Genomic DNA, 56,988 nt, shown 5'->3' with positions numbered 1-56,988 from the left:
CCGTCGCCGGTATCGGTGGTGCGGGCTACGGTTACTACGCCGACCAGCAGGAAAAGAAACTGCGTGCCAGCATGGCCAACACCGGTGTCGAAGTGCAGCGCCAGGGCGACCAGATCAAGCTGATCATGCCGGGTAACATCACCTTCGCCACCAACTCGGATGCGATCTCCAGCAGCTTCTACACGCCGCTGAACAACTTGGCGAACTCGCTGAAGCAGTTCAACCAGAACACCATCCAGATCGTTGGCTATACCGACAGCACCGGCAGCCGTCAGCTCAACATGGACCTGTCCCAGCGTCGTGCGCAGAGCGTGGCCAATTACCTGACCTCCCAAGGTGTCAGCCCGACCAACCTGAGTGCCCGCGGTGCCGGCCCGGATAACCCGATCGCCAGCAACGCCGACGTCAATGGCCGTGCCCAGAACCGTCGTGTGGAGGTCAACCTGGGCCCGATCCCTGGCCAGCAGTACGGTCAGCCGGCCGCCCAGCAGCAACAGGCGCCGCAGCAGAACAACCAGTTCCAGGGCAACCCGTACCAGCAGTACCAGTAATCTGTAGTCAATAAAAAGGGCGCCGTGCAATCCATGCACGGCGCCCTTTTTTGTGGCTGACGATAAATCAGTCGATGTATTCGAACAGCTTCACGATCTTCTGTACGCCGGACACACTTTGTACCAGGTTGGCGGCGCGGGTGGCTTCTGCCTGGGTCAGCAGGCCCATCATGTAGACGATGCCGTTGTCGGTGACGATCTTGATCCGAGAGCCGGGAATGGCGCTGTCGGTCAGCATCTGGGTCTTGATCTTGGTGGTCAGCAGGGCGTCGTTGCTGATTGCCAGCAGGGTGATCGGGTCCATCACCTGCAGTTCGTTGTGAACTTTCTTGACCCGCTGCACAGTGGCGGCAGCTTGTTCAGCCTGGGCCTTCAAGTCGGCACGCGGGGTTTGGCCGGTGAGCAGCACCACGCCGTTGAAGCTGACGACCACGATGCGCGATGCGCCGTTGCCCAGGTCTGGAGCGGCCTTGGACACGTTGACGGAAACCTTGGTCTCGATCAGTGAGTCATCGATTTTGCTGCCGAAAGTGCGGGTGCCTTTATCGTCCTGGATGGGCGTGTCGCGGCTCGCTTCGATTACCGAGCTGCAGCCGCTGATGCCTAGGCACAGCGTGATTGCCAATAGGCTAAGGCGTTTAACGGTCATTCTTCACTCCCGAACAGTTGGCTGTCGATCAGATCGCACAGGCAGTGGATCGCCAGCAGGTGGACTTCCTGGATACGTGCGGTGACATTGGCCGGGACGCGGATTTCCACGTCTTCGGGCAACAGCAGCGAGGCCATGCCGCCGCCGTCGCGTCCGGTCAATGCTACGACAATCATTTCACGATCATGTGCGGCCTGGATCGCTTGAATAATATTCGCCGAGTTACCGCTGGTGGAGATCGCCAGCAGGACGTCCCCCGGCTGGCCAAGGGCGCGGATCTGTTTGGAGAAGATTTCGTTGTAGCTGTAGTCGTTGGCGATCGAGGTGATCGTCGAGGTGTCGGTGGTCAGGGCGATGGCCGGCAGGCTCGGGCGCTCACGCTCGAAGCGGTTGAGCAGCTCGGAGGAGAAATGCTGGGCATCGCCGGCCGAACCGCCGTTGCCGCACGAAAGCATTTTGCCTTCGTTGAGCAAGGCGTTGACCATGACCTGACTGGCTTGCTCGATGTGCGGTGCAAGTACGTCCATCGCCTGTTGCTTGGTATCGATACTGGCCTGGAAAAGCTGGCGAATTCGGGATTGCATGTCCATCTGTGTGACCTTAAGTAGCGCGGCTGTTTGGCACAGGAATGTGCAGCCCGCAAAGCAAAGAGCAAAAGTGTGCGGTGTAGATGTCCGGCGAATCAGCTGTCAAAGGCATCTTGCAGCCAGTTCAGATCGGCTGTTCCCCGGGGAGTGCTTTCTATGGCAACCACATCGAAACGGCAGGGATGATCGGCCCAGCGACGCTCCTTGAGCAGGAAAAACTGCGCGGCGAGTATCAACTTCTGGCGCTTGCGCCCGTCGATACTGGCGAGCGCGCCACCCCATTGTGCGTGTTTTCTGTAGCGGACTTCGACAAATACTACTGTATCGCCGTCAAGCATGACCAGATCAAGCTCGCCGCGTTTGCATAACCAGTTCTGCGCCAGGAGGCGCAGACCTTGTCGTTGCAGGTACTCGAGAGCTTGAAGTTCGGCGTCCTTGCCGCTTTGTGCGCTTGACCGCTCGGGCATCAGCGCGGGGTATCAGGCAGGCGCTGGATCTCGCCACCGACGAACTTCGCCCATGGCATCTGGCGGTCGACACGCTGGCTGGCGCTGACGCCCAGGTTGCCCGACAGGCCGTCGACACGAGTGTCCGGCAGTGCCTTGAGCTGCCCCAGGCGCGGCGCCAGGCGGTAGGCATCCACACCCATCGCGTACAGGCGGCCAAGGCTGCCGTTGGCTTGTGGCCATTGGGCAGCGACCTGGTTGCGCAGCGGGTCGGTGGTGTTCAGCAGCCAAGGGGTTTCGCAGAACATCACGTTGGTCATGTCCAGGTACTGGTTCTTGTCGCCACTGGCGCTGAACACGTGGGACGTCGCATACACCGGCACGTCGCCAGCGTATTGGAAGTTCAGGGTCGGCTTGATCTGCTGGGCCAGTTGCGGAGTCACGGCCAGGAAGATGAACTCGATGTCCTGGCGGCGCGATGGCTGGGCGGAAACATCCGAACCTACCGTGCTTTGCAGGCTCTTGGCGCGGCCTTCGCTCTTGCGCAGCTGGAACAGGTCGGCAATCTGCTGGGCCAGGGCTACCGGCTGGTCAACGTACTCGACGCCCACCACGGTGCCGCCATTGGCTTCCCAATCCTGACGGAATGCCTTGTAGACGCGCTCGCCCCATTCGCCTTTCGGCACCATGGCGGCGGCGCGGTGCAGGCCATCGGCGCGAGCACGACGGGACACTTCACGGGCTTCGTCTTCAGCGGCCAGGCCAAACTGGAACAGTTGCGCCGGGTTCTGGTCGGCTTCGCTGTAGTTCAGGGCCAGGGTGGTGATCGGCAATTGCGGGCGTGCGCTGAGTTGCTTGACCAGCGGTTTCTCCAGCGGGCCGACCACCAGTTGTACGCCGGCGGCCTGGGCCTTGGCGTAGAAGTCGTCGATGGAGGTCAGGCGCGAGCTGTCGTAGAACTCGATCACCGGCGGCTTCTGCCCGGCTTGTTCAGCCTGGTAGTGCGCGGCCATGAAGCCTTCGCGCAGCGCCTTGGCAACGCCGGCCAGCGGACCTTCCTGCGGCAGCAGCAGGGCGATCTTGTTCAGCGGCTGGCTGGCCAGTTCCTTGAGCTTGGTCAGCGGCTGCGGCAATTGCGAGGCTGCCGGGTGGCCAGGGTTCTGGGCGCGCCAGGTGTCGATGGCCGCCTGCTGTTGCTCCAGAGTGCCGGCGCCCTTGACTGCCTGGGCCAGGCTGATCCAGCCGTCCAGCGTCGGGTTGCCGCTGGCTTGCAGTTGATCGGCAGGCAAGGCGGCAATCAGTGCCCAGATGGCTTCGTGGTTGCTGTTGTAGGCATCGCCCGTCAGCAGCGGGGCCATGGCGACGCGCTCGCGGGCGGCGGCCAGGGTCTGGCCGTCGGCCTCATAGGCGCGGGCATGCACGGTGCCCGTGCGGATCTGCTGTTCAGGCGGCAGTTCCTTGAGGCTTTGCAGGCTCGGGTGATTCAAGGCCGTCAACGCTGCCTTGGGCTGGTTGCGGGCCATCGCCAGTTCAGCCGACAGGGTGCTGGCAAATACCTGCGCCGCCGGTTTCAGGACGTCCAGTGGCACCTGGGCAAGAATCTGCGCCGAGCGTCCCGGATTGTTTTGGTGAAACGCCAGGTCAGCCGCACTCAAGCGCAACAGCGCGGCTTTTTCCGGAGTCTTGGCCGAAGTCGCCTGTTCGAGCAGTTGCTCGATGCTGGCATCCGGAGTCCGGGGGAGGTCGCCAAGGCTGGACGAGGGCGAGCTGGCGCAAGCCGCCAACAGGGCAGCGAGGCAGAGGGCAGAGAACAGCCGCAGGCAAGCGATCATGTAAGTGTTCCTGATACCGATCAAATTAGCGTGGAATTGTACCCAAGCACTGGCCGGGGCGCGATGTTACTGGCGTGAAACCGTCTATTTAGGTCGTGTAAATGTTGCAGGACCCAATACGCGGCTGAAATCGAACCCGCCCCGAGGGCATATATTCAAGGCGTCTACGCGCTACAATGTGGCTTTTGCCAACCATCGAGGTGTGCGTTTTGACTGCTCCAGGTCCTTTGAATTCCACTGCAGGCTCGCTTTTTGTCGTGGCGACGCCCATTGGCAACCTGGACGACATCAGTGCGCGTGCGCTGAAAGTGTTGCGCGACGTAAAACTGATCGCGGCTGAAGACACTCGGCACTCCCAGCGATTAATGCAGCATTTCGGTATTCCGACCCCCTTGGCCGCCTGTCACGAACACAACGAGCGTGAAGAAGGCAGTCGTTTTATCACTCGTTTGCTGGCGGGTGATGACGTGGCGTTGATCTCGGATGCGGGTACGCCGCTGATTTCCGACCCTGGCTATCATCTGGTTCGCCAGGCGCGGGCGGCTGGTATCAATGTAGTGCCTGTTCCGGGGGCGTGCGCGCTGATTGCTGCATTGTCTGCAGCCGGCTTGCCGTCGGACCGGTTTATCTTCGAAGGCTTCCTGCCCGCCAAGGCCGTCGGGCGCCGGGCGCGCCTGGAACTGGTAAAGGAAGAGCCACGCACGCTGATCTTCTACGAAGCCCCGCACCGCATCCTTGAATGCCTGCAAGATATGGAGCTGGTGTTCGGCGGCGATCGCCTGGCACTGCTGGCGCGGGAAATCACCAAGACCTTCGAAACCCTCAAGGGCTTGCCGCTGCAGGAACTGCGCGAATTTGTCGAGGGCGACAGCAATCAGCAGCGCGGCGAGTGCGTGGTGTTGGTGGCGGGGTGGTCGGCGCCGGAAAGCGAAGATGCGGTGGGCAGCGAGGCAATGCGCATTCTTGACCTGCTGCTCAAGGAGATGCCATTGAAGCGCGCCGCTGCATTGGCCGCGGAAATAACCGGCGTACGCAAGAACGTCCTGTATCAAGTGGCGCTGGATAAACAAAAGGGCGAATAGTTCCGGGTTCCAGCCTGCACTCCGTCTGAACATGATGGCATTAGTGTCTTTTAATACTTGTTCTAACGCCGCCGTGCCGTTAACCTGCGCGGCGGAGAGTCGATTGGACAGTCGCTGCCTTCTATGAAAATTAGAGGGGGGAGGAAAGTCCGGGCTCCATAGGGCGAAGTGCCAGGTAATGCCTGGGAGGCGTGAGCCTACGGAAAGTGCCACAGAAAATAACCGCCTAAGTACTTCGGTACCGGTAAGGGTGAAAAGGTGCGGTAAGAGCGCACCGCACGACTGGCAACAGTTCGTGGCTAGGTAAACCCCACTTGGAGCAAGACCAAATAGGGTCCCAAGGCGTGGCCCGCGCTGGGACCGGGTAGGTTGCTAAAGATGTCCAGTGATGGCCATCGTAGACGAATGACTGTTCAAGACAGAACCCGGCTTACAGATCGACTCTCCACCTTTTTTCCTTCTGTCCGAATCTCGGGCAGGAACCTGGTAGTAACGCGAGAATCCCTCCCTGCTGAATCGTCAGCAGATGCGTCTTCGTAATACCGAAAAAATCTTACTCTTAATAAATTACTTTAACTTTAAGCCTTAGCTCTTTGAGCTATTTGGTGTTGTTGAGTCAAAATCGCCGTCAAACTCTCGTTTCTCCTCCCTTTACCTTCCTAAATCTCCGTTCTGTAAGGCTTTTCCTTGAATCCGCGCCTTGACGGTGTGGTGGGCGCATTCCTATAGTGTGCGCAAGTGGCGGAAAGTGGCACAAAGTGGGTTTTTTGAACGTAAAACGCTAAAATTTGGAGAAACGCATCTGTGTTTCGCGGAGCTAACGCTATCAGTCTCGATGCAAAAGGCCGTCTCGCCATGCCGAGCCGGTATCGTGACGAGCTCATTTCGCGAAGTTCCGGGCAATTAATCATCACCATCGATGCCGTTGATCCCTGTTTATGTGTGTACCCGCTCGATGAGTGGGAGCTGATTGAAACCAAGTTGCGTGCACTGCCTTCACTGCGTGAAGAGAACCGCCGCCTGCAACGCTTGCTGATTGGTAATGCCGTCGACCTCGAACTCGATGGCAGTGGTCGTTTCCTGGTTCCACCGCGTCTGCGCGAATACGCCAAATTGGACAAGCGCGCGATGCTGGTAGGCCAACTGAACAAGTTCCAATTGTGGGACGAAGATGCCTGGGATGCTGTTTCTGCAGCTGACCTGGCTGCTATTCAACAACCGGGCGCCATGCCTGATGAACTGCGTGATTTGATCCTGTGACTATTGATAGCGGCTTTAACCACATCACCGTACTGCTTGACGAAGCCGTTGAGGCTCTCGCCGTACGCGCGGATGGCTGCTATTTGGATGGCACCTTCGGCAGGGGCGGGCACAGTCGGCTGATCCTCAGCCAGCTGGGTCCGGACGGTAAGCTCCTCGGGTTCGACAAAGACCCTCAAGCGATTGCCACCGGGCAAGCGCTAGCGGCCGAAGACGGCCGCTTTGTCGTTGTGCAGCGCAGCTTTGCCGAGCTCGGTGCAGAAGTCGCCGAACGTGGCATGGCGGGCAAGGTGGCCGGGGTTCTGCTGGACCTGGGCGTGTCTTCCCCACAGCTGGACGACCCTGAGCGTGGCTTCAGTTTCATGAACGACGGCCCGCTGGACATGCGCATGGACCCAAGCCGTGGCATCAGCGCCGCGCAGTTCATCGCTACCGCTCCCCACGAAGAAATCACCCGTGTGTTCAAGGAATACGGCGAAGAGCGCTTCGCTGGCCGCATGGCGCGTGCCGTGGTCGAACGCCGGGAAATCCAGCCGTTCGAGCGCACGGCCGACCTGGCTGAGGTGCTGAAAGTCGCCAACCCTGCATGGGAAAAGGGCAAGAACCCGGCAACCCGTGCGTTCCAGGGCCTGCGTATTCACGTCAACAACGAATTGGGCGACCTGGAAGCCGGCCTCGAAGCCGCCCTGGAAGCTCTGGAAGTGGGCGGTCGCCTGGTGGTGATCAGCTTCCACTCCCTGGAAGACCGCATCGTCAAATTGTTCATGCGTCGCCTGGTCAAGGGCGAGTCCGACAACCTGCCACGCAACCTGCCGGTGCGTTACGAAGCTTTTGTGCCGAAAATCAAAATCCATGGCAAAGCGCAGTTCGCTTCCGAAGCCGAACTCAAGGCCAACCCACGTGCCCGTAGCGCTGTCATGCGCGTTGCGGAGAAGTTGCGGTGAGCAAGCTTTTCGCCAAGCCCCTCCCGGGCGGCAGCTTCTTTATGTTGCTGCTATTTGTTGGCGTGCTGGTGTCCGCGATTGCGGTGTCCTACAGCGCCCATTACAACCGCCAACTGCTCAATACCCTGTACGGGGAGTTGAGCGTGCGCGACAAGGCGCAGGCGGAGTGGGGCCGGTTGATCCTCGAGCAAAGTACCTGGACGGCCCACAGCCGCATCGAAGTGCTGGCCACTGAACAACTGAAGATGCACATCCCGGGCGCTGCAGAAGTTCGCATGGTGGCGCCATGATGAAACTCGAGGGCGCACTCTACCCGTGGCGTTTCCGCGTAGTGCTGGGGTTGCTGGCACTGATGGTGGGCGCGATTGCCTGGCGGATTATCGACCTGCAAGTGGTGGACCGTGACTTCCTGATCGGCCAGGGCGATGCCCGTAGCCTGCGGCATATCCCGATTCCTGCACACCGCGGCCTGATCACCGACCGTAACGGCGAGCCCCTGGCCGTCAGTACCCCGGTGACCACCCTGTGGGCCAACGCCAAGGAAATGCAGACCGCCAAGGACAAATGGCCGGAACTGGCTGCCGCCCTGGGCCAGGACCCAAAAGCCCTGAGCGAACGCCTCGAAGCCCAGGCCAATAAAGAATTCATCTACCTGGTTCGCGGGCTCACCCCCGAACAAGGCCAGCAAGTACTCGACCTTAAAGTCCCCGGTGTCTACGGCATCGAGGAATTTCGGCGTTTCTACCCGGCCGGCGAAACCACTGCCCATATGGTGGGTTTCACCGACATTGATGATCACGGTCGCGAAGGCGTGGAACTCGCCTACGACGAATGGCTGGCCGGGGTTCCCGGCAAACGACAGGTCATCAAGGATCGGCGCGGCAGACTGATCAAGGATGTCCAGGTCACCAAAAACGCCAAGGCCGGTAAGCCCTTGGCGTTGTCGATTGACCTGCGCCTGCAATACCTGGCCAACCGTGAGCTGCGTAACGCGATCATCGAGAACGGTGCGAAAGCCGGCAGCCTGGTGATCATGGACGTGAAGACCGGCGAGATTCTCGCCATGGTCAACCAGCCGACCTACAACCCCAACAACCGTCGCAACCTGCAACCGGCGATGATGCGCAACCGCGCCATGATCGACGTGTTCGAGCCGGGTTCGACCATGAAAGCCATTTCCATGAGTGCCGCCCTGGAAACCGGGCGCTGGAAACCGGCCGACAAGGTCGAGGTTTACCCGGGCACATTGCAGCTGGGCAAATACACCATTCGTGACGTGTCGCGCACCGAAGGTCCGGTGCTGGATTTGACAGGTATCCTGATCAACTCCAGTAACGTGGGCATGAGTAAAGTCGCCTTCGATATCGGCGGCGAAGCCATCTACCACCTCGCGCAGAAAGTCGGTCTGGGGCAACCCACCGGCCTGGACTTCCCGGGCGAACGTGTGGGCAACCTGCCGAACTACCGTGACTGGAAAAAAGCCGAGACCGCCACGCTTTCCTACGGTTATGGCCTGTCGGTAACAGCCATCCAACTGGCCCACGCCTTCTCGGTGCTGGCCAACAACGGCCGCATGGTGCCGCTGAGCCTGATCCACCTGGACGAGGCGCCGCCTGCGACCCAGGTGATCCCGGAAAACGTCGCGAAGACCATGCAAGGCATGCTGCAACAAGTGATCGAAGCACCACGTGGCGTGTTCCGTGCCCAGGTGCCGGCGTATCACGTGGCAGGCAAGTCCGGTACCGCGCGTAAAACCGCCGTGGGTACCAAGGGCTACGCCGAAAACTCCTACCGCTCGCTGTTCGCAGGCTTCGGCCCGATGAGCGATCCGCGCTACGCCATCGTCGTGGTGATCGATGAGCCGAGCAAAGCCGGTTACTTCGGTGGCCTGGTATCGGCGCCGGTGTTCAGCAAGGTGATGTCCGGGACGTTGCGCCTGATGAACATCACGCCGGACAACCTGCCGGCTACCCAACAAGCGAACGCCGGCCCGCCGGCCGCTGCTGTAAAAGCCAATGGAGGGCGCGGCTGATGTCTCTGAGCCTGAACAAGATTTTTGCCCACGCCGGCCGCGATCTGCTGATTCGCGAGTTGACCCTGGACAGCCGTAATGTGCGTGCCGGCGACCTGTTCCTGGCAGTGCCGGGTGGCAAGTTCGACGGCCGTGACCATATCGCCGACGCGCTGCAACGCGGCGCTGCGGCAGTGGCCTATGAAGTGGAAGGCGCCACCGTGCTGCCGATCACCGACGTGCCTTTGATTCCGGTCAAGGGCCTGGCTGCGCAATTGTCGGACATCGCCGGGCGCTTTTATGGCGACCCGAGCCGCACCCTGAACCTGGTGGGCGTGACCGGTACCAACGGCAAGACCAGCGTGACCCAACTGGTCGCCCAGGCGCTTGACCTGCTGGGTCAGCATTGCGGCATCGTGGGCACCCTGGGCACAGGTTTCTACGGAGCGCTGCAAAGCGGGCTGCACACCACGCCTAACCCGATTGCCGTGCAAGCGACCCTGGCCGACCTGAAAAAGGCCGGTGCCAAGGCGGTTGCCATGGAAGTCTCGTCCCACGGTCTGGACCAGGGCCGCGTGACTGCCCTGGCGTTCGACGTGGCGGTGATGACCAACCTGTCCCGCGATCACCTGGATTACCACGGGACCATGGAGGCCTACGCCGCCACCAAGGCTCGGCTGTTTGCCTGGAATGACCTGAAGTGCCGGGTGGTCAACCTGGACGACGAATTCGGTCGCCAACTGGCCGCCGCCCAAGGCGACGGTCGCCTGATCAGCTACAGCCTGGAAGACTCCAGCGCCTACCTGTATTGCCGTGAAGCCACCTTTGATGACGAAGGCGTGCGCGCCACGCTGGTTACGCCACAGGGCGAGCACCATTTGCGCAGCACCTTGCTCGGGCGTTTCAACCTGAGCAACGTATTGGCCGCCGTCGGTGCCTTGCTTGGCCTGGATTACGCCCTCGACGAAATCCTGCGGGTGTTGCCGAAGCTGGAAGGCCCGGCCGGTCGCATGCAACGCCTCGGCGGCGGCACCCAGCCGCTGGTGGTGGTCGATTACGCCCACACGCCGGACGCCCTGGAAAAAATCCTGCAGGCCCTGCGTCCCCACGCCAAGGGCAAGTTGCTGTGCCTGTTCGGCTGTGGCGGTGACCGCGATCGCGGCAAGCGCCCGTTGATGGCGGAAATCGTCGAGCGACTGGCCGACGGTGTGCTCGTCACTGACGACAACCCGCGCAGCGAAGACCCAAGCCAGATTTTCGATGACATTCGTGTCGGCTTTAAAGATGCGTCCAAGGCGACGTTCGTTGCCGGTCGCGGTGCAGCCATCGCCCAATTGATCGCCGGCGCAAGTGCTGACGACGTGGTGGTGCTGGCCGGTAAAGGTCACGAGGACTATCAGGAAATCAACGGCGAACGCCACGCCTTCTCCGATCTGGTCGAGGCTGATCACGCCCTGACCGCGTGGGAGGTGGCCCATGCTTAAGCCGCTTAAATTCAGCGAACTGACCCAGGCCTTGTCGGCCCGCGTGCTGTCGGCTGATTGCAGCTTTGATGGCGTCAGCATCGACAGCCGGACGATCAAGCCCGGGCAACTGTTTGTCGCCTTGGCCGGCCCGAGCTTCGATGGCCATGACTACCTGAATGACGTCGCTGCCAAAGGCGCTGTCGGCGCTCTGGTGCAGCGCGAAGTCGCTGACTCGACGCTGCCACAATTGCTGGTCGCCGACACCCGCCTGGCCCTCGGCCAACTGGGGGCGCTGAACCGTGCCGCCTTCACCAAGCCTGTTGCGGCGATCACCGGTTCCAGCGGCAAGACCACGGTCAAGGAGCTGCTGGCCGGCATCCTGCGCACGCGCGGCCCGGTCCTGGCGACCCGTGGCAACCTGAACAATGACTTCGGCGCTCCGCTGACCCTGCTCGAACTGGCCCCGGAACACACGGCGGCCGTCATTGAGCTGGGTGCTTCGCGCATCGGCGAAATCGCCTACACCGTGGCCATGACCAAGCCTCATGTCGCGGTGATCAGCAACGCCGGTACTGCCCACGTCGGCGAGTTTGGCGGCCCTGAAAAGATCGTTGAAGCCAAGGGCGAAATCATCGAAGGCCTCGACGCATCCGGCACTGCCGTGCTGAACCTCGATGACAAGGCCTTCGAAACCTGGCGCGTACGTGCCGCCGGTCGCAAGGTCTTGAGCTTCGCGGTGCACAACGCCGCTGCCGATTTCCATGCCTCGAATATCAAGGCCGACGCCCGTGGCTGCCCATCCTTCACCCTGCATACCCCGCAAGGTGACGAGCACGTACAACTGAACCTGCTGGGCAACCACAACGTCGCCAATGCCCTGGCTGCCGCCGCCGCCGCCCACGTGCTGGGCGTGTCGTTGTTTGGCATCGCCACCGGCCTTGGCGCCGTGCAACCGGTCAAGGGCCGCACCGTCGCGCAACTGGCCAGCAACGGCATGCGCGTGATTGATGACACCTACAACGCCAACCAGTCCTCGATCTGTGCCGCCATCGACCTGCTGACCAGCTTCGACGGTCGCAAGGTGCTGGTGCTGGGAGATATCGCCGAGCTGGGCGAGTGGGCCGAACAGTCTCACCGTGAAGTCGGCGCGTACGCCGCCGGCAAGGTCGATGCCCTTTACGCCGTTGGCCCGAACATGCTGCACGCCGTGGACACCTTCGGGCCGGGCGCAAAGCATTTCGCCAGCCAGGCCGAACTGATCCAGGCACTGAGTGCGGCTGAACAAGACAAACACACCACTATTTTGATCAAGGGATCGCGCAGCGCGGTGATGGAAAACGTCGTCGCGGCCTTGTGTGGCTCAAGTACGGAGAAACATTAATGCTGCTGCTGCTGGCTGAGTATCTGCAACAGTTCCACAAAGGCTTCGCGGTCTTTCAGTACCTGACCCTGCGCGGGATCCTGGGTGTGCTGACCGCGCTGTCGTTGTCGCTGTTCCTCGGGCCATGGATGATCCGTACCCTGCAAAACCTGCAGATTGGCCAGTCGGTACGCAACGACGGCCCGCAGTCGCACCTGTCCAAATCCGGCACCCCGACCATGGGCGGTGCGTTGATCCTGTCGTCCATCGGCATCAGTACGCTGCTGTGGGCTGACCTGCATAACCGTTATGTCTGGACCGTGCTGCTGGTGACCCTGCTGTTCGGCGCCATCGGTTGGGTAGATGACTACCGCAAGGTGATCGAGAAGAACTCCAAGGGGCTGCCAAGCCGCTGGAAGTATTTCTGGCAGTCGGTGTTCGGCCTCGGCGCGGCGATCTTCCTGTTCATGACTGCGCCAAGCGCGGTGGAAACCACCCTGATCATCCCGATGCTCAAGGACGCCAGCATTCCACTGGGCGTCGGCTTCGTGGTGCTGACCTACTTCGTGATCGTCGGCTCCAGCAACGCGGTCAACCTGACGGACGGCCTCGACGGCCTGGCGATCATGCCGACGGTGATGGTGGGCGGTGCCCTCGGCATCTTCTGCTACCTGTCGGGTAACGTGAAATTCGCTGAATACCTGCTGATCCCGTATGTACCGGGCGCAGGCGAACTGATTGTGTTCTGCGGCGCGTTGATCGGTGCGGGCCTGGGCTTCCTGTGGTTCAACACCTACCCCGCACAAGTCTTCATGGGCGACGTCGGCGCACTGGCGCTGGGCGCGGCCCTGGGCACCATCGCGGTGATCGTCCGCCAGGAAATCGTCCTGTTCATCATGGGTGGTGTGTTCGTGATGGAAACCCTGTCGGTGGTGATCCAGGTTGCCTCCTTCAAATTGACCGGGCGCCGCGTATTCCGCATGGCGCCGATTCACCACCACTTTGAACTCAAGGGCTGGCCTGAGCCGCGGGTGATTGTTCGTTTCTGGATTATCACCGTGATTCTGGTTCTGTTCGGCCTTGCCACCCTGAAACTGAGGTAGAAACGAGTGTCCCTGATCGCTTCAGACCACTTCCGCATCGTTGTCGGCCTCGGCAAGAGCGGCATGTCCCTGGTTCGCTTCCTGGCGAACCGGGGCACGTCGTTTGCCGTGGCCGATACGCGGGAAAATCCACCGGAGCTGGTCACGCTGCGCCGTGACTACCCGCACGTGGAAGTGCGTTGTGGCGAGCTGGATGTCGAGTTTCTGTGCCGTGCCGATGAGCTCTACGTGAGCCCTGGCCTGGCCCTGGCGACCCCGGCCCTGCAAGCGGCGGCGGCCCGTGGCGTGAAGTTGTCCGGCGACATCGAGCTGTTCGCGCGTAACGCGAAGGCGCCGATCGTGGCCATCAGCGGTTCCAATGCCAAAAGCACCGTGACCACCCTGGTGGGCGAGATGGCGGCTGCGGCCGGCAAGCGCGTGGCCGTGGGCGGCAACCTCGGCACGCCGGCGCTGGACCTGCTCAACGACGACGTCGAGCTGTACGTGATGGAGCTGTCGAGCTTCCAGCTGGAAACCACTGACCAGCTCAACGCCGAAGTGGCCACCGTGCTCAACGTCAGCGAAGACCACATGGACCGCTACAGCGGTCTGCCGGCGTATCACCTGGCCAAGCACCGGATCTTCCGTGGCGCGCGGCAAGTGGTGGTGAACCGTCAGGATGCCCTGAGCCGTCCGCTGATCGGCGAAGGTCTGCCGTGCTGGACCTTCGGCCTGAACAAGCCTGACTTCAAGGCCTTCGGCCTTCGGGAAGAGAACGGCGAGAAATACCTGGCCTTCGAATTCCAGAACCTGATGCCGGTGCGCGAACTGAAAATCCGTGGTGCCCACAACCAGGCCAACGCCCTGGCGGCGCTGGCGCTCGGCCACGCAGTTGGCTTGCCGTTCGACGCCATGCTCTCGGCCCTGCGCAGCTTTGCCGGCCTTGAGCATCGCTGCCAGTGGGTTCGCGAGCTGGATGGCGTTGGCTATTACAACGATTCCAAGGCCACCAACGTCGGTGCGGCACTCGCTGCCATCGAAGGCTTGGGTGCCGACATTCAGGGCAAGGTCGTGCTGATCGCCGGTGGCGACGGCAAGGGTGCCGACTTCAAGGACCTTAAAGGCCCGGTCGCCGCCAACTGCCGCGCCGTGGTGTTGATGGGCCGTGATTCCGGCCTGATCGCCGATGCCCTGGGCGACGCCGTACCGCAGGTGCGCGCGCAGTCCCTGGACGATGCCATCGCCCAATCCAAAGCCTTGGCTCTGCCGGGCGACGTGGTGCTGCTGTCGCCTGCCTGCGCCAGTTTCGACATGTTCAAGAACTACGAAGAGCGCGGCCAGCTGTTCGCCCGCGCCGTGGAGGCCTTGGCATGAGTATCAATTTCCGTAACATCATCAAGCCGTACCCGTCGCCGATCATTACCGGGCGCGGTATCGACCTTGACTTCCCGATGCTCGCCGGTTGCCTCGCGCTGCTGGGCCTGGGCCTGGTGATGATCACCTCGGCCTCCTCGGAAGTGGCTGCGGTGCAATCGGGCAACACCCTGTACATGATGATCCGTCACCTGGTGTACCTGGTGATTGGCCTTGGCGCATGCATCGTCACCATGATGATCCCGATCGCCACCTGGCAGCGCCTGGGTTGGCTGATGCTGGTGGGCGCCTTCGGCCTGTTGGTGATGGTGATCCTGCCCGGCATCGGGCGTGAGGTGAACGGCTCGATGCGCTGGATCGGCTTCGGTGCGTTCAACGTGCAGCCCTCGGAAATCGCCAAGGTGTTCGTGGTGATCTACCTCGCCGGTTACCTGGTGCGGCGCCAGAAAGAAGTACGCGAAAGCTGGATGGGCTTCTTCAAGCCGTTCATCGTGCTGCTGCCCATGGCCGGCCTGTTGCTGATGGAGCCGGACTTCGGTGCCACCGTCGTAATGATGGGGGCGGCGGCGGCGATGCTGTTCCTCGGCGGCGTCGGCCTGTTCCGCTTCACCTTGATGGTGGTGCTGGCGGTGGCCGCCGTGACCATTCTGGTGCAGGCGCAACCCTACCGGATGGCCCGTCTGATTACCTTTACCGACCCGTGGTCCGATCAGTTCGGTTCCGGCTACCAGTTGACCCAGGCGTTGATCGCCTTCGGTCGCGGTGAGTGGCTGGGCGTGGGCCTGGGCAACAGCGTGCAGAAGCAGTTCTACCTGCCGGAAGCCCACACCGACTTCGTGTTCTCGGTACTCGCCGAAGAGCTGGGCGTGGTCGGTTCGCTGTGCACCGTCGCGCTGTTCGTGTTCGTGTGTGTTCGCGGCATGTACATCGGCTTGTGGGCCGAAAAGGCCAAGCAATATTTCGCCGCCTACGTGGCGTACGGCTTGTCGTTCCTGTGGATCGGCCAGTTCCTGATCAACATCGGGGTGAACGTCGGCCTGCTGCCGACCAAGGGCCTGACCTTGCCGTTCCTCAGTTACGGCGGCAGCTCGTTGGTGATTTGCTGCGCCTGTCTCGGCTTATTGCTGCGCATCGAGTGGGAGAGTCGGACCCACCTGGGCAGCGAAGAGATGGAGTTCAGCGAAAGCGACTTCGCCGAGGAGCCGAACCATGGGCGCTAACGTGCTGATCATGGCAGGCGGCACCGGTGGCCACGTGTTCCCGGCGCTGGCCTGTGCCCGTGAGTTCCAGAACCGTGGCTACACCGTGCATTGGCTCGGTACGCCGCGCGGCATCGAAAATGATCTGGTACCGAATGCCGGCTTGCCGCTGCATTTGATCAACGTCACCGGCTTGCGTGGCAAGGGCAAATTGTCCCTGCTGAAGGCGCCGTTCGTGTTGCTCAAGGCCGTGTGGCAGGCGCGCAAGGTGATCCGCGAAGTGAAGCCGGTATGCGTGCTGGGCTTTGGTGGCTACGTGACCGGCCCGGGCGGTGTTGCGGCAAGACTCGCCGGCGTGCCAGTGATCGTCCACGAGCAGAATGCCGTGGCCGGCACTGCCAATCGCCTGCTGGTGCCCTTGGCTGCACGGGTATGCGAGGCGTTTCCGAAGACCTTTGGTGCCGCGGACAAGTTGCGTACCACCGGCAACCCGGTGCGTACCGAACTGTTCATGGACATCGCCCGCCAGCCATTGGCCGGTCGCAAGGCGCACCTGTTGATCCTGGGCGGAAGCCTGGGCGCCGAACCGTTGAACAAATTGCTGCCTGAAGCGGTGTCGCAACTCCCCGTGGAGCTGCGCCCCGAGATCTTCCATCAGGCCGGCAAGAACCACGATGAAGTGACCGCCACGCGCTACCGCGAAGCGGGTGTGGAGGCGAATGTGCAGCCCTTCATCAAAGACATGGCCCAAGCCTATGGCTGGGCCGACCTGGTGGTCTGTCGCGCAGGTGCGTTGACCGTCAGTGAACTGGCTGCCGCCGGTCTGCCGTCCTTGCTGGTGCCTTTGCCCCACGCGATCGACGATCACCAGACCCGCAACGCCGAATATTTGGCTGGGGAGGGCGCTGCCTTCCTGCTGCCGCAAAGAACGACTGGCGCCGCCGATTTGGCCGCACGCCTGACCGAGGTTTTGATGCAACCGGAACGACTGAACAGCATGGCGAGCACCGCAAGCCGCCTGGCCAAACCTGACGCAACCCGCACCGTGGTCGATATCTGCCTGGAGGTGGCCCATGGTTGAGAATCAGAAAGCCATGCCACAGCCGGAAATGCGCCGCATCCGTCGCATCCACTTCGTCGGTATCGGCGGCGTGGGCATGTGCGGGATCGCCGAAGTGTTGCTGAACCTGGGTTACCAGGTGTCCGGCTCCGACCTGAAAATGTCGCCGGTCACCGAGCGCCTGGAATCGTTTGGCGCGAAAATCTTTATCGGCCACCGCGCCGAGAACGCCGCCGAAGCCGATGTGCTGGTGGTCTCCAGTGCCGTGAACACCTCCAACCCGGAAGTGGCCACAGCCCTTGAACGCCGCATTCCCGTAGTGCCGCGTGCCGAAATGCTGGCTGAGCTGATGCGCTACCGCCACGGCATCGCCGTCGCCGGTACCCACGGCAAGACCACCACCACCAGCCTGATCGCCTCGGTATTCGCCGCCGGTGGCCTGGACCCGACGTTCGTCATCGGTGGCCGCCTGAATGCAGCCGGCACCAATGCACAACTGGGGACTAGCCGTTACCTGATCGCCGAAGCCGATGAAAGCGACGCCAGCTTCCTGCACCTGCAACCGCTGGTGGCCGTGGTGACCAACATCGACGCCGACCACATGGCGACCTACGACGGTGACTTCAACAAACTGAAGAAAACCTTCGTCGAGTTCCTGCACAACCTTCCGTTCTACGGTCTGGCCGTGGTGTGCCTGGACGATCCGGTGGTGCGCGAAATCCTGCCGCTGGTGAAGCGTCCGACCGTGACCTACGGCTTCAGCGAAGACTGTGACGTGCGCGCGATCAATGTGCGCCAGCAAGGCATGCAGACTTTCTTCACCGTGCTGCGTCCTGACCGCGAGCCGCTGGATGTCTCGGTAAACATGCCGGGCAACCACAACGTACTCAACTCCCTGGCGACCATCTGCATCGCCTCCGACGAAGGCGTCAGCGATGAAGCCATCGTCGAAGGCCTGTCGGGTTTTGCCGGCGTGGGTCGTCGCTTCCAGGTCTACGGCGAACTGCCGGTGGACGGCGGCAACGTGATGCTGGTGGACGACTACGGTCACCACCCGACCGAAGTGGCAGCGGTGATCAAGGCCGTACGCGGTGGCTGGCCAGAACGCCGCCTGGTGATGGTGTACCAGCCGCACCGCTACAGCCGTACCCGCGACCTGTACGACGATTTCGTCAATGTACTGGCGGATGCCAACGTGTTGCTGCTGATGGAAGTCTACCCGGCCGGTGAAGAACCGATCCCGGGTGCCGACAGCCGCAAGCTGTGCAACAGCATCCGTCAACGCGGCCAGTTGGACCCGATCTACATCGAGCGTGGTGTGGACCTGGCGCCGATCGTCAAGCCGCTGCTGCGTGCCGGCGACATCCTGCTGTGCCAGGGTGCCGGTGACATCGGTGGCCTCGCCCCTAAATTGCTGGCAAGCCCGCTGTTTGCCGCCGCACAGGGGAAGTCGAAATGACCACTGACTACGGCTCCCTGTTCTCGACCATTCAACCTGCCGACTTCGGCCGGGTTGCGGTGCTGTTCGGTGGCAAGAGCGCTGAGCGTGAAGTGTCGCTGAAGTCCGGCAATGCCGTGCTGGAAGCGCTGCAAAGTGCCGGTGTGAATGCGTTCGGCATCGACGTGGGTGATGACTTCCTGTCGCGCCTGCAGGCCGAGAAGATCGACCGCGCCTTCATCATTCTTCACGGCCGTGGCGGTGAAGACGGCAGCATGCAGGGCCTGCTGGAGTGCCTGGGCATTCCGTATACCGGCAGCGGCATCCTCGCTTCGGCCCTGGCCATGGACAAGTTGCGCACCAAGCAGGTGTGGCACAGCCTGGGTATTCCGACCCCGCGTCACAGCGTGCTGTGCAGCGAAGACGATTGTATTTCTGCAGCCAAGGAACTGGGCCTGCCTTTGATCGTCAAACCAGCCCATGAAGGCTCCAGTATCGGCATGGCTAAAGTGAACTCAGCCGCCGAATTGATTGACGCATGGAAAGCGGCCAGTACCTACGATTCGCAAGTGTTGGTGGAACAGTGGATTCAAGGTCCCGAGTTCACCATCGCTACTCTGCGTGGCCAGGTATTGCCGCCCATCGCATTGGGCACGCCCCACACCTTTTACGACTACGACGCCAAGTATGTGGCCTCCGATACCCAGTACCGGATCCCGTGCGGCCTCGACGCAGCCAAGGAACAGGAATTGATGGACCTCACGGCGAAAGCCTGTGAGGCGCTGGGTATCGCCGGTTGGGCGCGGGCAGACGTGATGCAGGATGACCAGGGGAACTTCTGGTTCCTGGAAGTCAACACTGCACCCGGGATGACCGACCACAGCCTGGTACCCATGGCCGCTCGTGCCGCCGGCCTGGATTTCCAGCAGTTGGTGCTGGCGATCCTGGCAGCAAGCATAGAGCCACGAGGCTAAGACCATGAACGGCGCATCGCTTCGTCATCAGCAACCCGCTCCCGGCCGCAAGCCGGTGCCGCGTGGTGCCAGCCGAATGGTGGCTAAAGAGCCGATGTCGGCGCGCATGCCGAAAGCCAACTTTGGTTTTCTCAAGGCGCTGTTCTGGCCGGTGATCCTGGTGGCCCTGGGGTTCGGTACGTATGAAGGCGCCCAGCGCCTGCTGCCGTATGCCGACCGGCCGATCACCAAGATCAGCGTGCAGGGTGACTTGAGCTACATCAGCCAGCAAGCCGTGCAGCAGCGAATCGCCCCGTTTGTGGCGTCGAGCTTCTTCACCATCGACCTGGCAGGCATGCGCTCCGAGCTGGAACAGATGCCATGGATTGCCCACGCCGAAGTACGTCGCGTGTGGCCGGATCAAGTGACGATCCGCCTGGAAGAACAACTGCCCGTGGCCCGTTGGGGTGATGGTGCGCTGTTGAACAACCAGGGCCAGGCGTTTGCACCTCGCGAAGTGGCGAATTACGAGCACCTGCCGCAGTTGTTCGGGCCGCAGCGGGCGCAGCAGCAAGTGATGCAGCAGTACCAGGCGTTGAGCCAGATGCTGCGGCCGTTGGGCTTCTCGATTGCGCGACTGGAATTGCGCGAGCGGGGCAGCTGGTTTTTGACCACGGGTGCAGGCAGTTCCGGCCCGGGCATCGAGTTGTTGCTGGGACGCGGCAACCTGGTGGAAAAGATGCGCCGTTTTATCGCCATCTATGAAAAGACCTTGAAAGAACAGATTACGAACATTGCGAGCATCGACCTGCGTTACGCCAACGGCCTTGCCGTCGGCTGGCGGGCCCCTGCGGCGCCCACGGCAGCGCAATCTGCTGTCGCGAAGAATTAAGAAGAGGCAGGACCCATGGCAAACGTGCAAAGCGGCAAAATGATCGTCGGTCTGGATATCGGCACCTCCAAGGTGGTGGCGCTGGTAGGCGAGGTCGCGGACGACGGCACGCTGGAAATCGTCGGAATCGGCACGCATCCGTCCCGGGGCCTGAAGAAGGGCGTGGTGGTGAATATTGAATCCACCGTGCAATCGATCCAGCGCGCCATCGAAGAAGCGCAGCTGATGGCCGGTTGCCGGATTCACTCGGCATTTGTCGGCGTTGCCGGCAACCACATCCGCAGCCTGAATTCCCACGGCATCGTGGCGATTCGCGACCGCGAAGTCAGCTCGGCCGACCTGGAGCGGGTACTCGACGCAGCGCAAGCCGTCGCGATCCCGGCTGACCAGCGCGTGCTGCACACCCTGCCGCAGGACTACGTGATCGATAACCAGGAAGGCGTTCGCGAGCCCCTGGGCATGTCGGGCGTACGTCTGGAAGCCAAGGTTCACGTAGTGACCTGCGCCGTCAACGCTGCACAGAACATTGAAAAATGCGTGCGCCGCTGCGGCCTGGAAATCGACGACATCATTCTCGAGCAGTTGGCTTCGGCTTACTCGGTACTGACCGACGACGAAAAAGAACTGGGCGTGTGCCTGGTGGACATCGGCGGCGGCACCACGGACATCGCGATCTTCACCGAGGGTGCGATTCGTCACACCGCCGTGATCCCGATTGCCGGTGACCAGGTGACCAACGACATCGCCATGGCGTTGCGCACACCGACCCAGTACGCCGAAGAAATCAAGATCCGTTACGCCTGCGCCCTGGCCAAGCTGGCCGGTGCCGGTGAAACCATCAAGGTGCCAAGCGTGGGCGACCGTCCACCGCGCGAACTGTCGCGCCAGGCATTGGCCGAAGTGGTCGAGCCGCGCTACGACGAACTGTTCACCCTGATCCAGGCTGAACTGCGTCGCAGCGGCTACGAAGATTTGATCCCGGCCGGCATCGTGCTGACCGGTGGCACCTCGAAGATGGAAGGCGCGGTCGAACTGGCCGAGGAAATCTTCCACATGCCGGTCCGCCTGGGCGTGCCCCATGGCGTGAAAGGCCTGGGCGACGTAGTGCGCAACCCGATTTATTCCACCGGTGTGGGCTTGCTGTTGTACGGGCTGCAAAAGCAGACCGACGGCATTTCCCTGTCGGGCCCGAGCAACCGCGACAGCTACAGAAGCGACGACGAAGCGAAAGCGCCGTTGTTCGAGCGGTTGCAGGCTTGGGTGAAAGGCAATTTCTAAAGATTTACCGCAACACCGTTTCAAGTAGTAGGCGAAAAAACTAGAGAAATGAAAGGAGAGGGAAAATGTTCGAACTCGTAGACAACATCCCCGCAAGCCCGGTCATCAAAGTGATCGGCGTCGGCGGTGGCGGCGGCAACGCTGTCAACCACATGGTCAAGAGCAACATTGAAGGCGTTGAATTCATCTGCGCCAACACTGACGCCCAGGCCCTCAAAAGCATCGGTGCACGCACCATCCTGCAATTGGGCACAGCCGTGACCAAGGGCCTGGGTGCCGGCGCGAATCCGGAAGTCGGCCGTCAAGCCGCCCTGGAAGACCGCGAGCGCATCGCTGAAGTGCTGCAAGGCACCAACATGGTGTTCATCACCACGGGCATGGGCGGTGGTACCGGTACCGGTGCTGCGCCGATCATTGCCGAAGTGGCCAAGGAAATGGGGATCCTGACGGTTGCCGTCGTGACCCGTCCATTCCCGTTCGAAGGTCGCAAGCGCATGCAGATCGCCGATGAAGGCATCCGTCTGCTGTCCGAAAGCGTCGACTCGTTGATCACCATTCCCAACGAGAAGCTGCTGACCATCCTCGGCAAGGACGCAAGCCTGCTGTCTGCGTTTGCCAAGGCTGACGATGTACTGGCCGGTGCCGTTCGCGGTATCTCCGACATCATCAAGCGTCCGGGCATGATCAACGTCGACTTTGCCGACGTACGTACCGTGATGAGCGAAATGGGCATGGCGATGATGGGCACTGGCTGCGCCAGCGGTCCGAACCGTGCACGTGAAGCTACCGAAGCGGCCATCCGCAACCCGTTGCTGGAAGACGTGAACCTGCAAGGCGCACGCGGCATCCTGGTGAACATCACCGCCGGTCCTGACCTGTCCCTGGGTGAGTACTCCGACGTGGGTAGCATCATCGAAGCCTTCGCTTCCGAGCACGCCATGGTCAAGGTCGGTACCGTTATCGATCCGGACATGCGCGACGAACTGCACGTGACCGTTGTTGCGACCGGCCTGGGTGCGAAAATCGAGAAGCCTGTAAAGGTCATCGACAACACCGTCCATACCAGCCACGCCAGCCAGCAAGCTGCCGCTCCAGCGCCTTCGCGCCAGGAACTGCCGTCTGTGAACTATCGTGACCTGGATCGTCCGACCGTGATGCGCAACCAGGCTCAGGCCGGTGCTGCTGCATCCCGCAGCCCGAATCCGCAAGATGACCTGGACTACCTGGACATCCCGGCTTTCCTGCGTCGTCAGGCCGATTAATGGAATGTATCAGGGCTATGAAGGTGATTGGTGTTCAGCAAAGGTCTGGTCTGCTATTATCGCCAGCCTTTGTTGATACCAGTTCGCAATTTGCGCTGAAGCGGTCCAAGCCATGATTAAACAACGCACCCTGAAGAATATTATCCGTGCCACAGGTGTAGGTCTGCACTCCGGGGAGAAGGTATACCTGACCCTCAAGCCCGCACCTGTCGACACCGGCATCGTGTTTGTTCGTGCCGACCTGGACCCTGTGGTGCAGATACCTGCTCGCGCGGAAAATGTTGGCGAAACCACGATGTCGACCACGTTGGTCAACGGTGACGTCAAAGTGGACACGGTGGAGCACTTGCTCTCGGCCATGGCCGGTCTGGGCATCGATAACGCCTACGTCGAGCTCTCCGCGTCCGAAGTCCCGATCATGGATGGCAGCGCCGGACCCTTCGTATTCTTGATTCAATCTGCCGGCCTGGAAGAACAGGACGCAGCCAAGAAGTTCATTCGCATTCTGCGGGAAGTGACAGTAGAAGACGGCGACAAGCGCGCCACCTTCGTCCCGTTCGAAGGCTTTAAAGTGAGCTTTGAGATCGATTTCGATCACCCGGTATTCCGTGACCGCACCCAAAGTGCAAGCGTGGATTTTTCCAGCACTTCGTTCGTAAAAGAAGTCAGCCGCGCCCGTACCTTTGGTTTCATGAGTGACATCGAGTACCTGCGCAAGCACAACCTCGCACTCGGCGGCAGCGTTGAAAACGCCATTGTGGTCGACGCGGATGGTGTACTGAACGAAGACGGCCTTCGCTATGAAGACGAATTCGTGAAGCACAAGATCCTCGATGCAATCGGTGACCTCTACCTGCTGGGCAATAGCCTGATAGGCGAGTTCAAAGGCTTCAAGTCTGGCCACGCCCTGAACAACCAACTGCTGCGCAAGCTGATTGCACAGACAGATGCCTGGGAAGTCGTGACCTTCGAAGATGCCAGCACCGCACCGATCTCTTACATGCGTCCCGTCGCGGCGGTGTAAGTAACAACTCTCTTTCCTTTTGTTTTTAAAGGCCGCCTTCGGGTGGCCTTTTTTTTGATCGTTCCCACGCTCTGCGTGGTAACGCCTCCTGTGACGCTTCGCGTCACGGCTTTAAAGCGCCGGCATCAACAACGCGATTACGCCCGGTATGCTTGGCCTCATACAGCGCCTGGTCGGCGTTGAGCAGTAATTCCTCCAGCGTGGTGCGGCTGTTTTTGGTCCAGGTACTGAGGCCGATGCTGACGGTAATCGGCACCGTATCCCCGCTCACTCGCGGCAGGTGTTCGACACTGCTGCGGATATGTTCAGCAATCACGCGTGCACCCTGGCTGTCGGTATGCGGCAGCACCACTGCAAATTCTTCCCCGCCATAGCGAGCAGCGAGGTCGGCCGGGCGGCGGATATTGCCCTCGATCACCTGCGCCACCGTGCGCAGTGCCTCGTCGCCACCTTGATGGCCATGTCGGTCGTTGAACGCCTTGAAGTGGTCCACGTCAATCATCAGCACCGTCAACGGCTCGGCCGAACGCTGGGCGCGGTCCCATTCCAGGCGCAGTCGCTGGTCCAGGGTGCGGCGGTTGGCCAGGCCGGTGAGCGCGTCGGTGGCTGCCAGTTCTGACAGCACCTGTTCGGCACGGTGGCGCCTGCGCAGTTCCATGCAGAGCATCCAGGTCAGCCACAAAAGGCCGATGCACAAAATCCCGGTGGCGCCGCTGATCACCAGTGCTGCGCGCTTCCAGGGGGCGAATATGTCATTCGTGGACAGCCCCACGACGACGATCAGCGGTAAATCGCCCACCGTTGAGAAGGTATACAGGCGGTGCTCCTCATCCACACTGGAGGTGCCGCGAAAGTTGCCGTCGCGCTCGTGCAATATGCGCGCGACGTTGGGCCGCTGGCTGAGGTCCTTGTCGATCATGTCCCGTTCCAGCAACGGCTGCTGGGCCAGCAGGATGCCTTGTTGGTTGATCAGGTTGATGGTGCTGTCGCTGCCGATATTCAGGCTGCGGAACAGTTGCTGAAAGTACGACAGGCGCATGGTTGCCACGGCCACGCCGAGGAATCGCCCATCCGGCCCGGAAACCCGGCGGCTGAAAGCGATACGCCATTGGTCATCACACACGCAGCGCGCCATGAAGGGCCGGCTGATGAACAGCCCCAGGTCGGGATTCTGCCGATGGGCCTGGAAGTAGTCGCGGTCGGCGAAGTTGGCGGATTTGGGCGTCTGCAGGGCTGAGTCGGCGATCACGTTGCCATCCTTGTCCAGCAACAGGATGTCGCCTTTGTAGGGCGCCGCTTCCGAACGGTCGAACAGCACCAGGTGACGGATGCCGGCCGATACCCCAGCCAAATCAGTGCGTTCGGTGGCGGCGATCAGGCCTTTGATCGACAAGTCGTACAGCTCGACGTTGCGCAGCACGTCGGCGTCGATCAGTTGGGTGATGTTATTGGCCGTGCGCTGGGCCGCCTGCAACGTGTTGGCGTGTTCGCGAATCAGCAGCACCGCGACCACCAGCATGATCAGCAGCACCGTGACGCAACTGCCGATGATCAGCAGCAGCTCCGGACGGTGGGTGGGGCGGGGCGGGCGGGTAGTGCCTGGGCTCATCGGGCGTACTTCTGCTTCGAGGATGCCCTTAGCGTAGTTGCTGATAACGGCTTATGTGGCCTGGCTGTGAACGATGCGGTTGCGCCCGGAATGCTTGGCGTCATACAGCGCCCGATCGGCACTCAGCAGCAGCTCTTCCAGCGAGCCACGGCTGCGTTTGTCCCAGGTACTGAGCCCGACGCTGACGGTGACCGACAGCGCGTCGCCGTCCGCCGGTGGCAAGTGCTCCACCGCACTGCGGATATGTTCGGCGATGGTGCTCGCCCCCTCGCCGTCGGTATCCGGCAGGATCACCGCGAACTCTTCGCCGCCGTAGCGCGCGGCCAGGTCGGCGGGGCGACGAATATTGCTGCCGATGACCCGGGCCACGTTGCGCAAGGCCTCGTCGCCACCCTGGTGACCATGGCGGTCGTTGAAGGCCTTGAAGTGGTCGACATCAATCATCAGCAAGGCCAGTGGCTCGCCTGAGCGTTGCGCGCGCTCCCATTCCAGGCGCAGGCGCTGGTCGAGGGTGCGGCGGTTGGCCAGGCCGGTGAGGCCGTCGGTGGCCGCCAGTTCCGACAACACCTTCTCGGCGCGATAGCGGCGGCGCAGTTCCAGGCGCAGCATCCAGGTCAGCCACAACAGCCCCACACACAGCACGCCGGTGGCGCCACTGATCAGCAGGGCGGCGCGCTTCCAGGCGGCAAACACGTCATCGCTCGACAACGCCACCACCACAATCAGCGGCAGCGCGCCGACGCTGGTGAAGGTGTACAGCCGTTGCGCGCCACTGATGGCGGAGATGGCGCTGAAACTGCCGCTGCCTTCGCGCAGCATTCGCTTGAAGTTGGGCCGCGCGCTCAGGTCCTTGTTGATCATGTCTCTTTCGAGCAGCGGCTGCTGGGCCAACAGGATGCCGTCGTTATTCAGCAGGTTGATGCTGCTGCCGCTGCCGATGGTCAGGCTATTGAACAACTGGTCGAAATACGCCAGGCGCATGGTTGCCACCGCCACACCGGCAAACTCGCCATTGGGTCCGGGCACCCGGCGGCTGAAGGCGATGCGCCAGACTTGATCGCAGTCGCAACGAATCCTGAAGGGCCGACTGATGAACAGCCCGGCATCGGGGTTCTGCTGGTGGATCTGGAAATAGTCGCGATTGGCGAAATTACGTGGCGTGGGGGTCAGCGTGGAGGAGTCGGCGGTGACCGCGCCGGTTTTGTCCAGCAGCAGGACTTCGCCTTTGAAAGGGGCGGCCGTGGACTGGTCGAACTGCACCATATGCAGGACTTCGGCGGAAACCTGGGGCAGGTCATCGCGAGTGGTTGCGGTGATCAGGCCGTTCAGCGCCAGGTCGTAGAGCTCGACGTTGCGCAGCACATCGGCATTGATCAGTTGGGTGATATTGCTGGTGGAACGCTTGGCTGCCTGCAAGGCGCTGGCGTGTTCGCGGATCAGCAGTACGGCAACGATGACCACGATCAGCACGACAGTGAGGCCACTGCCCAGAATCAGCAAAAGCTCCGGGCGTGCAGGCAGGGTGAAGGCGCGGCGTTGACTCATGGGACTGGCTTCGGCACTCAAGATGCTGGCAGTTTAGTTCCATGCTGTGAAAAATAAGTCGTCGCCGCTAAAAGAAAGCCTGAAGGTTAAAAAACGTCAATCGGATAGTCGACGATCACGCGGTACTCATCCACGTCCCGGTCCACTGCCGCGTAGCCATTGCCGCCGCGATTGGTCGCCCATTGCAGGCGCACGGCCAGGTCCTTGGCCTTGCCGCCTTGCACCACGTACTTGAGGTCGATGTCCCGTTCCCAGTGCTTGGCGTTCTTGCCGTCGGCACTGTACCAGGATGAGTAACCACGGCTGTCCGGATCGACCGTGGTCAGGTCGGTCTTGCCGCTGATGTAAGACACTGCCGAGGTCAGGCCCGGCAGGCCCAGCCCGACGAAGTCATAGGCGTACTTGAGCTTCCACGAGCGCTCGTTGGGGCCGTTGAAGTCGGAGTATTGCTGGGAGTTGTCCAGGTAGATGCTGTCGCCCTGGCTGATGTAGTCGAACGGCGTGTTGCCGTTGACCCGCTGGTAGGCGGCGGTAACGCTGTGATTGCCCACGCCCACGGTGAAATGCAGGCTGTAGGTGTTGTTGTCGATGTTGCCCAGCAAGGCTTTGCCGGTCTCCTGGGTGTGGTAGTAGTGCAGGCCCGGGTTCAGGCTGACCAGCTCGTTCAACTGCCAGGTGTAGTCCAGGTCGTAGTAGTACTGGTTCCAGATGTCCTTGAGTTCGGACGCGTACAGGTTGCTGGTCAGCCCCGGCACGCCGCTGAAGGACACGCCGGCCCAGTCGAGGTGGCGGCTGTCTTCGCCATTGGGCAATGCGCCGTAGCTGGTGCCGATGCGGCGACGGCCGCTCTGGTTGTAGAGCTTGGTGAAGCTGGCCTGGCCGCCCTCGAACATCCAGCCGTCCAGGCTGTGGTTGGTCAGGCTCACGCCGCGGAAGGTCTGGGGTAGCATGCGGGTCATGCCGCCGGCAATCACCGGGTTGTTGAGGAACAGGTCGCCGGCTTTCAGTTCGGTGTCGAAGGCGCGCATTTTCAGGGTGGCGCCGGCGGTGGAGAACGAGCCGGGCGCTTTGCCGTTGCCGGAGCTTACCGGCAGGATGCTCGAGCCGTCGGTGCCGCCACCGCCGTCGAGCTTGAGGCCGAGCATGGCGTTGGCGTCCAGGCCGAAGCCGACGATGCCGGGGGTGTAGCCGGATTCGAAGATGCCGATGAAGCCCTGGCCCCATTCCTTGCTGTCATCGGTGTGAATGTCGCGACGGTCGCGGTTCATGTAGTAGTTGCGGGTGTTGATCTTGAAGCTGGAACCTTCGACGAAGCCGTCGGTGGCCGGGGTGTCTGCCGCGTGGGCAAGGGGAACGATCGTTGCAGCAATCGCGAGGAATAACGGGGTGAACGTCAGCGAGGTTTTCACCGGTGGAGCTCCTTTGGGTCAATCGAAACCGGCCAGTGTTGTTGGGGTTCCTGGCCTTTTTTCAGCGCAAAAAAAAGCCGCTGAACTCAGCGGCTTTAAGACAGATTCCCAGTGTAGAGCCCTGGAAATAAGTCGAGGGAAATCGGGGGAGAGCGGGTCGGTCTTAACCGCTGCGCTCATCGATGCGACAAATTAGCGCAGGTGAGCGGTGCGATACAGAGTGTAACAAGATAATGACTGTTGCCCAAATCGCAACAGTCTGGCTGTGGGGTGTGAGGGCCGGCCTGACAAGCCCTACCCAAGAATGTTAGCGTGCTTGCCATTCCCACGTAGTCGATGAGCCTGCCTTCCATGAAAAAGACCGTCCTCGCCTTCAGCCGCGTCACCCCGGAAATGATCGAACGCCTGCAACAGGATTTCGATGTCATCGCCCCCAACCCCAAGCAGGGCGACATCAACGCCCAGTTCAACGAAGCCTTGCCCCATGCCCACGGCCTGATCGGCGTAGGCCGCAAACTGGGCCGCGCGCAACTGGAAGGTGCGAGCAAACTGGAAGTGGTTTCCAGCGTGTCGGTGGGCTACGACAACTACGACCTGGCGTACTTCAATGAGCGCGGGATCATGCTCACCAACACCCCGGATGTGCTCACCGAAAGCACCGCCGACCTGGCCTTCGCCCTGCTGATGAGCAGCGCCCGCCGCGTCGCCGAACTGGACGCCTGGACCAAGGCCGGCCAGTGGAAAGCCAGCGTCGGCGCGCCGTTGTTTGGCTGTGATGTACACGGCAAGACCCTGGGTATCGTCGGCATGGGCAACATCGGCGCGGCCGTCGCGCGTCGGGGTCGCCTGGGTTTCAATATGCCGATTCTATACAGCGGTAACAGCCGCAAGACCGAACTGGAACAGGAACTCGGCGCGCAGTTTCGCAGCCTCGACCAGTTGCTGGCCGAAGCCGATTTCGTCTGCCTGGTGGTGCCACTGAGCGAGAAAACCCGCCACCTGATCAGCCATCGCGAGCTGGGCCTGATGAAATCCAGTGCGATCCTGGTGAACATCTCCCGTGGCCCGGTGGTGGATGAGCCGGCGCTGATCCAGGCCCTGCAAAACCAGACCATCCGTGGTGCCGGCCTGGATGTGTACGAGCAGGAGCCGCTGTCCGAGTCGCCGCTGTTCCAGCTGAGCAATGCGGTGACCCTGCCGCACATCGGCTCGGCCACCAACGAGACCCGCGAAGCCATGGCCAACCGCGCCCTGGAAAACCTGCGCAGCGCCTTGCTGGGCGAGCGTCCGCAGGATCTGGTAAACCCGCAGGTGTGGAAGGGCTGACGACTGCTTGTTGTAGGAGCGAGCTTGCTCGCGAAAAGCGTCAACGATAACGCGGGCATCCTGGATAAACACAGCGCCCTCAGGTTTTTCGCGAGCAAGCTCGCTCCTACAGTTTTTCGCGTGCAAGTCGATAACGGTCTATAGATCGTCATCCCTGATCCACAGAAGGTTTTTATGTCCACCACCAAAGCCCGCGCAGATTCACTCTCGCTTCTGCTCTTTACCTTGCGCAGCGGCAAGCTGATGGCGATCAACCTGCTGAAAGTCAGTGAAATCATTCCCTGCCCGCCGCTGACCAAGCTGCCGGAGTCGCACCCCCACGTCAAAGGCATCGCCACCTTGCGCGGCACCGCGTTGTCGGTGATCGACCTGAGCCGCGCCCTGGGGGAAATGCCCCTGCAAGACCCGGACGGCGGCTGCCTGATCGTCACCGACGTGAGCCGTTCCAAGCAGGGCCTGCATGTGCAGGCGGTGAGCAAGATCGTGCACTGCCTGACCACCGACATTCGCCCGCCGCCGTTTGGTTCCGGCGGTACGCGTTCGTTTATCACCGGGGTGACCCAGGTCGAAGGCGCCCTGGTGCAAGTGCTGGACATCGAAAAAGTCATCCACGGCATCGCCCCGGCGCAGATCGAAGCGGCGCCCACCGACCTCACCATGGAAGAAGCCGAAGTGCTGGGCAACGCCCGAATCCTGGTGGTGGACGACAGCCAGGTAGCGCTGCAGCAGTCGGTGCACACCCTGCGCAACCTCGGCCTCACCTGCCACACCGCCCGCAGCGCCAAGGAAGCCATTGACCGTTTGCTGGAGCTGCAAGGCACCGTCGAGCAAATCAACGTGGTGGTCTCGGACATCGAAATGTCCGAAATGGACGGCTACGCCTTTACCCGAACCCTGCGGGAAACCCCGGACTTCCAGGACCTTTATGTGCTGCTGCACACCTCCCTGGACAGTGCGATGAACGGCGAAAAAGCCCGCCTGGCCGGCGCCAATGCGGTACTCACCAAGTTTTCTTCGCCGGAACTGACCAAGTGCCTGGTGGTAGCCGCCCAGACCGTGGCGCAACAGGGCCTGTGACCGGTGGGTGAATATTTCCAGCTGCTGCGCCGCGACCTCACCGGCAGCCTGCCCGCCCCGCAGTGGCCGGCGGATATCCAGCTGGATCATTACCGCGAAGCCATGGCCCCGGCGATCCATGCGGTATTGAGCCTGGCCCAGGAACAAGGCGGCGGACGGGTCGGCTCCCTTGAGCACTGGCGCCAGCAGTTCGTTACCGATGCCGAGTTCGACCCCAAACTGTGCCTGGTGGCGAGTAACGCCAGCGGCATCCTGGGTGTGTCCCAATGCTGGACCAGCGCCTACATCAAGAACCTGGCCATTCACCCCTGTGCCCAGGGCATGGGGTTGGGCCGTGCGTTATTGCTGCACACCTTCCAGGTGTTCAAGCAACGCGGCGAAGCGTTTGTCGACCTCAAGGTGCTGGAGTCCAACTTGCGGGCACGGCAGCTGTATGAACGTGCGGGCATGGTGTTTGTGCTTCGCGACCTTGTCCCCGAGGACTGACGGCGCTGGCGCATAACTTGCTTTGCACAGAGGCAGAACGGTGAACAGAGGCAAAAAACCGCCACCGTTCATGAGTGCCTTCTGACCTTGCCTGGTGACAGACCCTCCATGAATACCCATTTTTCCTGCGTCGGTTGCGGCAAATGCTGCACCGACCACCATGTGCCCTTGACCCTCGAAGAAGCCCGCAGCTGGGCGGCTGACGGCGGTAATGTCATCGTGCTGGTGGAAGGTTTCCTGGGCAGTGGCCTGGGGCTGCCCGAGTTGCAACGTGACCACGCACAACGCCGTTCCGCCATCGTGCCCAGCGGCAATACCGAGGCGTATGTGGCAATCACCTTTGCCGCCTATAACGCCGGGCGCTGCCGGAATCTTGACGAAGACGACCGTTGCCGCATTTACGAGCGGCGGCCGTTGGTGTGCCGCATCTACCCGATGGAGATCAATCCGCACATCCCGTTGAACCCGGGCGCCAAGGACTGCCCGCCGGAATCCTGGGAGCAGGGGCCGGCGCTGATCGTGGGGGGCGAGTTGATGGATAAGGAGCTGGCCGAGTTGATCCGCCGCTCACGCCAGGCTGACCGCGATGATATCCAGGCCAAGGAAGCCGTGTGCGGGTTGCTGGGCATCCATACCACGGCGCTCAAGGGCGATGGGTTTACCGCGTACTTGCCCGACATGGGCCTGTTTGCCCAGGCGATCGAGTTGGCGACGCAAGAAGTCGTGCAGGCCAATGAGTGGGTGTTTCATGTGTCCGGGATGGACATTGCCGAGCAACTGCTGGATGCCGGCGCCCGGATTGCCACCGAGGTGCCGGCGAACTACGCCTTCATTTCATTGCGGGCGGCTTAAGCGCTAGCGCCGCTTGCCCCAGAATTCCTCCGCCAACCGCCGCAAGTCATCCGCCAGCCCCGCCACGTCCCCTGAGCTGAGCTGGCTCTGCTGGCCAGCGCTGACCGTCACTTCCCCGGCATTGCGAATGCCGATGATGTTGCGGTTGATGTCCTCGCTCACCGCACTCTGTTCTTCCACCGCCGCCGCGATCTGCTGGCTCATGGCGGTAATTCGGGTCACTCGCTGGCTGATCCCATCCAGTGCGGCAGCGGCGCGCTGGGCCTGATCGACGCTGGCCTCCACATGCTGGCTGCTTTGCGCCATCGCCTGCACCGCATCCCGGGCGCCGCCTTGCAGGGTGCTGATCATGTGCTGGATCTCATTGGTCGAATCCTGCGTACGCTGGGCCAGGCCTCGTACCTCATCGGCCACCACGGCAAACCCGCGTCCTTGCTCCCCGGCCCGCGCCGCTTCGATGGCGGCATTCAGCGCCAGCAGGTTGGTCTGTTCGGCAATCGCCCGGATCACTTCCAGCACCCCGGAAATATCGCCGCTGTGGCTTTCCAGTTGATGGATCACTGCGGTGACCCGCGCCAGTTCCTCGGACAAACGCAGCACCGCGTCGCGGCTTTCATCCACCCGTTGATGGCCCTCGCGGGTTTCGCTGCCGGCCTGGTCAGCGGCCCTGGACGCCTGCAGCGCGTGCTCGGCGACTTGCGCCACGCTGGCGGCCATTTGATTGATCGCAGCGGCGACCTGATCCGTCTGGGTCTGTTGGCCGAGGCTGCTGGTGTGGCTGCTGTCCAGTTGTTGCACCAGCGCCGCGGCATGGCCGGACAGACGTTGCGACGCATCGCCAATCCGGCCGACCACTGCGCCCACCTGGGCCTCCAGCATCTGCATGGCAAACTCGATACGCCCGAACTCGTCCTTGCGCCCGGTGTAGATCGCCTGGCTCAGCGGGTTATCGGCAATCAGCCGTGCCCGCTGGTTCAACTGTGCCAGGGGCCGTAACAAGCCATGCACACCCGCTACCCCCACGGCGCAGGCCGCCGTTCCCGCCAGCAGTTGCCAGGTCAGCGGATAAGTCGCCAGCCCAAGGCCCAATGCCCAGGTTGCGGCGCAAGCCCCCAGGACCCATGCCGACAGCTTGAAGGTCATGCCCACCACGGGCCGTGCTCGCCGAGTGCCGGCACGCAGGCGGGCATAGGCCCGTTCGGCCCGATGCACCCGCCGTGCATCGGGCTTGGTGCGCACCGATTGATACTCCACCGTCACGCCGTCCCGGGTGACCGGCGTGGCATAGGCACTGACCCAATAGTGATCGCCGTTCTTGCAGCGATTTTTCACCATACCCATCCACGAGCGACCGCTTCTCAATACCTGCCACATGTGCGCAAACGCCGCGGCCGGCATGTCCGGGTGACGCAGCAGGTTGTGCGGCGTGCCCAGCAACTCCTCGCGGGTGTAGCCGCTGATATCGATGAAGTCCTGGTTGGCGTAGGTAATTGCGCTGGTCAGGTCGGTGGTCGAGAGGATATTGGCGTCGGGGGCAAAATCCACATTTCGACCGGTGACCGGCAGATTGATCTTCATGGAAAAGCGCGCTCGTGATTGTTGGAGGAGTCGGCAGGGCGTCGACTCTAAGCGCACCGGTTGGGCAAATACTGATCCAGCTCATGTTCCGCGCAATTAATTGGCCATTACGGTCTGGAGAGCGGCGCGTCCAGCCGGTAGGGCTCGATGATGCGTTGGTATTCGCCGCTCTGCTTCAGTTGCTCGAGGGCGTGATTGAGGGCGCTGCGCAAGGCGGTGTCGGGCTTGCGCAGTGCGATCGCCACGCCGTTACCCAGCAGTTCGGTGGAGACGTGAGGGCCGAGGAAGTCGAAAACCTGACCATCAGCGGTGTCGAGCAGCGCCTCACGGATTTCCACGGTGCCTTGCAATGTTGCATCGATGTCGCCTGCCAGCAGGCTGCGGATCAACTCGTCATTGCGCCAGAATGCCTTGACGATGACCCCCTTGGGCGCCCACTTCGACAGGGCGAAGGCTTCGCGGTTGCTGCCCACCAGAACGCCCACGCGCTTGCCCTTCAGTGACCGTGGGGTCGGCTTCAACCCCGATGTCTTGCGGGCCACCAGGCGCGTGGTGATCGGATAAAGGTTATCGGTGAAATTCACCCGCTGGCGCCGTTTCAGTGTAGGGGCCATGCCCATGATCGCGTCGAATTGCCTGGCTTCAAGGGCGGGGAAGTTTTCCACAAGGACCTGGTCGACCCAGGTACACCGCACATTGAGCTGTATGCACAGGGCATTGCCCAGCTCGATGTTCAGCCCTGCAAGCTGGCCATGTTGATTGCGGCTTTGGAAGGGTGGGAATTGCGCAGCAACGGCGAAACGAATTTCATGCCGTGGTTGACCGCTGGCCGCAGTGGTGGAGAAAACGCTGGCCATCAGCGACAACAACAGCACGACACAGGTGCGTATCAGAACCACAGGGGACGTCCTTTTCCAGAAAACCAGCTTTACCACGTCCAGCCCCGAGCGAAAGAGTCGGGGCAAGCGGGTGTCATGCAAGCTTTCAAGAATTGGCCGCAGGCCTACAAGGCGAAACGTCAGTAACTGTTGTAGGCATAAATCTCCATTGCGGAGGATTTATTACCGGTCAGCGCTTGCCCATCGAGCGACGGGTGCCGGGAGGCGCCATGCCCGGGCTCTTGGTGTGGCCGTTCTTGGCGCCGTTTTTGTACCACGGCTGGCTGGCGTTTTTCGCCCCGGCCAGTTCGCCCGGCTTGAACGGAAACTTGAACGCCGGGATCTCGGCCTTGGTTTCGCCTTCGACGCTGTCAGGGTTGGCCTGTTGGTCGATGTCGACCGCTTCAACAGCGGGTTGTGTCGGGGAATTCATGGTGGCTCCGGGGAGTACTGAAAATGACGCGGGCCCGACTTGCAGGCCACACCGCCGCGCAGTATACCTGCGCGCCTCGGATCTTTAACCACTGCTCGTACGAATGGTCGGACTTTACTGACGGCGCTGTCAGTTAGCAGTCACTTTGCTGACCCGGTTGGCGGGCTATAAAGAGCCTTCATTCTTCCGATCCTTTGCCCTGGCGCCTCACCCCATGCACATTCAACGAAAACCTGCCTTGATCGTGGGCGTCCTTGTGGTACTGGCCGTGGTTGCCTGGGTGGTGACCCGCCCGGCCAAGACCAAACTGACCGCATCGTCGGCGATCCCGGTGCGGGTGATCAGCGTCAAACAGCAGGACATCCCGCGGTTTGTCAGCGGCATCGGCTCGGTGCTGTCGTTGCACAGCGTGGTGATTCGCCCGCAGATCGACGGCATCCTTACCAAATTGCTGGTCAAGGAAGGTCAACTGGTGAAGGCCGGCGACCTGCTGGCGACCATTGATGACCGCTCGATCCGCGCCAGCCTGGACCAGGCCAAGGCGCAGCTCGGGGAAAGCCAGGCGCAACTGCAAGTCGCGCTGGTCAACCTCAAGCGCTACAAGGAACTGAGCATCGACGACGGCGTGTCCAAGCAGACCTATGACCAGCAACAAGCCCTGGTCAACCAGCTCAAGGCCACGGCCCAAGGCAACCAGGCCGCGATTGATTCGGCCCAGGTGCAGCTTTCCTACACCCAGATTCGCTCGCCGGTTACCGGTCGCGTCGGGATTCGCACAGTGGATGAAGGCAACTTCCTGCGCATGAGCGACACCCAGGGCTTGTTCTCCGTGACCCAGATCGACCCGATTGCCGTCGAGTTCTCCCTGCCGCAACAGATGCTTCCGACCCTGCAAGGCCTGATCGCCGCGCAACTGCCCGCCGACGTCAACGCCTACATGGGCGCCGACACCGACGGCCAGACCGGCGACCTGCTGGGGGAGGGCCGCCTGAGCCTGATCGACAACCAGATCAGCGGCACCACCGGCACCATCCGCGCCAAGGCCGAGTTCAGCAACGGCGCGCAAAAACTCTGGCCGGGGCAGTTGGTGACGATCCGCATCCAGACCGCCCTGCACAAAAATGCCCTGGTGGTGCCGCCTACCGTGGTGCAACGCGGCCTGGATTCGCACTTCGTGTACCGGCTCAAGGGTGACAAGGTAGAGGTGGTGCCGGTGCAGGTGCTGTACCAGAACAGCGACATGAACATCCTCCAGGGTGTGCAGGCCGGCGATGTGCTGGTCAGCGACGGCCAGTCACGGCTCAAGGCGGGCGCCCAGGTCGATGTGCTCAAGGAGCCGCCGCAGGTGATCCAGACCGTTGATGCCAAGGTGCAGCCATGAGTGGCAGTCGTTCGCCGTCGGCCTGGTGCGTCGACCACCCGGTCGCCACCTTGCTGCTGACCTTCGCTTTGGTATTGCTCGGGATGATTGCCTTTCCACGCCTGGCCATCGCCCCACTGCCGGAAGCGGAATTTCCGACGATCCAGGTCAGCGCCACGCTGCCCGGCGCCAGTCCGGACACGATGGCCTCATCCGTGGCAACGCCGCTGGAGGTGCAATTCAGCGCCATCCCCGGCATGACCCAGATGACCTCCAGCAGTGCCTTGGGCTCCAGCCTGCTGACCCTGCAATTCACCCTCACCAAGAGCATCGACACCGCCGCCCAGGAAGTGCAGGCGGCGATCAACACCGCGTCCGGCAAACTGCCCAGCGACATGCCGAGCCTGCCGACCTGGAAGAAGGTCAACCCGGCGGACAGCCCGGTGCTGATCCTCAGCGTCAGCTCCGACAGCATGCCCAGCACCGAGCTGAGCGACTACGTGGAAACCCTGCTGGCCCGGCAGATCAGCCAGATCGACGGGGTCGGCCAGATCAACATTACCGGCCAGCAACGCCCGGCCATCCGGGTGCAGGCGTCGGCCGATAAACTCGCGGCCATCGGCCTGACCCTGGCGGACGTGCGCCTGGCGATCCAGCAATCGAGCCTGAACCTGGCCAAGGGCGCGATCTACGGCGAGAACAGCGTGTCGACCCTCTCGACCAACGACCAGTTGTTCCACCCCGAGGATTACGCCCAACTGATCGTGTCCTACAAGGACGGGGCACCTGTACAGCTGCGGGATATCGCCAAAGTCATCAACGGCTCGGAAAACGCCTACGTGCAGGCCTGGTCCGGCGACACCCCAGGCGTCAACCTGGTGATCTCCCGCCAGCCCGGCGCGAATATCGTCGAGACCGTGGACCGCATTCAAGCCGAACTGCCGCGCCTGCAAGCCATGCTGCCGGCCTCGGTGCAGGTCAGCGTGTTGACCGACCGCACCAAGACCATCCGCGCGTCCCTGCATGAAGTGGAAGTGACCCTGCTGATCGCCATCCTGCTGGTGGTGGCGGTGATGGCGCTGTTCCTGCGCCAGCTGTCGGCCACGTTGATCGTGTCCAGCGTGCTCGGCGTGTCGCTGGTGGCCAGTTTTGCCCTGATGTACCTGATGGGCTTCAGCCTGAACAACCTGACCCTGGTGGCGATCGTGATCGCCGTGGGGTTTGTGGTGGACGATGCGATCGTGGTGGTGGAGAACATTCACCGCCACCTGGAAGCGGGCCTCGACAAGCGCGAAGCCGCGATCAAGGGCGCGGGTGAAATCGGTTTTACCGTGGTCTCCATCAGCTTCTCGCTGGTGGCGGCGTTTATCCCGTTGCTGTTCATGGGCGGTGTCGTGGGGCGGTTGTTCAAGGAGTTTGCACTGACAGCCACCTCCACCATCCTGATTTCGGTGGTGGTCTCGCTGACCCTGGCGCCGACCCTGGCCGCGTTGTTCATGCGCGCACCAACCCATCATGCCCACGACAAACCCGGTTTCAGCGAACGCCTGCTGGCCGGCTATGCGCGCAATCTGCGCCGCGCCCTGGCCCATCAACGCACCATGGCCGCGATCTTCATGGTGACCCTGGCCCTGGCCGTGGTCGGCTACGTGTTTATCCCCAAGGGTTTCTTTCCGGTACAAGACACCGGCTTCGTCCTCGGCACCAGCGAAGCGGCGGCCGACGTGTCGTTCCCGGACATGGTCGCCAAGCACAAGGCAATCGCCGAGATCGTCAAGGATGACCCGGCGGTGGAAGCGTTCTCCCATTCGGTGGGTGTGACCGGCAGCAACCAGACCATCGCCAACGGCCGGTTCTGGATTGCCTTGAAAGATCGCGGGGATCGCGACGTGTCGGCCAGCCAGTTTATCGACCGGATCCGCCCGAAACTGGCGAAAGTGCCGGGCATCGTCCTGTACCTGCGGGCCGGCCAGGACATCAACTTGAGCTCCGGCCCCAGCCGCGCCCAGTACCAGTACGTGCTCAAGAGCAATGATGGCCCGACCCTGAATACCTGGACCCAGCGCCTCACCGAAAAACTGCGGGCCAACCCGGCGTTCCGCGACCTGTCTAACGACTTGCAGCTGGGCGGCAGCATCACCCACATCAGCATCGACCGTCAGGCCGCCGCGCGGTTTGGCCTCACCGCCACCGATGTGGACCAGGCACTGTACGACGCCTTCGGCCAGCGCCAGATCAACGAATTCCAGACCGAGATCAACCAGTACCAGGTGGTGCTGGAACTGGACACCCAGCAACGCGGCAAGGCCGAAAGCCTGAACTACTTCTACCTGCGCTCGCCGCTGACCAACGAGATGGTGCCGCTGTCGGCGGTGGCCAAGGTCGACCCGCCTACCGTAGGGCCATTGTCCATCAGCCATGACGGCATGTTCCCGGCGGCCAACCTGTCGTTCAACCTGGCGCCGGGCGTCGCGTTGGGCGATGCGGTGATCCTGCTCAACCAGGCGAAGAATGAAATCGGCATGCCGACTACCATCATCGGCAACTTCCAGGGCGCGGCCCAGGCGTTCCAGAGTTCGTTGGCCAGCCAGCCCTGGCTTATCCTCGCGGCACTGGTGGCGGTCTACATTATCCTGGGTGTGCTGTACGAGAGCTTCGTGCACCCGCTGACGATCATCTCCACCTTGCCATCGGCGGGGTTGGGGGCGCTGATCATGTTGTCACTGATGGGCCAGGACTTTTCGATCATGGCGTTGATCGGCCTGGTGCTGCTGATCGGGATCGTGAAGAAGAACGGTATCCTGATGATCGACTTCGCCCTGGACGCCCAGCGCGTACGCGGCCTGCCGCCCGAGGAAGCGATTTATGAGGCGTGTGTCACGCGGTTCCGGCCGATCATCATGACCACCCTGGCCGCCCTGCTGGGTGCGGTGCCGCTGATGCTGGGCTCCGGCCCCGGCGCGGAAATGCGCCAGCCGCTGGGTATCGCTGTGGTGGGCGGGTTGCTGGTGAGCCAGGCGCTGACGCTGTTCACCACACCGGTCATATACTTGTACCTCGAGAAGTTTTTCCACAGACCCAAACCAGCTCCCCAGCTGGCAATCACACACTGAGGCTGAGGCCCCGTCCTGGAACAAAAGGCTCATGCGTGTACTGATTATTGAAGACGAAGAAAAAACCGCCGACTACCTGCACCGCGGCCTGACGGAGCAAGGCTATACCGTCGACGTCGCCCGTGAAGGCGTCGAAGGGTTGCACCTGGCCCTGGAGAACGATTACGCGGTCATCGTGCTCGACGTGATGCTGCCCGGCCTGGATGGCTTTGGTGTATTGCGCGCGCTGCGGGCGCGCAAGCAGACGCCGGTGATCATGCTCACCGCCCGCGAGCGCGTGGAAGACCGTATTCGCGGCCTGCGCGAAGGCGCGGATGATTACCTCGGCAAGCCGTTCTCGTTCCTCGAACTGGTGGCGCGCCTGCAAGCCCTTACCCGTCGCAGTGGCGGGCATGAGCCGGTGCAGGTGACCATCGCCGACCTGTGGATCGACCTGATCAGCCGCAAGGCCAGTCGCAACGGCGTTCGCCTGGACCTGACCGCCAAGGAGTTCTCGCTGCTCAGCGTATTGGCCCGGCGCCAGGGTGAAATCCTGTCCAAGACCTCGATTGCGGAAATGGTCTGGGACATCAATTTCGACAGCGACGCCAACGTGGTGGAAGTGGCGATCAAACGCCTGCGGGCCAAGCTCGACGGGCCGTTCGAACAGAAACTGCTGCACACTATCCGTGGCATGGGTTACGTGCTGGAGAACCGCAGTGTCGGCTAACTCCATCGCCCTGCGCCTGAGCGGCATGTTCACCCTGGTGGCGCTGCTGATCTTCCTGTTGATCGGCGGCGCGCTGTACCAGCAGGTGGACAAAGGCCTGGGCCTGCTGCCCGGGGCCGAGCTGGATGCGCGCTACAGCGTGCTGGAGTCTTCGGTCAATCGCTTCGGTACGCCGGACCATTGGGCGAAGATCACCGCCAAGCTCAAGTTGTTGGGAGAGGAAGACAAGCGCATTCGCTTCTGGGTGGTGAGCAGCGACCCGACCTACGAATACGGCAACCCGGACGCGCAGATTCGCGCCTTCGCCGCCGGCCCGACCGGCAAGCGCGACTTGCGCCTGCCGGGCCATGCCTACCCGTTCAAAGTATTGGTCAGCCAGTTTCCAGCCAAGGAGCAGCGCCCGCCGCTGCGTTTCCTGATCGCGGTCGACACCGAGAACTTCCGCGCCACCCAGCATCAACTGCTGGTGGCGCTGATCGGCCTGGCGTTTGTCGGCGTGCTGCTGGCCTCGCTGCTGGGGTTCTGGGTGGCGCGCATCGGTCTCAAGCCGCTGATCAAGCTGTCGGACGAGGCGCAGAAACTTGCACCGCCGAAACTCTCCGGGCGCCTGCAATTGTCGCCATTGCCGCCGGAGCTGAAGCAGTTCGTCAACTCCTTCAACTCGACCCTCGACCGGGTGGAGCAGGCCTATTCGCGCCTGGAGTCATTCAACGCCGATGTGGCCCATGAGCTGCGCTCGCCGCTGACCAACCTGATCGGCCAGACCCAGGTGGCGCTGACCCGTGGGCGTTCGGCCGAGCATTATTTCGAGGTGCTGCAATCGAACCTCGAAGAGCTGGAACGGCTGCGCTCGATCATCAATGACATGCTGTTCCTGGCCAGTGCCGACCAGGGCAGCAAGGCCACCAAGCTGATCACCAGTTCGCTGGCGGATGAAGTGGCGACCACCCTGGACTACCTGGACTTTATCCTCGAGGACGCCCAGGTGCAGGTGCGTGTGACCGGCGATGCCCAGGTGCAGATCGAGAAGGCGCACTTGCGCCGGGCGTTGATCAACCTGTTGAGCAATGCGGTGCAGCATACGGCGCCTGGCCAGGTGATCGAGGTGAAGATCGAAGTGCTGGAGGACTACGTGGCGATCGGGGTGACCAACCCGGGCGATGAGATTGCCAGCGAGCATCTGCCCCGGTTGTTCGAGCGGTTCTATCGGGTGGACGCGTCCCGCAGCAATAGTGGGGCGAATCACGGGTTGGGACTGGCGATCGTCAAGGCGATCGCGTTGATGCACGGCGGAGATGTGTTTGTGCGCAGCGAGGGCGGCGGCAACACCTTTGGCATTACGCTGCCGGTGTAGCGGCTGCCCCCCCTCAGTTACTCAGTCGTACCCCGCCCAAACTGCCACTTAGCTCATAGGCCGCCAGTTCCGCCTGATGCGCGGCCATGATTTCCGGCAGGGAGCTGCGCAGGTATTCCACCCACGTCTTGATCTTCGCATCCAGGTATTGGCGCGACGGGTAGATGGCGTACAGGTTGAGCTCCTGGGAGCGGTAGTTGGGCATCACCCGCACCAGGGTGCCGTTGCGCAGCCCTTCTATCGCCGCATACACCGGCAACAGGCCAACGCCCATGCCGCTGGTGATCGCGGTCTTCATCGCATCGGCCGAGTTCACCAGGAACGGTGAGCTGTTGATCGCCACACTTTCCTGGCCTTCCGGGCCATTGAACGACCATTTATCCAGCTGAATCACCGGGCTGACCAGGCGCAGGCACGCGTGGTTGAGCAGGTCGCTGGGCCGTTGCGCGCAGCCGTTGGCCTTGACGTAGGCCGGCGAGGCACAGGCGATGCTGTAAGTTATCCCCAGGCGCTGCGAGACAAACCCCGAATCCGGCAACTCGCTGGCGAGCACGATGGACACGTCGTAACCCTCATCCAGCAGGTCCGGCACGCGGTTGGCCATGGTCAGGTCAAAGGTCACGTCCGGGTGGGTGCGGCGGTAGCGGGCAATCGCATCGATCACGAAGTGCTGGCCGATGCCGGTCATGGTGTGCACCTTCAACTGCCCGGCAGGGCGGGCGTGGGCATCGCTGGCTTCGGCTTCCGCTTCCTCGACATACGCCAGGATCTGCTCGCAACGCAGCAAATAGCGCTTGCCGGCCTCGGTCAGGGCGATGCGGCGGGTGGTGCGGTTGAGCAAACGGGTTTGCAGATGGGCCTCAAGGTTGGAGACCGCGCGCGAGACGTTGGCCGTGGTGGTATCCAGTTGCACGGCGGCGGCGGTGAAGCTGCCGGCTTCGGCCACACAACTGAAGGCGCGCATGTTTTGCAAGGTGTCCATTAAGGTGCTCTCAGGGGAGATGGCAAATTGTGACACGAAGTTGCAGGATCCAGTGATCCCTACGAACGGATTATCGCCTGAACGGTAACAAAGATTCACAAGAATCCCACCTTATCGCCATCCGGCCCGCCCCTTAGAATTGCGCCACCTTCCCCGCAACACCCTCTCAGGAATTCGCAGCAGTGCCGCGTCGCATCAGCAGAGAGCTGAAGACTCTCAGTGTTTGGGCCTTATCGTTAGCAATCAGCGGCTGCATCGGAACCGGAGGAATTGCCCCTCAAGGCCAGTCACTCGTCGCCAATTCATTGGCCACCGACGAGGCGATCAAAAGCGCTGCCCAGGACGCCCACTGGCCCACCGCGCAATGGTGGCAAGCCTACGGCGACCCGCAACTCAACCACTGGATCGACCTCGCCGTGCAAGGCAGCCCGAGCATGGCCATGGCCGCTGCACGTGTGCGTGAAGCCCGGGCCATGGCCGGGATCGCCGAGTCGGCCGAGTCGTTGCAGATCAATGGTGATGCCACGCTCAAGCGCCATAACTGGCCGAGCGACCAATTCTACGGCCCAGGCGCGCTGGACAATTCCACCACCTGGGACAACAACGCGTCCCTGGGCTTGAGCTATGCCCTCGACCTCTGGGGCCGCGAAAGCAACGCCACCGAGCGCGCCGTGGACATGGCCCACATGAGCGCCGCCGAAGCGCGCCAGGCGCAGCTCGAATTGCAGAACAACGTGGTGCGCGCCTATATCCAGCTGTCGTTGCACTTCGCCCAGCGCGATATCGTGGCCGCCACCCTGGCCCAGCAACAACAGATTCTCGACCTGGCGCAAAAGCGTTTGAATGGTGGGATCGGCACCCACTTCGAAGTCAGCCAGGCTGAGACGCCGCTTCCGGAAACCCATCGCCAGCTGGACGCCCTGGATGAACAGATCGCCCTGAGTCGCAACCAGTTGGCCGCGCTGGCGGGCAAAGGGCCGGGGGCGGGCGCGCAGTTGCAGCGGCCCACCTTGTCCCTGGCCGCACCGCTGAAACTGCCGTCGAGCTTGCCCGCCGAACTGCTCGGTCAGCGCCCGGACGTGGTCGCCAGCCGCTGGCAAGTGGCGGCCCAGGCCCGTGGCATTGATGTGGCCCACGCAGGTTTCTACCCCAACGTCGACCTGGTGGGCAGCCTCGGCTACGTCGCCACCGGCGGCGGAATGCTGAGTTTCCTGACCGGCAAGAAACTCAACTACACCGCCGGCCCTGCCATCAGCCTGCCGATCTTCGACGGTGGCCGCCTGCGCTCGCAACTGGGTGAAGCCAGCGCCGGCTACGACATCGCCGTCGCGCACTACAACCAGACCCTGGTCAACGCGCTCAAGGGCATCAGCGACCAGTTGATCCGCCGCGAGTCGATGGACAAGCAGCAAGCCTTTGCCGCCGAATCCGTGGCCTCGGCGCAGAAAACCTATGACATCGCGATGATCGCCTACCAGCGCGGCCTCACCGACTACCTCAACGTGCTGAATGCCCAGAGCCTGTTGTTCCGCCAGCAGCAGGTGCAGCAGCAGGTCCAGGCTGCACGCCTGAGTGCCCACGCCGAACTGGTGACCGCGTTGGGCGGTGGCCTCGGTGCCGGCAGCGATGTGCCTCAGGACAGCCAGACCTTACCGAGCAAGACCCCGGCGGCCCTCGCCGTGTTTGATCACTGAGTAGGATGCGATGACTCCCTTGCCTGCACCGCTGCGCTGGTTGCACTCGCTTGAGTGGCGCCGTGGTTTCTTCGATTGGGCACGCAGTGATGGCGTGACCTGGGTCTATATCTTCAAGGTGCTGATCGCGGCCTTCCTGACGTTGTGGCTGGCCATGCGCCTGGAATTGCCGCAACCGCGTACCGCGATGATCACGGTGTTTATCGTGATGCAGCCGCAAAGCGGCCAGGTGTTCGCCAAGAGTTTCTACCGCTTCCTGGGCACCCTGGCGGGCTCGGCGGTGATGGTGTTCCTGATCGCGTTGTTTGCGCAGAACACTGAACTGTTCCTCGGTTCGCTGGCGATCTGGGTCGGCATCTGCACTGCTGGCGCGACCCGCAATCGCAACTTTCGCGCCTACGGTTTTGTGCTGGCCGGCTACACCGCGGCGATGGTTGGCTTGCCGGCCCTGGCCCATCCCGACGGCGCGTTTATGGCGGCGGTGTGGCGAGTCCTGGAAATCTCGTTGGGGATTGTCTGCTCCACGCTGGTCAGCGCCGCGATCCTGCCGCAAACCTCCAGCGCTGCGATGCGCAACGCCCTGTACCAGCGCTTCGGTGTGTTCGCGCTGTTCGTCACCGACGGCCTGCGCGGTCGCAGCGAGCGCGAAGGCTTTGAACGCAGCAACGTGCGCTTTATCGCCGAAGCCGTGGGCCTGGAAGGGCTGCGCAGCATCACCGTGTTCGAAGACCCGCACATGCGTCGGCGCAATGGCCGGCTGACGCGCTTGAACAGCGAGTTCATGGGCATCACCACGCGCTTCAACGCCTTGCACCAATTGCTCGAGCGCCTGCGCAGCCAGGAGGCCGATCACGTGGTGGCTGCCATCAAGCCGGGCCTGCAAGACCTGGCGGAACTGCTCGACGGTTTTTCCGGCCGTGCGCTCACCAGCCCCGATGCGGCGCGCCTGGCCAATCAGTTGAACGCCTACAAGGAAGGCCTGCCCGCCAAGGTGCGCAGCCTGCGCACCCGCTTCCAGGAAAGCGCCCCCAGCGACGCCGAACTGTTGGACTTTCACACCGCCTATGAGCTGCTGTACCGCTTCGTCGACGACTTGCACAACTACGCCCAGACCCACGCCTCCCTGGCGGATCACAGCCACGAGCGCGAACACTGGGACGAACCCTACACCCCAAAAACCAACTGGCTGGCCTGCGCCGCCTCGGGGATTCGCGCCTCGTTTATCCTGATCGTGCTCGGCAGTTACTGGGTGGCCACGGCCTGGCCCAGTGGCGCCACCATGACCCTGATCGCCGCGGCGACGGTGGGTTTGTCGGCCGCCACCCCCAACCCCAAGCGCATGGCCTTTCAAATGGCTTGCGGTACCTTGATCGGGGCGCTGGTGGGCTTTGTCGAAATGTTCTTCGTGTTTCCCTGGATCGACGGTTTCCCGTTGCTGTGCGTGATGCTCGCGCCGGTGATCATCTTCGGTTCGTTCCTGGCTTCACGCCCGCAGTACGCGGGAGTCGGCGTCGGGTTGCTGATCTTCTTCAGCACCGGCTCGGTGCCGGACAACCTCACGATCTACAACCCCTACACCTTCATCAACGACTACATCGCCATGGTCATCGGCATGCTGGTGTGTGCGGCGGCGGGCGCGATCATCCTGCCGCCCAACAGCCGCTGGTTGTGGCGTCGGCTGGAGCAGGACTTGCGCGAGCAAGTGGTGTTCGCCATCAGCGGCAAACTCAAGGGCCTGGCGTCGGGTTTCGAAAGCCGCACCCGCGACCTGCTGCACCAGGCCTACGGCTTTGCCGCCGGGCAACCCCAGGTGCAACGCAACCTGCTGCGCTGGATGTTCGTGGTGCTGGAAGTCGGTCACGCGATCATCGAGTTGCGCAAGGAACAGGCAATCCTGCCGGTGCACCCGGCGTATGCCGAGTCCCAGCCGTGGCGCCAGGCGATCCGGGTGATGGGCCGTTCGCTGGTGCGGCTGTTCCTGCAACCCAGCGCCAGCAACCTGGAGCGCAGCCTGATCGCCGTGGACCATGCCATCAGCCGCGTGCAGGCCACCGACGAACCCTTCGCCCCGCACTTCGACACCTCGGCCCTGCGCCGGGTGAAAAGCTACCTGCACTTTATCCGCACCTCATTGCTGGACCCGCAATCACCCCTGGCTGCCCTCAAGCCCGAAGGACCCGCCCATGCCTCGTGAAATCGCCTTCCACGGCGTCTACATGCCCACCATGACCCTGATGTTTCTGATCGCGGCGGGCCTGGCCTGGGCCCTCGACCGGTTTCTGGCCGGCTTTGACCTGTACCGTTTTTTCTGGCACCCGGCGCTGCTGCGCCTGAGCCTGTTCGCTTGCTTGTTCGGCGCCCTGGCGCTGACCGTCTACCGTTGAGAATGCCCCGATGAAAAAGTTTTTCAGCCTGCTCGCGACCTTGCTGGTACTGGCCCTGGCGATCTGGATTGGCCGCACGTTGTGGGTGCACTACATGGAAACCCCCTGGACCCGCGATGGCCGGGTGCGCGCCGACATCATCAACGTCGCCGCCGACGTCACCGGCGAAGTGGTCAACGTTCCGGTGCGTGACAACCAGTTGGTGAAAAAGGGCGACCTGCTGATGCAGATCGACCCTGAGCATTACCAGATTGCGGTCAAGCAGGCGCAATCCCAGGTGGCGTCCCGCAAGGCCACCTGGGAGATGCGCAAGGTCAACGCCCACCGCCGCGCCGACCTCGACGCCCTGGTGATCTCCAAGGAAAACCGCGACGACGCCAGTAACATCGCCGACTCGGCCCTGGCCGACTACCAACATGCCCTGGCCCAGCTTGAAGCGGCGCAACTGAACCTCAAGCGCACCCAGGTGGTGGCGGCGGTCGACGGCTACGTCACCAACCTCAACGTGCACCGTGGCGACTACGCGCGTATTGGCGAGGCGAAGATGGCGGTGGTAGATATGAACTCGTTCTGGGTGTACGGCTTCTTCGAAGAAACCAAGCTGCCCCACGTCAAAGTCGGGGACAAGGCCGACATGCAGTTGATGAGCGGCGAAACCCTCAAGGGCCACGTGGAAAGCATTTCGCGCGGCATCTACGACCGGGACAACCCGGAGAGCCGCGAGTTGATCGCCGATGTGAACCCGACGTTCAACTGGGTGCGCCTGGCCCAGCGGGTGCCGGTGCGGATTCATATCGATGAAGTGCCGGAAGGTGTGCTGTTGGCGGCGGGGATCACCTGCACCGTGATCGTCAACCAAACACAGAACTGAATGTGGGAGCGGGCTTGCTCGCGAAGGCAGTGTGTCAGTCAACGAAAATATCGACTGATCCACCGCATTTGCGAGCAAGCCCGCTCCCACATTTTGACCGTGTCAGGCCTGTAGAAACGTCTCGTGCAAGTGGCGCCACAGCAGGGCGCCACTGGCCTGCTTTTCAAACACCACGGTCGATCGCCGATCGGTTTGGGCACCGCTGCCATCCACCTGCTGCTCGCGATAACTCACCGTCGCGCCACGGGCATGTCGGTCAATCCCGGCAAACTCGCTGAGGCTGATCCTGAACCCGGGCCGCTTGCCGCCAGCCTGGCTGAACAGCTGGTTGAGCAGTGCAAAATCCAGTTGTTTGCCCGCCGGGGTGATCATGGAAAAGTCCGGCGAAAAACGCCTCAGCAAAACCTCCAGTGTTCCCTCGGGGGCTGTGCCGGCAAACCATTGTTCGATCTCGACATGGGCCTGGATCACTTCATCAAAAAAATCGCGGTAGTCAATCATCGTGTGGGCTCGCTGGCAGGGTGAAGCAGTGTCCGTACCTTGGACGCATCCAGGCACAGTACGGCAAATAACGGAAACAGGGTCAACGCTGCGGCAATCGCGAAGGTGACGGTGAACGAGTCCAGCGCAGCCAGCACCCCACTGAGCACGGCGGCACCGAGGCAAAAACTCAATTGCCGATTGATGTTCCACAAGGCGCTGGCATGCCCCATGCGCTCGGCCGGAATGTCGAGAAAGGCCAGGGTTTGCGCGGTGCTGCTGCACAGGCTGCCACCCAGGCCCATCAGGAGGTAGGCGAGCACCACGACAACCGGATGCGGCTCGATCAGCAACAGGATGCCGAGGGCTTGCAGCAGCATGCCCGCCAGCAGCAGCGGCCTCGGCCCGCAGCGATTGAACAGTTTTTTGCTCAAGGCAATCGCCAGCCCCGAGGCCAGCGCCCACGGCAGCATCAGCGCGCCGATGAGGCTGGCGGTAAAGCCAAGACCGTGCAGATAAAGAATCGCCACCAGGCTGGTGCCGATAAACACCCCCGGGATGAACAGGTAAACCAGCATCGCGACCCGCAGCATCGGGCGGCGAGCCTGGCCCAATACGTGACCGAACTCCAGCGCCGGGCGTGTGGACGCGGGCGTGTCTGCCACCAGCCAGCGCAAGGTCAGCATCACGGTGATCAGCGCCAGCGGCAGGTTGGCGAAAAAGATCCAGCGCCACGACACGCTGTCCACCACCAGGCCGCCCAATGCTGGCGACAACGCCGGAATCAGCAGCGCCACCAGCATGACCCTGGCTGTCAGTTGGCTGCGTTCTGCCGGCGGAAAATGCCGATAGGCCAAGGCTTGCCCCACCGGAATCAACAAGCCGCCACCCAAGCCCTGCAACAGGCGCCAGCCGATCAGCGCTTCAATCGAGGCAGCCTGGCCCACCAGCACCGAGGCTACGCCGAACAGCAACAGGCTGACGGCAATCAACCGGCGCTCACCCAGCAGCGCCGCCAGCCAAACGCTCAGGGGAATCACCACGGTCAGGCCGAGCATGTAGGCGTTGCCGATCCATGCCAGTTGCGTGACCGAGGCGTGCAACTCGCGGGCGATGTCCGGGTAAGCGATGGTGGCGACAAACATGTTCACCAGGTCGAGGGCGAAGCCCAGTAGAAAGATCCAGGTAACTTTCGAGCGGTAGGTCATTGCGCGGTTCCTGCTGTGGATGGCGGCAGGGTAGGCGGGTGCGGGCACTTGGGAAACAGCGGTTTGACTGTTAGTTTGTCAAAAATATTTTGACAAAGGATCGCGTGGCATATGGTCAGCCTGGATCGTTTCGACACCTTCAAGGCCGTGGTCGAGGCCGGTTCGTTGACGGCAGCCGCTGATGTCCTCGGGCAGACGCGAGCAGTGGTGAGCTTCAACCTCAAGCGCCTGGAAGCCGAGCTGGGCGTGACCCTGCTGACCCGCAGTACTCGGCAACTGGCACTGACCGATGCGGGCGAACGCTTTTACCTGCGCTGCACGCGCATGCTGGAAGAAGCGCGCCTGGCGGTGGAAGAGGCCCGTTCGGAGCACAGCCAGCTCAAGGGCACATTGCGGATCACCACCACCGTCGAATACGGATTGGCGGTGGTGGTGCCGGCAGTGGAAACCTTTCGCGGCCTGCACCCGGAATTGAACATCCAGTTATCCACCTCCTCCAGCCACGCCGACCTGATCTCCGAGCGCTTCGATGTGGCTATTCGATTGGGGCGGATGCTCGACTCCAATCATCGGGCTGTGCAGCTGTCGAGCTACGAAATCCTCGCTGTGGCTGCACCGGGGTTTGCCGGGGTCGCCACGCTGGAAGAACTGGAGCAACTGCCCAAGCTGGGGCACGGGCGGCTGACGGAGTTGACGGTGCTCGACCCGGCCGGCCATGAGCACCTGTACCGTCCAGGCCCCGGCAAGGCTTCACTGGTTGCCGACAGTGCCGCGATTCTCCAGGCGTTTGCCGTGCGCGGGCATGGCGTGGCGATCCTGCCCCAGTGGCTGGTGCAGGAAGACCTGGATGCGGGGCGTTTGGTGCGGTTGCTGCCGGGGTATCGATTTGCGCCGCAGGGGGTGTACGCGTTGTACCCGGATACCCGGCATTTGCCCCTGAAAGTGCGGGCCTTCATTGATTTCATGAAAGGCTGATCAGCCGAGAAACCGTGTGGCGAGGGAGCTTGCTCCCGCTGGGGGGCGAAGCACCCCTGAAAAGGTCAGCGCATTCTTTCAGGAAACTTGGATGGGTGGTTTTGGGGCTGCTGCGCAGCCCAGCGGGAGCAAGCTCCCTCGCCACGGGGAGGCGGGGGCTCTTAGAGCTGGCCGCTCAGGCCAAAGCGTTTTTTCAAGACAGTCTCCAGCAAGCCCTTGGGCAGCAACGCCGCCATCAATGGCAGTGCCCGGCAACCATTACCCGAGCGCAACAGGCGCGGCGGCGTGCCCTGTTGCACGGCCTTGAGCACGTCCGCGGCAAAATCGCGAGCGGGCGTAGGCCGATCCTGGGAGGCCTTGGCCCGGGCGCGGATGCTTTCGCGCAGTGGCCACCAGGGCGACTTTTCATTGATCAACAGTTCGGCCTGGGTGCCGGCGTTTTTTGCAAAACTTGTATCGATGGCGCCTGGCTGCACTTCCATCACCCGCACGCCGAACGGTGCGAGCTCCATGCGCAACGCATCACTCAAGGCATGCACTGCGGCTTTCGAGGCGCAATACGCACCGGCGAACGGTGTGACCAACACGCCGGACACGCTGCCGATATTCACCACCAACCCTTTACGGCGACGCAGGGCCGGGAACAGCGCCTGAGTCACGCCGACCACTGAGAATACGTTGGTCTCGAATTGCTGCTGCATCGCCTGGGTGCCGCCGTCGAGCAACGGACCCATGGCGCCATAGCCGGCGTTGTTGATCAGCACATCCAGCTCGCCGACCTGCCCGGCCAACTGCGCCAGTGCAGCGCTGTCGTTGACGTCCAGTTGCACCGCGTTAAAGCCGGCGCTGGCAAGTGCCGCCACATCCTCGCTGCGCCGGGCGCTGGCCCACACGTCAAAGCCGGCTTGCTTGAAGGCGTCCGCCAGGGCACGGCCAATGCCACTGGAGCACCCGGTGATCAGTACGTTGGGCATGGATCAGTCCTTTGTCGTTATCAGTCAGAGAAGCTGCCTTGCAAATGCTCGGCACGAAATTCCAGGGTTTGCGGGCGGTAGCCGGGGCGCAGCGGCGGCACTGGCAGGCAGTCTTCCCAGGTGGCGCCGGCCTGCAGTTCGCCGGGGCCGCGATAGCGCGGGGCAGCGTACACGTTGTCTGCCAGGTTGACCGTATCGCCCGGCGCATACGCGGCGATGCGCCAACGCAGTTCGGTCAGCGGTACGTTGTTGCCGTTGTTCAAGGTGAGCTTGAGCGGGCGGTCTGCCGGGCATTCTTTCGGCGCGTAGACGGTACGCAGTTCCAGGCGTGCCAATTGCTGGGCCTCGCGGTTGTCCAGCCACACCACCCATACCGCCACCAGGCCCAGGCCGACGGCGGCCGCGAGGGAAACCGGCAACGCCCTGGCGGGGTAGCGCAGCAAGAGGATCAGCCAGGTGATAATCAGCAAGACACCAAAGAACATGGCAACAACCTCGAAAACGGAACGGGCATCCTAACCAAGCGTAGGTGGAGTTGACCATCTTCGGGTTCCCCGGCCCCAAAGAAAAAGCCCCCGGGCCCACCGGCTGCGGATAGGGGACGCAGTCGGTGGGGCGGGGGCTTGTTGTGTTGCTCTGTTTACTGCACGATGGTTTTTACCGACACGCCACGCTCGATTGGCGTGGATCGACCGTAGATATCTTCAAAGCGTTCGATATCGTCTTCACCCAGGTAGCTGCCGGACTGCACCTCGATAATCTCCAATGGAATCTTGCCCGGGTTACGCAAACGGTGCACCGAGGCAATCGGGATGTAGGTGGACTGGTTTTCGGTGAGCAGGAACACGTTCTCGTCACAGGTGACTTCGGCGGTGCCGCTGACCACGATCCAGTGTTCGGCGCGGTGGTGGTGCATCTGCAACGACAGGCACGCGCCCGGTTTCACCGAGATGTGCTTGACCTGGAAGCGCCCGCCCATATCCACCGAGTCGTACGAGCCCCATGGACGGTACACCTCGCAGTGGTTCTGGGTTTCGCTGCGGCCCTGCTCGTTGAGGGTGTTGACCATCTGCTTGACGCCCTGGACCTTGTCCTTGTGGGCAATCATCATCGCGTCCTTGGTTTCCACCACCACGATGTTTTCCAGGCCAATCACCGACACCAGCTTGCCGTTGCCGTGGATCATGCAGTTCTTGCTGTCCTGGATCACCACGTCGCCCTTGCTGACGTTACCGTTGGCGTCTTTTTCATTCACGTCCCACAGCGATGCCCAGCAACCCACGTCGCTCCAGCCGGCAGTCAACGGCACCACGCAGGCCAGTTGGGTTTTTTCCATCACGGCGTAGTCGATGGAGTTGTCCGGGCAGCAGGCGAAGGTGGATTCGTCGATGTCGATGGTGTCGGCGGTTTGGTTGCTGCGTTCCAGGGTCAGCAGGCAGGTGTCGTAGATGTCCGGGTCGTGTTTTTTCAGCTCTTCGAGGAAGCGGCTGGCACGGAACAGGAACATGCCGCTGTTCCAGAAATAACCACCGCTCTTGACGAATTCGGCGGCGCGTTTTTCATCGGGTTTTTCCACGAACTGTTGCACGCGGCTGACGCCTTCGGGCAGCAGCGAATCGTTGGTCGACTTGATATAGCCGTAGCCGGTCTCCGGACGGGTGGCCGGCACACCGAACAGCACCATTTCGCCACGCTCAGCCGCCACAGTGGCCAGGGCCAGGGCGCGTTGCAGGGCTTTCTGGTCATCCAGCACGTGGTCGGCGGGCAGCACCAGCATCAGTTCGTCGCGGCCTTCGTTGACCAGCATCATCGCCGTCAGGGCCACGGCCGGCGCGGTATTGCGGCCGAACGGCTCCATCAGGATGCGCTGGGTTTCCAGTTTGCGGGCAGCCAGTTGCTCGTTGACGATAAAGCGGTGGTCCTTGTTGCACACCACGATGGGCGCGTCCATGCCGTCGAACACCAGGCGCTCCAGGGTTTGCTGGAACAAGGTGTGCTCGCCGGTCAGGGCCAGGAACTGCTTGGGAAACTGTTTACGCGAAAGCGGCCAAAGACGTGAGCCGCTACCACCGGAAAGGATTACTGGGATCATGGTGTTTCTCCTTGAATCAAATTTGGTTAGAGCCTGTGGGAGCCGGGCTTGCCCGCGATGGCATCACCTCGGTGTACCTGATACACCGAGTTGTCCGCATCGCAGGCAAGCCAGCTCCCACAGGGGGCAGCGTCAATCTGAAAATCTAATCAGCGGGTCGACACAGGGCGTTTCACCCACACTGGCGACAGGTTGGCGCCGGTGCCGGTGACGTACAGCACTGCGGCCTCACCGCGTTCCAGAGCTACCGGCTTCACGTCGCCGACTTTTTTATCGCCTTCATACAGCGCCAGGCTGACCTTCACCGGGTTGATCTCGCGCTCGCCACGGCCCTTGGCGGCCACGGCCTGGACCACGTCGGTCTTGCCATCGGCGGTTTTCAGGGTCAGCGACTTGTCACTGAGGTTCTGCACGCGCACCAGGGATTTCTGCTTGTTCTTGAACGGCGGTTCTTCGATCAGTTGCGGTTGGCCGCTGCCGCTGCTGACCAGGGTGTAGTAGTGGTCGGCGGCGAGCTTGACCGGCAGGGTCTGGCTGCCGACCTTGGCGCTGTAGTCACCGCCCGGCATGAAGCTGAAGTCACTGCTGGCCAGCGGTGCAACCTCGTTGAGGTTGGTGCTGCCGACGGTGGCGCTGACTTCCTGGTTGCTGGCGTTGTACACCCGCACAAAGCTCGAGCCTTTTGGCGCGACGGGACCGTAGAGGGCGGCGTCGCCACCGGCGAAGGCGGACATCGAAACAACGCTCATGCCGGCGACGAGGGCAAAAGTTTTTGCGAGGTTAGTAGTGAAAGTCATGTGAGTTACCTCTCTTTCAGTTTTGCGCCCGGTCGGGCGTCTCGGAGTTCATGTTTTTAACGGTGGGGGTGTTGATAGCCATGTTCTGTTGGCGCATACCGGCTTGTTTGAGCTGCGCAACCCACTGCGGGTCGGCATCGCCGATTTCGTTGTTCACAGGCAGATAACGCTCGGGAAACTCCCAGATCAGCACCTGTGGCGGGCTGTTCTTGAAGTCGTCGCTTTTCAGGTAGCTGAGCATCGGCAGGATCGGGCCGTGGCCGTCTTCGGAGTAGTTGATGACGTCGCTGCCCAGGGCTTGCTTCAGCGCGCCGACAAAGTTCCAGTTCGGGTTGGCGCTGTAACTGGTGCCCACCAGGGCCACCGGGGTTTCACTGTCGGTGAACAGCGCATCGTCGCCCTTGGTTTCAGCCAGGTGCGTCACGCGTTTTTGCAGGGGCTCCTTGGGCGGCATCAGGTTTTCGAACAGCGGGTCCAGCGGCAGGAACAGGCGCAGGTCGCCCTTGTGTGGCTCGGTCTTCTCGGCTTCGGTGACAAAGCGTTGAGGCTCGCCGCTCAGGGGCGTTTTGTTGGCAATTGTCTTGGCCAATTCTTTGGCCGCCACTTCAGCGCCGTCCGGGGTCCAGTGGGTGTCGGTGCGCAGGAACACTTGCTGGCCGTGCAGCTTGGCCTGTTGCAGCGGACCCATCAGGTCAGGGGCGACGATCTTGTCGGCGGCCATGCGGGCATGGAAGTCCTGGTACAGACCGGCGTGGATGCTCGCCGGCTGCACTTCACCCAGGTGTTCCGGGTACAGCCGCACCTTGGCCGGCACGATCGCCATCACCAGTTGGATACCCTGGGCCTTGAGCTTCTGGCGCACGCCTTCCACCAAGGCATAGTTGCCTTGCAGGTTCTGGTCTTCGTTGACGATCGGGTTGAATTCCTCGTCGCTGTACAACCAGTGGTCGCGGCCAATCACCACGCCAGGGCGGCCTTCGTTGAACAGCTTGTAGTCCAGCGCTGCCCAGAGGTTGGTGCCCAGGCGCTTGATCGGGAACTGGTCGTCGTAGTGGGTCTCGACGGCCTTGGTCCAGCGGCCGTTGAGCACGGTGGCGTCGGCGTTGGTGCTGAAGCCCAGGAAACTGCGCATCGACCAGGCGCCCAACGCCAGCAGCACGGCGAGGAACAAGGCGATGTAGAGGACGCGTAATGAACGGGTCATGGTCGGCTCCCTCAGAACTGGAAGTAAAGGAACGGCGAGAAGCTCTGCGCCGAAAGTTTGAGAATCGACGCCACGAACAGCAGCAGTACTGCGGCGCGCATGGCGTAGCGTGGCCAGGTGGCGCTCCAGTAGGCCGGTTGCACGGTGGCCTCGGTGCCCACGGTGTAGCCGGGCTCATGGATGCTGCCCGGGTTGTCGCCCGGTACGGCCTTGATCAAGCCCGGTTGCGCAGTCGCCGGGCCATCGGCCTGGGTGTTCACCGCAGGCTTGGTTTTTTCCGGTGGGCGGTTGCTGTAGAAGTCCCGCAGGCCGAAGAACGCCAGGGTTGCGTACGCCACCACCAGGGTTGCCACTTGCAGGCCGGTGAGGCTGGCGCGGTTGAGTTCCGACAGCGACCACTCGCCGAAGCTGAACATCGCGCCGTACATACGGCCGGCGACGTGCAGGTTTTCCGAGCGGAAGATCACCCAGCCCATCACTACCAGCAGGAAGGTGAAGGCCCAGCGCACAACGTTGAAACTGCGCGGTGCGGTGTTGAGGCCGATGGCTTTTTCAATCGCCAGCCACATGCCGTGCCAGGCGCCCCACACGATGTAGGTGATGTTCGCACCGTGCCACAGGCCACCGAGGAGCATGGTCAGGAACAGGTTGCGGTAGGTGGTCAGCGTGCCTTTACGGTTGCCGCCCAGGGTGATGTACAGGTAGTCACGCAGCCAGGTGGACAGGCTGATGTGCCAGCGCCGCCAGAACTCGGTGATCGACTGGCTGATGTACGGCTGCTTGAAGTTTTCCATGAAGCGGAAACCCATCATCAAGCCCAGGCCGATGGCCATGTCGCTGTAGCCGGAGAAGTCGAAGTACAGCTGCGCGGTGTACGCCAGTGCGCCGAGCCAGGCATCGCCGGTGGTGGGGTTTTGCAGGGCGAAGCAATGATCGGCGACCACCGCCAGGGTGTCGGCGATAAACACCTTCTTGATGAAACCCTGCATGAACCGCGTGCAGCCCTCGGAGAATTTATCGAGGGTGTGGGTGCGGTTGTTGAACTGGTCGGCCAGGTCGCGAAAGCGCAACACCGGGCCGGCAATCAGATGCGGGAAGATCGCCACGAACGCCGCAAAGTCGATCAGGTTGCGGGTGGCCGGGGTGTCGCCGCGGTACACGTCGATGATGTAGCTGATGGACTCGAAGATGTAGAACGAGATCCCGATTGGCAACAGCACGTGGGTGAGGATGAAGGGTTCCAGGCCCGCCGACTTCATCATCAGGTTGATGCTGTCGACACCGAAGTTGGCGTACTTGAAGTAGCCGAGGATGCACAGATCGACCGCCACGCCCAGCAGCAGCCAGCGCTGGGCCGGCTTGGTGCGCACGCCTGCCGCGCCGACCTTGAGGCCGATCCAGTAGTTCCACAGCGTCACGGCGGCGAACAGCGCCAGGAAGTCCACTCGCCACCAGGCGTAGAACACATAACTGGCAACCAGCAGCAGCAGATTGCGATAGCGTTGCCCGCTCAGGTAGTACAAGCCGAGGAAGATCGGCAAGAACAGGAACAGGAACACATTGGACGAGAAAACCATCCCGATCTCTCCATGTTTAACCAACAGTCAAGGGCCAACGGCCCCCCCACCCCCCCCACCGAAATGAGAGGGCTATGTGATCGTTCCCACGCTCTGCGTGGGAATGCCTCACTGGACGCTCTGCGTCCGCTTTTGGGACGCGGAGCGTCCCTGGCTGCATTCCCACGCGGAGCGTGGGAACGATCAGCGACTAGCTGCCTTTGTTGCCTTTCTCATGCGCCGGGTCGTAGACCTTGGTCAGGTCACCCCCCAGGCGGAACGTCTTGAACGG

General features: G+C 62.1%; 51 protein-coding genes, 1 other RNA gene and 2 pseudogenes (2 of these 54 running past the window's edge). 33 read left to right on the top strand and 21 right to left on the bottom strand.

Features of this window, described 5'->3' with window-relative positions:
- On the top strand, positions 1–551 hold the 3' portion of the coding sequence (locus tag A462_RS19675) for an OmpA family protein (RefSeq protein ID WP_032899265.1). Its footprint begins 220 nt before the window's first position; the window shows 551 of its 771 coding nt (coding positions 221–771); its start codon lies beyond the left edge, outside the window; the stop codon is at positions 549–551.
- 67 nt (positions 552–618) lie between these two features.
- Here the strand turns inward: A462_RS19675 and A462_RS19680 are convergent, their stop codons facing one another.
- The 4 genes from A462_RS19680 to A462_RS19695 form a co-directional block, all read right to left on the bottom strand.
- Complete coding sequence (locus A462_RS19680) at positions 619–1,200, bottom strand: BON domain-containing protein (protein WP_003216188.1); 582 nt, start codon at positions 1,198–1,200, stop codon at positions 619–621.
- On the bottom strand, positions 1,197–1,790 hold the full coding sequence (locus A462_RS19685; RefSeq protein WP_003216190.1) for a phosphoheptose isomerase: 594 nt from the start codon (positions 1,788–1,790) through the stop codon (positions 1,197–1,199). The genes A462_RS19680 and A462_RS19685 overlap by 4 nt, the downstream gene beginning before the upstream one ends.
- Before the next feature lie 92 nt (positions 1,791–1,882).
- The gene (locus A462_RS19690; RefSeq protein WP_003216193.1) at positions 1,883–2,254 is read right to left on the bottom strand and encodes a YraN family protein; all 372 of its coding nucleotides are present in this window, start codon (positions 2,252–2,254) and stop codon (positions 1,883–1,885) included.
- Positions 2,254–4,065 (bottom strand): penicillin-binding protein activator, encoded by a 1,812-nt coding sequence (locus A462_RS19695; RefSeq protein WP_008434234.1) that lies wholly within the window; start codon positions 4,063–4,065, stop codon positions 2,254–2,256. The genes A462_RS19690 and A462_RS19695 overlap by 1 nt, the downstream gene beginning before the upstream one ends.
- Before the next feature lie 176 nt (positions 4,066–4,241).
- Between A462_RS19695 and rsmI the strand changes: the two genes are divergently transcribed.
- The 18 genes from rsmI (at position 4,242) to lpxC (ending at position 23,750) form a co-directional block, all read left to right on the top strand.
- A complete protein-coding gene (gene rsmI / locus A462_RS19700; protein WP_161635740.1) occupies positions 4,242–5,147 on the top strand; it encodes a 16S rRNA (cytidine(1402)-2'-O)-methyltransferase in 906 nt (301 codons plus the stop codon).
- 95 nt (positions 5,148–5,242) lie between these two features.
- Positions 5,243–5,596, top strand: an RNA gene (rnpB, locus tag A462_RS32905) — RNase P RNA component class A.
- A gap of 355 nt (positions 5,597–5,951) precedes the next feature.
- Positions 5,952–6,407 (top strand): division/cell wall cluster transcriptional repressor MraZ, encoded by a 456-nt coding sequence (gene mraZ, locus A462_RS19705; protein ID WP_003171868.1) that lies wholly within the window; start codon positions 5,952–5,954, stop codon positions 6,405–6,407.
- Positions 6,404–7,351: a 16S rRNA (cytosine(1402)-N(4))-methyltransferase RsmH gene (gene rsmH, locus A462_RS19710; RefSeq protein ID WP_003216201.1), complete on the top strand. Its 948-nt coding sequence runs from the start codon at positions 6,404–6,406 to the stop codon at positions 7,349–7,351. The genes mraZ and rsmH overlap by 4 nt, the downstream gene beginning before the upstream one ends.
- Positions 7,348–7,641: a cell division protein FtsL gene (gene ftsL, locus A462_RS19715; RefSeq protein ID WP_003216203.1), complete on the top strand. Its 294-nt coding sequence runs from the start codon at positions 7,348–7,350 to the stop codon at positions 7,639–7,641. Before rsmH ends, ftsL begins: the two co-directional genes overlap by 4 nt.
- Positions 7,641–9,383 (top strand): peptidoglycan D,D-transpeptidase FtsI family protein, encoded by a 1,743-nt coding sequence (locus A462_RS19720; RefSeq protein WP_166742205.1) that lies wholly within the window; start codon positions 7,641–7,643, stop codon positions 9,381–9,383. Before ftsL ends, A462_RS19720 begins: the two co-directional genes overlap by 1 nt.
- The gene (locus A462_RS19725) at positions 9,383–10,846 is read left to right on the top strand and encodes a UDP-N-acetylmuramoyl-L-alanyl-D-glutamate--2,6-diaminopimelate ligase (RefSeq protein WP_003216207.1); all 1,464 of its coding nucleotides are present in this window, start codon (positions 9,383–9,385) and stop codon (positions 10,844–10,846) included. The genes A462_RS19720 and A462_RS19725 overlap by 1 nt, the downstream gene beginning before the upstream one ends.
- The gene (locus tag A462_RS19730; protein WP_008434231.1) at positions 10,839–12,209 is read left to right on the top strand and encodes a UDP-N-acetylmuramoyl-tripeptide--D-alanyl-D-alanine ligase; all 1,371 of its coding nucleotides are present in this window, start codon (positions 10,839–10,841) and stop codon (positions 12,207–12,209) included. Before A462_RS19725 ends, A462_RS19730 begins: the two co-directional genes overlap by 8 nt.
- On the top strand, positions 12,209–13,291 hold the full coding sequence (gene mraY, locus A462_RS19735; protein ID WP_008434230.1) for a phospho-N-acetylmuramoyl-pentapeptide-transferase: 1,083 nt from the start codon (positions 12,209–12,211) through the stop codon (positions 13,289–13,291). The genes A462_RS19730 and mraY overlap by 1 nt, the downstream gene beginning before the upstream one ends.
- 6 nt (positions 13,292–13,297) lie before the next feature.
- A complete protein-coding gene (gene murD / locus A462_RS19740; RefSeq protein WP_008434229.1) occupies positions 13,298–14,644 on the top strand; it encodes a UDP-N-acetylmuramoyl-L-alanine--D-glutamate ligase in 1,347 nt (448 codons plus the stop codon).
- Entirely contained in the window at positions 14,641–15,864 is a 1,224-nt protein-coding gene (gene ftsW, locus A462_RS19745) for a putative lipid II flippase FtsW (protein WP_003216215.1), read from the top strand. The genes murD and ftsW overlap by 4 nt, the downstream gene beginning before the upstream one ends.
- Complete coding sequence (gene murG, locus A462_RS19750) at positions 15,854–16,924, top strand: undecaprenyldiphospho-muramoylpentapeptide beta-N-acetylglucosaminyltransferase (RefSeq protein WP_008434228.1); 1,071 nt, start codon at positions 15,854–15,856, stop codon at positions 16,922–16,924. The genes ftsW and murG overlap by 11 nt, the downstream gene beginning before the upstream one ends.
- Positions 16,917–18,362, top strand: coding sequence for a UDP-N-acetylmuramate--L-alanine ligase (gene murC, locus A462_RS19755; RefSeq protein WP_003216219.1), 1,446 nt, complete (start codon positions 16,917–16,919; stop codon positions 18,360–18,362). Before murG ends, murC begins: the two co-directional genes overlap by 8 nt.
- Positions 18,359–19,315, top strand: coding sequence for a D-alanine--D-alanine ligase (locus tag A462_RS19760; protein WP_003216220.1), 957 nt, complete (start codon positions 18,359–18,361; stop codon positions 19,313–19,315). The genes murC and A462_RS19760 overlap by 4 nt, the downstream gene beginning before the upstream one ends.
- A 4-nt stretch (positions 19,316–19,319) precedes the next feature.
- Entirely contained in the window at positions 19,320–20,186 is an 867-nt protein-coding gene (locus A462_RS19765; protein ID WP_032899262.1) for a cell division protein FtsQ/DivIB, read from the top strand.
- A gap of 15 nt (positions 20,187–20,201) precedes the next feature.
- Positions 20,202–21,464, top strand: coding sequence for a cell division protein FtsA (gene ftsA, locus A462_RS19770; protein WP_003216224.1), 1,263 nt, complete (start codon positions 20,202–20,204; stop codon positions 21,462–21,464).
- A gap of 65 nt (positions 21,465–21,529) precedes the next feature.
- On the top strand, positions 21,530–22,726 hold the full coding sequence (gene ftsZ / locus A462_RS19775; protein WP_003216225.1) for a cell division protein FtsZ: 1,197 nt from the start codon (positions 21,530–21,532) through the stop codon (positions 22,724–22,726).
- 112 nt (positions 22,727–22,838) lie between these two features.
- The gene (gene lpxC, locus A462_RS19780) at positions 22,839–23,750 is read left to right on the top strand and encodes a UDP-3-O-acyl-N-acetylglucosamine deacetylase (RefSeq protein WP_003216227.1); all 912 of its coding nucleotides are present in this window, start codon (positions 22,839–22,841) and stop codon (positions 23,748–23,750) included.
- A 103-nt stretch (positions 23,751–23,853) separates the two neighbouring features.
- Here the strand turns inward: lpxC and A462_RS19785 are convergent, their stop codons facing one another.
- The 3 genes from A462_RS19785 to A462_RS19795 form a co-directional block, all read right to left on the bottom strand.
- The gene (locus tag A462_RS19785; RefSeq protein ID WP_008434209.1) at positions 23,854–25,359 is read right to left on the bottom strand and encodes a diguanylate cyclase; all 1,506 of its coding nucleotides are present in this window, start codon (positions 25,357–25,359) and stop codon (positions 23,854–23,856) included.
- A 51-nt stretch (positions 25,360–25,410) separates the two neighbouring features.
- Complete coding sequence (locus A462_RS19790; protein ID WP_008434208.1) at positions 25,411–26,904, bottom strand: sensor domain-containing diguanylate cyclase; 1,494 nt, start codon at positions 26,902–26,904, stop codon at positions 25,411–25,413.
- Positions 26,905–26,990: 86 nt separating this feature from the next.
- Positions 26,991–28,313: an OprD family porin gene (locus A462_RS19795; RefSeq protein WP_008434205.1), complete on the bottom strand. Its 1,323-nt coding sequence runs from the start codon at positions 28,311–28,313 to the stop codon at positions 26,991–26,993.
- A 351-nt stretch (positions 28,314–28,664) separates the two neighbouring features.
- On the opposite strand from A462_RS19795, the gene A462_RS19800 reads away from it, so the two are divergent.
- The 5 genes and pseudogenes from A462_RS19800 to A462_RS19815 all read left to right on the top strand — a co-directional run bounded on the left by A462_RS19800 (position 28,665) and on the right by A462_RS19815 (position 32,054).
- On the top strand, positions 28,665–29,639 hold the full coding sequence (locus A462_RS19800; RefSeq protein WP_003216236.1) for a 2-hydroxyacid dehydrogenase: 975 nt from the start codon (positions 28,665–28,667) through the stop codon (positions 29,637–29,639).
- 24 nt (positions 29,640–29,663) lie between these two features.
- Positions 29,664–29,762: pseudogene (locus A462_RS34865) on the top strand (outer membrane lipoprotein carrier protein LolA); the annotation flags it as partial.
- Between the two features lie 51 nt (positions 29,763–29,813).
- Positions 29,814–30,716, top strand: a complete 903-nt coding sequence (locus tag A462_RS19805; protein ID WP_008434204.1) for a chemotaxis protein CheV — start codon at positions 29,814–29,816, stop codon at positions 30,714–30,716.
- 3 nt (positions 30,717–30,719) lie between these two features.
- Complete coding sequence (locus A462_RS19810) at positions 30,720–31,202, top strand: GNAT family N-acetyltransferase (protein ID WP_008434201.1); 483 nt, start codon at positions 30,720–30,722, stop codon at positions 31,200–31,202.
- A 108-nt stretch (positions 31,203–31,310) separates the two neighbouring features.
- Positions 31,311–32,054 (top strand): YkgJ family cysteine cluster protein, encoded by a 744-nt coding sequence (locus A462_RS19815; protein WP_008434199.1) that lies wholly within the window; start codon positions 31,311–31,313, stop codon positions 32,052–32,054.
- A gap of 3 nt (positions 32,055–32,057) precedes the next feature.
- Here A462_RS19815 and A462_RS19820 read toward each other — a convergent pair whose 3' ends face one another.
- From A462_RS19820 to A462_RS19830, 4 genes and pseudogenes are all read right to left on the bottom strand, one after another.
- Entirely contained in the window at positions 32,058–33,104 is a 1,047-nt protein-coding gene (locus A462_RS19820) for a methyl-accepting chemotaxis protein (protein WP_443200825.1), read from the bottom strand.
- Between the two features lie 246 nt (positions 33,105–33,350).
- Positions 33,351–33,632: pseudogene (locus A462_RS35225) on the bottom strand (PAS domain-containing protein); the annotation flags it as partial.
- Between the two features lie 107 nt (positions 33,633–33,739).
- Positions 33,740–34,531: a transporter substrate-binding domain-containing protein gene (locus A462_RS19825; RefSeq protein ID WP_008434195.1), complete on the bottom strand. Its 792-nt coding sequence runs from the start codon at positions 34,529–34,531 to the stop codon at positions 33,740–33,742.
- 169 nt (positions 34,532–34,700) lie between these two features.
- Positions 34,701–34,943, bottom strand: coding sequence for a hypothetical protein (locus tag A462_RS19830; protein ID WP_003216247.1), 243 nt, complete (start codon positions 34,941–34,943; stop codon positions 34,701–34,703).
- A gap of 214 nt (positions 34,944–35,157) precedes the next feature.
- Between A462_RS19830 and A462_RS19835 the strand changes: the two genes are divergently transcribed.
- The 4 genes from A462_RS19835 to A462_RS19850 are packed head-to-tail and all read left to right on the top strand — an operon-like array spanning position 35,158 to position 41,479.
- Positions 35,158–36,324 (top strand): efflux RND transporter periplasmic adaptor subunit, encoded by a 1,167-nt coding sequence (locus A462_RS19835; RefSeq protein WP_003216249.1) that lies wholly within the window; start codon positions 35,158–35,160, stop codon positions 36,322–36,324.
- A complete protein-coding gene (locus tag A462_RS19840; protein WP_008434191.1) occupies positions 36,321–39,416 on the top strand; it encodes a multidrug efflux RND transporter permease subunit in 3,096 nt (1,031 codons plus the stop codon). The genes A462_RS19835 and A462_RS19840 overlap by 4 nt, the downstream gene beginning before the upstream one ends.
- 31 nt (positions 39,417–39,447) lie before the next feature.
- Positions 39,448–40,125 carry a heavy metal response regulator transcription factor gene (locus A462_RS19845; protein WP_003216255.1) on the top strand — a complete coding sequence of 226 codons (678 nt, stop codon included), beginning with the start codon at positions 39,448–39,450 and terminating at the stop codon, positions 40,123–40,125.
- Positions 40,115–41,479: a heavy metal sensor histidine kinase gene (locus A462_RS19850; protein ID WP_008434189.1), complete on the top strand. Its 1,365-nt coding sequence runs from the start codon at positions 40,115–40,117 to the stop codon at positions 41,477–41,479. Before A462_RS19845 ends, A462_RS19850 begins: the two co-directional genes overlap by 11 nt.
- A gap of 13 nt (positions 41,480–41,492) precedes the next feature.
- Here the strand turns inward: A462_RS19850 and A462_RS19855 are convergent, their stop codons facing one another.
- Positions 41,493–42,461, bottom strand: coding sequence for a LysR family transcriptional regulator (locus A462_RS19855; protein ID WP_003216257.1), 969 nt, complete (start codon positions 42,459–42,461; stop codon positions 41,493–41,495).
- A 182-nt stretch (positions 42,462–42,643) separates the two neighbouring features.
- On the opposite strand from A462_RS19855, the gene A462_RS19860 reads away from it, so the two are divergent.
- From A462_RS19860 to A462_RS19875, 4 genes are read left to right on the top strand one after another with little or no spacing between them, the layout of a single operon-like run.
- Entirely contained in the window at positions 42,644–44,155 is a 1,512-nt protein-coding gene (locus A462_RS19860; RefSeq protein ID WP_032899258.1) for an efflux transporter outer membrane subunit, read from the top strand.
- Between the two features lie 10 nt (positions 44,156–44,165).
- Positions 44,166–46,349, top strand: a complete 2,184-nt coding sequence (locus A462_RS19865; RefSeq protein ID WP_008434187.1) for an FUSC family protein — start codon at positions 44,166–44,168, stop codon at positions 46,347–46,349.
- A complete protein-coding gene (locus A462_RS19870) occupies positions 46,339–46,539 on the top strand; it encodes a DUF1656 domain-containing protein (protein ID WP_003216262.1) in 201 nt (66 codons plus the stop codon). The genes A462_RS19865 and A462_RS19870 overlap by 11 nt, the downstream gene beginning before the upstream one ends.
- A 10-nt stretch (positions 46,540–46,549) precedes the next feature.
- The gene (locus A462_RS19875) at positions 46,550–47,410 is read left to right on the top strand and encodes an efflux RND transporter periplasmic adaptor subunit (protein WP_008434186.1); all 861 of its coding nucleotides are present in this window, start codon (positions 46,550–46,552) and stop codon (positions 47,408–47,410) included.
- 102 nt (positions 47,411–47,512) lie between these two features.
- Here A462_RS19875 and A462_RS19880 read toward each other — a convergent pair whose 3' ends face one another.
- Both A462_RS19880 and A462_RS19885 read right to left on the bottom strand, forming a co-directional pair.
- The gene (locus tag A462_RS19880) at positions 47,513–47,911 is read right to left on the bottom strand and encodes a hypothetical protein (RefSeq protein WP_008434185.1); all 399 of its coding nucleotides are present in this window, start codon (positions 47,909–47,911) and stop codon (positions 47,513–47,515) included.
- A complete protein-coding gene (locus tag A462_RS19885) occupies positions 47,908–49,098 on the bottom strand; it encodes an MFS transporter (RefSeq protein WP_008434184.1) in 1,191 nt (396 codons plus the stop codon). Before A462_RS19885 ends, A462_RS19880 begins: the two co-directional genes overlap by 4 nt.
- Positions 49,099–49,209: 111 nt before the next feature.
- Here A462_RS19885 and A462_RS19890 point away from each other — a divergent pair, with 111 nt between their 5' ends.
- On the top strand, positions 49,210–50,073 hold the full coding sequence (locus A462_RS19890; protein ID WP_003216270.1) for a LysR family transcriptional regulator: 864 nt from the start codon (positions 49,210–49,212) through the stop codon (positions 50,071–50,073).
- Between the two features lie 161 nt (positions 50,074–50,234).
- Here the strand turns inward: A462_RS19890 and A462_RS19895 are convergent, their stop codons facing one another.
- From A462_RS19895 to A462_RS19925, 7 genes are all read right to left on the bottom strand, one after another.
- Positions 50,235–51,047, bottom strand: a complete 813-nt coding sequence (locus A462_RS19895; protein ID WP_008434183.1) for an SDR family oxidoreductase — start codon at positions 51,045–51,047, stop codon at positions 50,235–50,237.
- Between the two features lie 20 nt (positions 51,048–51,067).
- On the bottom strand, positions 51,068–51,532 hold the full coding sequence (locus tag A462_RS19900; protein ID WP_003216273.1) for a hypothetical protein: 465 nt from the start codon (positions 51,530–51,532) through the stop codon (positions 51,068–51,070).
- 155 nt (positions 51,533–51,687) lie between these two features.
- Entirely contained in the window at positions 51,688–53,139 is a 1,452-nt protein-coding gene (locus A462_RS19905) for a mannose-1-phosphate guanylyltransferase/mannose-6-phosphate isomerase (RefSeq protein ID WP_008434182.1), read from the bottom strand.
- A 149-nt stretch (positions 53,140–53,288) separates the two neighbouring features.
- Entirely contained in the window at positions 53,289–53,936 is a 648-nt protein-coding gene (locus A462_RS19910; protein WP_008434181.1) for an alginate O-acetyltransferase AlgF, read from the bottom strand.
- Between the two features lie 16 nt (positions 53,937–53,952).
- The gene (locus A462_RS19915; protein WP_008434178.1) at positions 53,953–55,140 is read right to left on the bottom strand and encodes an alginate O-acetyltransferase; all 1,188 of its coding nucleotides are present in this window, start codon (positions 55,138–55,140) and stop codon (positions 53,953–53,955) included.
- Between the two features lie 11 nt (positions 55,141–55,151).
- The gene (locus A462_RS19920) at positions 55,152–56,717 is read right to left on the bottom strand and encodes an MBOAT family O-acyltransferase (protein WP_008434176.1); all 1,566 of its coding nucleotides are present in this window, start codon (positions 56,715–56,717) and stop codon (positions 55,152–55,154) included.
- 190 nt (positions 56,718–56,907) lie between these two features.
- Positions 56,908–56,988: the end of a mannuronate-specific alginate lyase gene (locus A462_RS19925; RefSeq protein ID WP_008434173.1), read on the bottom strand. Its footprint extends 1,029 nt past the window's final position; only the last 81 of its 1,110 coding nucleotides appear in the window; its start codon lies off the right edge, out of view; it ends in the stop codon at positions 56,908–56,910.

Source organism: Pseudomonas sp. Ag1, assembly GCF_000278565.1.
GTDB lineage: Bacteria > Pseudomonadota > Gammaproteobacteria > Pseudomonadales > Pseudomonadaceae > Aquipseudomonas.
This window is presented reverse-complemented; position numbering and strand designations above follow the sequence as displayed.

Coding starts and splice junctions, on each gene's coding strand:
- A462_RS19680 (WP_003216188.1), bottom strand. CDS start 1,200: ATGACCGTTAAACGCCTTAGCCTATTGGCAATCACGCTGTGCCTAGGC.
- A462_RS19685 (WP_003216190.1), bottom strand. CDS start 1,790: ATGGACATGCAATCCCGAATTCGCCAGCTTTTCCAGGCCAGTATCGAT.
- A462_RS19690 (WP_003216193.1), bottom strand. CDS start 2,254: ATGCCCGAGCGGTCAAGCGCACAAAGCGGCAAGGACGCCGAACTTCAA.
- A462_RS19695 (WP_008434234.1), bottom strand. CDS start 4,065: ATGATCGCTTGCCTGCGGCTGTTCTCTGCCCTCTGCCTCGCTGCCCTG.
- rsmI (WP_161635740.1), top strand. CDS start 4,242: ATGTGGCTTTTGCCAACCATCGAGGTGTGCGTTTTGACTGCTCCAGGT.
- A462_RS19720 (WP_166742205.1), top strand. CDS start 7,641: ATGAAACTCGAGGGCGCACTCTACCCGTGGCGTTTCCGCGTAGTGCTG.
- A462_RS19725 (WP_003216207.1), top strand. CDS start 9,383: ATGTCTCTGAGCCTGAACAAGATTTTTGCCCACGCCGGCCGCGATCTG.
- A462_RS19730 (WP_008434231.1), top strand. CDS start 10,839: ATGCTTAAGCCGCTTAAATTCAGCGAACTGACCCAGGCCTTGTCGGCC.
- mraY (WP_008434230.1), top strand. CDS start 12,209: ATGCTGCTGCTGCTGGCTGAGTATCTGCAACAGTTCCACAAAGGCTTC.
- ftsW (WP_003216215.1), top strand. CDS start 14,641: ATGAGTATCAATTTCCGTAACATCATCAAGCCGTACCCGTCGCCGATC.
- murG (WP_008434228.1), top strand. CDS start 15,854: ATGGGCGCTAACGTGCTGATCATGGCAGGCGGCACCGGTGGCCACGTG.
- murC (WP_003216219.1), top strand. CDS start 16,917: ATGGTTGAGAATCAGAAAGCCATGCCACAGCCGGAAATGCGCCGCATC.
- A462_RS19760 (WP_003216220.1), top strand. CDS start 18,359: ATGACCACTGACTACGGCTCCCTGTTCTCGACCATTCAACCTGCCGAC.
- A462_RS19765 (WP_032899262.1), top strand. CDS start 19,320: ATGAACGGCGCATCGCTTCGTCATCAGCAACCCGCTCCCGGCCGCAAG.
- ftsA (WP_003216224.1), top strand. CDS start 20,202: ATGGCAAACGTGCAAAGCGGCAAAATGATCGTCGGTCTGGATATCGGC.
- ftsZ (WP_003216225.1), top strand. CDS start 21,530: ATGTTCGAACTCGTAGACAACATCCCCGCAAGCCCGGTCATCAAAGTG.
- lpxC (WP_003216227.1), top strand. CDS start 22,839: ATGATTAAACAACGCACCCTGAAGAATATTATCCGTGCCACAGGTGTA.
- A462_RS19785 (WP_008434209.1), bottom strand. CDS start 25,359: ATGAGCCCAGGCACTACCCGCCCGCCCCGCCCCACCCACCGTCCGGAG.
- A462_RS19790 (WP_008434208.1), bottom strand. CDS start 26,904: ATGAGTCAACGCCGCGCCTTCACCCTGCCTGCACGCCCGGAGCTTTTG.
- A462_RS19800 (WP_003216236.1), top strand. CDS start 28,665: ATGAAAAAGACCGTCCTCGCCTTCAGCCGCGTCACCCCGGAAATGATC.
- A462_RS19805 (WP_008434204.1), top strand. CDS start 29,814: ATGTCCACCACCAAAGCCCGCGCAGATTCACTCTCGCTTCTGCTCTTT.
- A462_RS19815 (WP_008434199.1), top strand. CDS start 31,311: ATGAATACCCATTTTTCCTGCGTCGGTTGCGGCAAATGCTGCACCGAC.
- A462_RS19830 (WP_003216247.1), bottom strand. CDS start 34,943: ATGAATTCCCCGACACAACCCGCTGTTGAAGCGGTCGACATCGACCAA.
- A462_RS19835 (WP_003216249.1), top strand. CDS start 35,158: ATGCACATTCAACGAAAACCTGCCTTGATCGTGGGCGTCCTTGTGGTA.
- A462_RS19840 (WP_008434191.1), top strand. CDS start 36,321: ATGAGTGGCAGTCGTTCGCCGTCGGCCTGGTGCGTCGACCACCCGGTC.
- A462_RS19845 (WP_003216255.1), top strand. CDS start 39,448: ATGCGTGTACTGATTATTGAAGACGAAGAAAAAACCGCCGACTACCTG.
- A462_RS19855 (WP_003216257.1), bottom strand. CDS start 42,461: ATGGACACCTTGCAAAACATGCGCGCCTTCAGTTGTGTGGCCGAAGCC.
- A462_RS19865 (WP_008434187.1), top strand. CDS start 44,166: ATGACTCCCTTGCCTGCACCGCTGCGCTGGTTGCACTCGCTTGAGTGG.
- A462_RS19870 (WP_003216262.1), top strand. CDS start 46,339: ATGCCTCGTGAAATCGCCTTCCACGGCGTCTACATGCCCACCATGACC.
- A462_RS19875 (WP_008434186.1), top strand. CDS start 46,550: ATGAAAAAGTTTTTCAGCCTGCTCGCGACCTTGCTGGTACTGGCCCTG.
- A462_RS19880 (WP_008434185.1), bottom strand. CDS start 47,911: ATGATTGACTACCGCGATTTTTTTGATGAAGTGATCCAGGCCCATGTC.
- A462_RS19885 (WP_008434184.1), bottom strand. CDS start 49,098: ATGACCTACCGCTCGAAAGTTACCTGGATCTTTCTACTGGGCTTCGCC.
- A462_RS19890 (WP_003216270.1), top strand. CDS start 49,210: ATGGTCAGCCTGGATCGTTTCGACACCTTCAAGGCCGTGGTCGAGGCC.
- A462_RS19895 (WP_008434183.1), bottom strand. CDS start 51,047: ATGCCCAACGTACTGATCACCGGGTGCTCCAGTGGCATTGGCCGTGCC.
- A462_RS19900 (WP_003216273.1), bottom strand. CDS start 51,532: ATGTTCTTTGGTGTCTTGCTGATTATCACCTGGCTGATCCTCTTGCTG.
- A462_RS19905 (WP_008434182.1), bottom strand. CDS start 53,139: ATGATCCCAGTAATCCTTTCCGGTGGTAGCGGCTCACGTCTTTGGCCG.
- A462_RS19910 (WP_008434181.1), bottom strand. CDS start 53,936: ATGACTTTCACTACTAACCTCGCAAAAACTTTTGCCCTCGTCGCCGGC.
- A462_RS19915 (WP_008434178.1), bottom strand. CDS start 55,140: ATGACCCGTTCATTACGCGTCCTCTACATCGCCTTGTTCCTCGCCGTG.
- A462_RS19920 (WP_008434176.1), bottom strand. CDS start 56,717: ATGGTTTTCTCGTCCAATGTGTTCCTGTTCCTGTTCTTGCCGATCTTC.